This window comes from Streptomyces sp. NPDC050988 (assembly GCF_044456225.1).
Lineage (GTDB): Bacteria > Actinomycetota > Actinomycetes > Streptomycetales > Streptomycetaceae > Streptomyces.
In genome coordinates, this window is sequence record NZ_JBITFQ010000004.1 from 342,003 (window position 1) to 398,363 (window position 56,361).

Here is a 56,361-nt window from a genome sequence, read left to right on the forward strand (position 1 = left end):
TCGACTCCTCCCACGTGCGGGCCGCTCGGCGGGGCCCAAAAGCGGGCCCAGCCCGGTCGGCCGCGCACGACCGGGCAGCAAGCACCATGTCCTCACCGACGGCCAGGGCACCGGCGGCAACCGCAACGACGTCATCCGACTCCTGCCTCTGCTCGACAGGATCCCCGCCGTGGCCGATGTCGATGGCCGGCCAGACACCCACCCGACGCGCTCCTCGCCGACCGCGGCTACGACCACGACAAGTACAGGCGCCTTCCGTGGCAGCGCAGCATCCGCCCGGTGATCGCTGAACGAGGCACGGAAAACGGCTCCGGCCTCGGCATCTTCCGTTACGTGGTCGAGCGCACGGTCGCCTGGTTGCAAAGCTTCCGCCGCCTGCGGACCCGCTGGGAACGACGCGACGACATCCACGAAGCCTTCCTCGGCCTCGCCACCTGCCTCATCACCCACCGCCACGTCCAACGCCTTTGTTAGGACCTTCAAGTGGTGCCGGGGGCCGGGTAGCCGTGTCAGCGCTGATTTCGTCACCCGGCACGGACGAGGTTGAGCGGGCAGGCAATGTCGAGCAGAGCGAGATGAATCCTCTCGTTCTTGAGGCTGCAGTTGCCAAGAATCCTTAGGACGGCGTACGCCCTGACTCAGGGCTCCGGGAGCGCACGGCCTGAGTAGGCGGGCGCTTCCCCGCGCGAGGAGTTCCCTGGCGTGGGAGGTACGGAGGTCTGGGCGGGAGCTGCGCACGCATGCAGGAGGCTGTGCATGCGCAGCACTTCCACGGGGCACTGGTCCATCTCTCTGAGCCCTGACAGCTGCGAGGATGTCCTTCCGGCGGGGAACGGTACAGGGTGCGCCGTCGCGCCTCGTGGGCCGCACTGTGACGACCTTGCGCTCGCTGCGGGCTGCGAAGGATCCAGGACCGAGCTCGCCTCGTCGAGGGCTGACTGCCGTCCGCCGGTCTCAGCGCGCGTCACGATGGGATCCGACCATCGGACACCGCGAGTCCAACCTGAGTGAAGTATGACATCCGCCAACTCGGCATCGACCCTTGCGGAACGAGTCTCCTATTCCTGACATAACGCGGGCATCATTTCGCCAAAGCGGCGAGGACTCAAAGCAGCGAGCCGTGCTGTGCACGACGGTCCGACGCTGGTGACCACAAACGTCGCTGTCCCGTAAATCTCCGGGTCACAGCGTACGGGCTTCCGGATGCCGGGTAGCGGCAGCCGCGAAGGATTTTGTGTTCGTCGGCCGAATGATGGCGTGCTCGACTGGGTGGTGCTCTGTGCCGGTGTCGTTCACATTCTTTCTGCAGCGGACGTCCGGACGGTGCCGCGTACGGCAACACATCTCCGGTGTTCCCGCCGGTGCCCACGCCGAGAACCGTCGCCCCATGGCCCTGCGCTGCGGGACCGGAGTCCTGTCAAGCGTTCGCAAAGCGGGATGCCCGGGAGTGGACAGAGCGCGGCCATCACCTGGCAGGTGTCCGCAGCGACGATGACCTGCACGTTCGCCGAGAACCGGTGACGAGGCAAGATCGCGGACACCCTAATCGCACCCTGGCCCTAGCTCCTCGACACGTTTCGGTTGCACCAAGATCACTTCACGTAATACCGGCTGCTTTTCGGGACAACCCTGATTGCTATCTCGGCGTCGTGAACCATTGAGAAAGTGCAGAGCAAGAGCGAGATTTCGGCCATTCGTGCGGGGTCGGGAGCTGATCAAGCCCTTGTGGAATTCGCGAATGGCAAGTTAGTTTCCTCTCGTCGCAACCGAGAGGGCCTCATCCGATTAAGAGGTCCGTAGTGAGCGGGATAGGAGGAAACAAAATGGAGCGCGAAGAGATCATCGAGGTTCAGGACTGGGACTCTGTGTTCGAGTCCGCGGAGACTGGCCTGGTGGCGCCGGCCAACAACAACGTCGCCGTTGCCGTCCAGTACGACTGGCCGGAGTAATCCGCCACTCGATCGGGTGTATCACCTGCTGCCATGGGCGGCGGGTGATACACCCGATCACCTACATCGAAAGCGGTTCACTCCAAGGTTGAGGACCAGATGCAATTCTCCATACGGCAGTTGGACGACGGGGCCTGCCTCGTAAGCGTCTCCGACGGTTCAAGGAAACTGGTTTCTACTTCGCCCCGAGACGCTGCAATAAAAATCACCGAGCGTGGCCTCCAGCATTTCGGGGTCGGATCACCTCAGGAGCTCTCGGGGAATGTTCGTGTGGATGATCCTCAAGGCGAGCTTTCCCAGCATCTGGAAACCTGCGTTCAGTGGACGGGTCAAGAAGAACTGACTGTCTCTGTCATCTACGACTGGGATCGAGAACAGCTCGCCGACATGATGGAGCGTTCTGGATGGCACATTCCTGTTGTGCTTGATACCAGTAGGGTGCATATTGGCCCATGTCGAATCGGAGACCTGGATACCGCCACGATTCAGGATTACCTTGATCGACTGGTTGCGGCCGCGCCCGATCGGAGGAAGTGGGTACGAGAGACAGCGCAGCCAGCTGTCACCTCGGCTTACGATCAAAATGATCTCGCATGGGTTGCCCGGCACGTGGCAGAAGTTGCTTTCAGGCTTTCCAGCGGGAAGGCCGACCGGACCGTGCTGGACCGCGTACGTGTCCTGCGCTTCCGGGACCGTTCGGTTCACGAGCATGTTGTACTTCGGAATCCGCAGCGTGGCAGCAGTGGAATTCGGCACCAGGAGGGCGATCTGGTCGATGCGCAAACTGGAATTGTCGTTTCAACCGACAGTATTCCAGCTTTGGTTCCGCTCCCCGTCGGCATGATACTGACTCAAAGCCGGGCGTCCGATATGGGGCGTATTCTGCCGTGGGCCAACAATCTCATCAATGGTGGATGCACGTGGGATGACGAGGCCGGCGCGCATGCCATCGCAATAGCCGAAGGGATCGAGCGGTACTGCGGCAACTACATAGGCAGAACTGCTATACGCACGACTTGCTACGAGGACCTCATCGCACAGGGGGAGTCGGCGCTCGATCCAAACCTGCTTGAGTTCTTCTCGGACGAGCAACACGGCGAACCAGGCTTCCCTTTCCTTCCCTTTACACGGACGACACAGACCAGCTGGGTGCAAGGATTCAAGCTTGGCTCGAGAGAGCCGAGTTGGCTTCCCGCCTCCCTTGTCTACGTGAATTGGAACATAAGTGACTCGTACGCCGAACCACCGCTCCATCCAGCGTTCTACCCGGGAATCGCCTCTGGTAGATCTGCTGATCAGGCCATCGCGAACGCGCTTGAGGAAATCGTGGAACGCGACTCCATGATGGCTTGGTGGCTCTCTGGGGCAAAGCTGCCGCGAACCTCTATTCCGTTGGCAGAGGAGTGGCGTTTTGCTGCGCTGCCCGACACCCTTTCAACCGACATCGTAATGATCGAAAACCAATTCGATCTGCCGGTTGCGATGGCATGTGTCCGGGACAGTCAGCGGAAAACTACCGCGATGGGGTTCGCCTGCCGGAACACTCCCGAACGGGCGATCATGAAGAGCTTCCTGGAGGCCTTTGGTCTGCTGCACGCGCTGGAAGACATGCAAGACCCCGACGGATCGTTCTGGGGACTGATGCGGCGGTACCCGGACATGCAAACGGTGGTACCTCATCGTGCCGACAGACGGTATCTGGAAAGCTTGGGGAGCAACTACCGCAGGATAGGCGAGCTGTGGCCGCAATTGCAGGCATACCTGGATCCACGGACCTTCAAATGGGATGTTCCATGGACGCCGGACGATCCGAAGCAGCTCGGATCCGAGTCACCGCGCGGGGCACGTGACTATCGGCGCTATCTGGACCTGTTGCGGCGTGAAGGGTTCGAGGCCTATGCCGTGGAGCTCACCACTCCTGATGTGGCGGTGTGTGGTTACTCCGTATACCGCGTGATCGTTCCGGGGATGATTCCGAACTTCCCGACAGCATTCCCTCCGCTCGGCAGTGGACGCTTCAGGAGGGTGGCCGAAAGCCTTGGATGGCCCTGCACGACTTCAACGGTCCGTGAGGAGCCCATGGCTTATGCGTAGGAGGATAATTTGCTAACGCTTGCAGGCAGCGGATCCGAGCAATCACGTTCACTCGCCGTCGGGCGGGTCACCAGGCCGCCAACGGCAGCAGGCCATGAGCTGCTGACGTGGGACGAATACATTCCGGAAGGGCATCTAAAGCCATCATCGAAGTTGGTTGATGCGCTCACACGACACACCTCGATTCTCGTGATCGTCCCCATCTACTGCGGCACGCCGGCTGCGGAGTGCCTTGGCGCCTTCCAAGCCCTGCATGAGCACGAAACTGCGATGAAGCAACTCGCCCGTAAACGACTCGGCATGGTCGGTGTGAGTACGGGGCAATCGGGTCGGGAATGCCTGCAGCCTCTTGCCAGCCTCTCGAAGAGCCTCGGGCTCTGGGTTGATCCCGGGATGATGCTGCTCTGCGACGACATGTTCATCGGACCTAGGCTGGCCGACCCGCAGGCCCTGCTGGAGCTGGATCGACTGGCTTCCCGGCTGAGGGCACTTGAGGGTGATGCACCATGAGGCAATACGACGAGACCACCTATGGTGAGCATTGGGCGCCATTCTATCGGGACAGGTCCCTCGGGGTCCCCTCGCCCGAGCCGACGGTAGCGTTCGTCGAGCGGCTGGTGGGCTCGACTGCCGATCTGCTGGATCTTGGTTGCGGCGACGGCAAATTCGCAGTGGCCATGGCCAACCGCGGTCACAGAGTGACCGCGGTTGATACGTCCTCGTCGATGCTCGAACTTCTGAGAAAAGAGGATGACGAGGGGCGCGTTGCGGTTGAGCAGGCATCCATGCTGGAAATATCCTACGATGCTCAGTTCGATGTCGTGACCATCCTTGGACTGTCACTCCTTCAACTGCCTTCTCAAGAAGCACAACTCGAATGCCTCGAGAAGGTGGCACGGAGCTTGAAGCCGAACGGGAGAGCCATAATTGAGGGCCTCAACCCAGATCTGTCACGATATCAATCGTCTCAAGAGGTCCTCGTTACCGAGATAAGTGCCGAGCGCACTATAATTCGGCCAGCAATCGTCAATCAGAAGGACCAGACGATCGATTCGTCAACTCTTGTTTTTGACCACGACGCTGACTCGGTAACCCGCCTCCCCTGTCGAATCAGGTACATGTGGAAGAGTGAGATGGACCTGGCTGCCATGATTTACGGGATGTCACCCGTGCGTACGTGGGCCAACTGGCAGTTCGTCAAGTACTCCGGACGTCCAGGCGTTTTCATCTCATGTTTCGAGAAAGTGTGATGTCGATTTATTCGGAACTCATTTCTGGGGCGTGGCGAGATTATCTCGCCACGCCCCAGAATGCTGCACCGGACTATCGAGGGTTTCTCAATAAAGGAAGCGAAATCTTACTTGAGCGAGTTACTGCGGCTTTCGCGATCGATTGCTGCCGCGCTCACACTTCTCTTCTCGGTGAAATTCGTGACTTCGCCGGCGGTTGCGAAAACAGCCGCGTGCTCAACGCGAAGATCAGGCAGCATGAGATCGCCATCCAGTCTTCGACCTCGAAGCGGCACCTGGTTCAAGTTCTGGGAGCGATCCAGAACAAGGGATTTCCGATTCTAGCCAATATTTTCGTCATGCCGCAACTTTCGGACGGGGTGGTACGAGTTCACCTGACTCAGCCGAGCAGTTGCAGGGTGGCCGAATCCAGGACTGCTGATTATGGAGCGAGTCAAGAGGTCGAAAAAATTGCGGCGACTTTGAGTGCCTCACTTCTGGAAACTCCGACGCTGCGTACACCAGAAAATTGGATGCATGTCAAGCGGCTGCCCCGTTCTGCTGCCAGCGGTGTGGACTGGTCCGCTTGGAGCATCGGCTTGTTCGGGACTTTTCTTGAAGAGGTCGTATGGGCTAGTTCCAGATATCTTGATGCCCTCGACAGAGTCTGGGATATTTCCTCCCTCGCCGGACTGCAGGCATGGGCTGTTGCGCGGCTCTGTGCGGCAGCGCGGACTGTAAGATCCATATCGGCCGTACTCGATTCGGACCGATCCGTTCATAAATTGGCCAAAGCTATTCGGATCGTCTCTCCTCGGCTCTATGATTCGGTTGCTCTGTGTGGTAGCGATCATGCCGAGCTGACATTTTCACTCGCTCGCCGTGTGCGGCAAGGTATGAGCGATGCAGTGCGAGAATCCCGGGCGGGGGGCGAGCCTGGGTATTCCTATTCCCTGTCAAAGGTTGACAGTGTCAAGATTCGTTACTCATCGCCAGCGCATAGCGGAGACCTGTCGGTCGCAGCAACGGTGATCGAGGCTCTTGAACAAGAGGCGGCGTGGGTTTATTCGGATGTGCTGCGATGCATCCAGTGCGGTGACTTTCCTCCGGCGATTCGTGCTGGCATCGTTGGCGGGCACTACATGCCGAGTCAAAATATGGTGACTGTCAGTTCCGGCCTGCCTTCGGTCATCTACTCTGCTTGGCAGTCCGATGCGTTTATTCTCGGTTCAGTGGGTGGCGTTATAGGGCATGAGATCGCGCATGCACTTGACCCGGGAAACTGGGGATTCGGAGGGATCGAGTCTGATCGGACGACCGGGGTGCCGCCCTTCGCTCTAGACCATGTCGTGAACCGTTTGATCGAGCGTGCGAAACAGGATGTGCGAAAGGGGTTGGTATCCAGCTTCTCTCCGGCCGATTGTCGAAACGAGTTGCTTGCCGACTATTTGTCCCTTTCTGCCGGTGTGCATGCAATGGGGCGTGAGAGGGCTCAAGACCGTGAGTTCAGAGACTTCTTCCTGGGGTGGTCAGGTTTGTGGGACACTGCCGACGAGGGGCGTGCGGTCCCGTACCCGTCGGATCTGTACCGAATATTGATGGTCAGGCATTTTGATCAGTTCTATCGTGCATTCAAGTGCGACCCGTCCAGTCCGATATGGATATCACGTGAGGATCGTGTTCGCCTATGATTAGAGGTCTTGGGAGGAATTTCTACTTCTACTGGGCTTCGCGCGGGGTAAGTAAACTGGGCAGCGCCTTGACCATGGTGGCCCTACCGCTGCTGGTATTCAATCTTTCCGGAAGTCCGGCCCTCACCAGCTTGATGGTGGTGGCGGACACGACACCCATGATCCTCTTCGGAATGGTCGGGGGCGCGGTCGGTGACATGTGGCCACGCCGGACCATCATGGTGCTCGCCGACATCTGTTCCGCCCTCGCCCTCTTCTCGATCGTGGCCTGCTCCTGGCTGGGTGAGCTGAGTGTGGCCGTTGTCCTGGTCGCCGGTTTCATCAGCCAGACCGGGGAAGCCATGTATGACGGCGCGAACTGGGGTGCCACGCCCGCGCTCGTGAAGCGGGACTCGCTGGACCGGGCAAACGGGCTGGTCTGGGGAACTCAGTCCCTGATGGAGTTCGCTGGTCCCGGCCTTGTGGGAATGCTGCTGGTCGTCATGAGCCCCAGCCAGGTGGTGCTGTTCGACGTCATCTCATTTGCCGCTTCGGCGGTCCTGGTGCGTGCGGTTTCGACAACGATGAGCGATCGGACCAGCAGTCAGACTGCGCGGATCCGGAACATTCCCCACGAGATCGCGAACGGTCTACGCTATCTCCGCTCTCAGGCCGGTCTTACGCAGTTGGTGGGGGTTGGGACTGCTGGATCCGCGGCTGTGGGTGCGATGTTCGGAATCCTTGTGCCCTGGGCTGTCGAAGGACTCGACGTGCCCAGCTCAGGCTGGATGTTCAGTGTCATGATGGCTTCCTGGTCTCTGGGCGCGACCGTCGGTGCCTTCGCGACAGGCCGCATGCGGGCTGGCGAGCGCGCCATCTTTGTTACGAGACGGCTGACATTCGTTGCTTCTCTGTGTTGCTTTGCCCTGGTGGTCGTCACTGCGTGGTGGGTGGCGGCGGCCATCTTGATCGCCTACCTGTTCTGTCACACCGCTCAGTACATGAGTGTCATCACGCTTCGTCAGCGCATCGTGCCGTCCTCCTACCTGTCACGCGTCAACGCGGCCTCGCGGGTGGTCAGTTACGGCGTCGGAACGGTGGGCGGAGCGGCCCTGGGCGGCTACCTGGCCTCACGCTTCGGATACCCGGCGGTGCTTTCCTTCGCAGGCGTGCTTCACCTGAGCAGCTGTCTTATATCGTGGTCGCCGAAGCTGTCGGCGCTCGAAAGGAAAGCCCAGGCTGAATTCACCTCGACTGTTTAACGACGGAGGGACTGCCTGAGGCCGGCACACATCGGTTGCGGAGTGAATGCAGTGGTCAGGGACTGAAGGACGACCGTGACAGACGGGCTCCGCCCGCGTGCTGACGAACGGGGTCCGTCGGGCCGCAATCCCGGGATCCTGCGCCCGTGTCGACGACGTCTCCGGCTAGTCCTGAAGCGGCAGCCGCACGGTGTGGGCGATACCCATGGCCGGGTACTCGGTGAGCTTTGCACCGTAGTCGTTGTCCGGATTGGAACGCGAGACGATCTCGATGACCGCCAGCACCTGACTCGCGTTGACGGCGAGGCCCTCCCCGTCAAGCACGTCCTCGGGATGACGACCGCGTCCGGGCACCGCATCCGGCCGATCGGCGGGTGCTCGATCTCGGGACCGTTCTCGCAGACGTAGCCGGGGTGGGTGGCGGGGAAGCTGGTTCCGGATATGTCCGACCGCGCCCTCGTGGCGCTTGTAGCGGCTCATCATGGCAAGGAACGGTTCGGAAGGCCCGATCTCGACGATCTACGCCCCCTCAAGGTACTCGGCGTATTCCGTGAGCTCCTCGGCGATCACGCATCCTCGCGTAGTCCATGACTCCATGGGTAGGTGTCAGGCCGCGATCCCTGGGCCCTCAGAGGGCCAGGACCCAGGAACCGTGTCCCCCACCTCCGGATAGTGGCAAGCCGTCAGATGCCCCACCCCGTTCCCCTCGGCCCGTACCAGCGCCGGCACCTCCGACGCGCACCTCTCCGTCGCCTTCCAGCATCGGGTGCGGAAGCGGCAGCCGGAGGGTGGGTTCAGCGGGGACGGCACGTCGCCGGTCAGGCGGATTCGCTCGCGGGCCGGAGCGTCGTCCGCCGCCGTCGCCTCCGGGACCGCGGACAGCAGCGCCCGCGTGTACGGGTGCCGCGGATTCCCGTACAGATCGTCGCGGTCGGCCGTCTCGACGATCCGGCCGAGGTACATCACGGCGACCCGCTGCGAGAAGTGGCGGACGATCGCGAGGTCGTGGGCGATGAAGACGAACGCGATGCCCAGGTCCTTCTGCAGGGTCTGGAGGAGGTTCACCACCTGGGCCTGGATCGACACGTCCAGCGCCGACACCGGCTCGTCCGCCACGATGAGCCGGGGCTGCAGTGCCAACGCCCTTGCCACGCCGATGCGTTGGCGCTGGCCGCCGGAGAACTCGTGCGGGAAGCGGTTGTAGTGCTCCGGGTTGAGACCGACGATCTCCAGCAGTTCGCGGGCGCGGCTCTCGCGGCCGCCCCTCGGGTCGATGCCGTTGATCTCCATGGGGCCGGAGACGATCTTCCCGACCGTGTGCCGGGGGTTCAGCGAGGCGTACGGGTCCTGGAAGATCATCTGGATCTCGGAGCGGATGGGCGCCAGTTCCCTCCGCGAGGCGTGGGTGATGTCCTGTCCCGCGTACGTGATCTTTCCGGCGGTCGGTTCCAGGAGGCGGGTGATCAGCCGGCCCGTCGTCGACTTGCCGCAGCCGGACTCGCCGACCAGTCCCAGGCTCTCGCCCTCGGCGACCCGGAGGTCGAGCCCGTCCACCGCCTGCACCGCGCCCACCGTACGGCGGACGGGGAAGCCGCCCCGTACCGGGAAGTGCTTGGTGAGCCCGGTGACGTCCAGGAGGGGGGCCGGGTCCGGGTCCGTGCCGCTCATGATCGTGAAATCCCTTCTCTCGTACGTCAGTTGGGCCTGTGCGTCAGTTGGGCTGCGGGGTCGCGTAGTCGACGAAGAACTCCCTGCGCTGATCGGCCGTCAGGTGGCAGGCCGTGCCGCGGCCGCCGCCGTTGATCTCCAGCGGGGGGCTGTCCGTGGAGCACAGCCCGCCGTGGACCTTCTCGGCGAACGCGCACCGCGGGTGGAAGCGACAGCCGGACGGTGGGTTGAGGAGGGACGGCGGCAGGCCGGGGATCGGCGACAGCGGCACGTCGACCGGCCCGTCGAGGCTCGGCATCGAGCCCAGCAGGCCCCAGGTGTACGGGTGTTGGGGTGTCCGCAGCACCTGGTTCCGCGTGCCCCGCTCCACACAGCGGCCGCCGTACATCACCAGCACGTCGTCCGCGATGTTGGCGATGACGCCCAAGTCGTGGGTGATGAAGACGATCGCCGTGCCGAACTCCTGCTGGAGGTCCTTGAGGAGGTCCATGATCTGGGCCTGGACCGTCACGTCCAGGGCCGTGGTCGGTTCGTCCGCGATCAGTAGTTCAGGGTCGCAGACCAACGCCATGGCGATCATCGCGCGCTGGCGCATACCGCCCGAGAACTGGTGGGGATAGTCGTCCACCCGGAGGTCGGGCTGCGGGATGCCGACCCGCCGGAGCATCTCGACCGACCGCGCGCGGGCCTCGTGCCGGGACGCCCCGGTGTGCTTGCGGTACGTCTCGCCGATCTGTCTGCCGACCGTGTGGAAGGGCGAGAGCGAGGCCAGGGCGTCCTGGAAGATCATGGACATCGTGTTGCCGCGCAGCCGCTCCAGCTCCCGCTCGGTCGCGGTCAGCAGGTCCTTGCCGTCGAGCAGGATCTCGCCGTCCACGTCGGTGTGTTCGCGGTCGTGCAGGCCGAGGATCGCCATGCTGGTGACGGACTTGCCCGAGCCGGACTCGCCCACGATGCCGAGCGTCCGGCCCTGGGCCAGGTCGAAGGAGAGCCCGTCGACGGCCCTGACGACGCCGTCCTCGGTCGAGAAGGCGACCCGCAGGTCGCGTACGGAGAGGAAGGGCGTGTTCATGAGGGGGGGCGTCCTCTCCTAGGCGAGCCGGATCCGTGGGTCGATGAGGGCGTAGACGGCGTCGACGACGATGTTGGCGACGACGATCGCGGCGGCCGCGGTGAGGACGACACCGAGCAGCAGCGGCAGGTCGTTGTCCCGTACGGCCTTGATGGACAGCGCGCCGATGCCGTGCAGTCCGAACGTCTCCTCGGTGATGATCGCGCCGCCGAGGAGATAGCCGATGTCGAGGCCGAGGATCGTGACGATCGGCCCCATCGCGCCCCGCCAGGCGAACCGGAAGAAGACCGTCCGGCGGGACAGGCCCTTGGCACGGGCCGTGCGTACGTAGTCCTCGCTGAGGCTCTCCACCAGCTGGGAGCGGGTCATCCGCGTGTAGTTGGCCGTGAAGATCAGCGCGAGGACCAGCCACGGCAGCAACAGCCCCTTGAACCAGGCGCTCGGATCCTGGGTGAATCCCATGCTGTCCTGCGGCCGGGGGAGCAGATGCCACTCGTCGGAGAGGTAGTACATCGCGACCACACCCACGATGTAGATCTGCAGCGACGAGCCGATCAGGGAGGCGGAGGACGCGATCTTGTCCAGCGCCTTGCCCTGCTTGACGGCCGCGATCATGCCCGTACCGACGCCGAAGACCACGAACACCACCGCGCTGCCGATGGAGAGCGAGAGAGTCGTCGGGAAACGGTCGGTGATCAGGCCGAGCACCGGCTCGTGGTTGGTGAACGAGTAGCCGAGGCAGGGGGCCGGGCAGTGCCCGAGCCCGGTGTAGTCACGACCGGCGAAGACCCCCACCAGCCAGTGCCAGTACTGGACCGGCAGCGGGTCGGAGATCCCGAGGTTGTGCCGGACCAGCGCGAGCGTCTGGGGCGTGCAGAGCTTGCCGCAGGCGGCGCGGGCGGGGTCGCGCGGGGCGACGTAGAAGAGCACGAAGGTGAGGGCGCTGATGATCAGCAGGATCAGCAGCGCGCCGAGCGTCCGACGGACGAGGAAGCGGAACATGGCGAGGCGATTCCCTGGTGGCCGATTGCCGGTTGCCGGTGGTCTCAGGCCTTGGCGTACAGCTTGTAGAGGATGAACGCCGAGAACAGCGGGTCGAACTCGCCCCCGCCCACCTTGGCCCCGTACAGGTAGTAGCGGCGCTGGTACGTCTCGGGGATGATCGGCGCCTCCTTCTCCATGATCTGCCGGTCCAGCGCGGCCCAGGCGGCGTTGGCCTTGGTCGGGTCGGCGATGACCGCGTCCTTCTTGATGGCCGCGTTCACCCAGTCCACGTTCAGCTGGGAGACGTTGTTGGCGCCGTTGGCGATCGTGGTGCCGTCGAAGAGGGGCTGGAGGAGGGTGTAGCCGGTGGGCCAGTCGGGGGACCAGCCGAACCACATCACGTCGAACTGGTTGTCTATCTGCTGGACCTGGTCGTAGTAGCTGGTCGACTCGACGGGCTTCACGACCGGGTCGAAGCCCGCCTGCTTCAGCGCGTCCGCGATGACGACCTTGGTCTTGTCGTACGCGTCGCTCGCGCCCTGCGGATAGGTGTAGACGATCTTCTGGCCGAGCTTGCCGGCTTCCTTCAGCAGGGCCTTCGCCTTCGTCGTGTCGCCCTGCGGCTTGGTCAGCTTGCCGTAGATGTCGAACTTCACGCGGCCGGCGATGTCGGGGGAGAGGACGGTGGTCGCGTACTCGCCCGCGGACGGGCCGCCGTAGATCCGGCGGATCTGCTCCAGCGGCCAGGCGTAGTTGAGCGCCTGGCGCACCTTCACGTCGGTGATCCGCTTGCAGTTGATGGCGTAGTAGTAGAGGCCGGTCAGCAGGCCGTCGACGGTTCGGGCCTTCAGGTCCGCCGTGCCGAGCACCTTCTGGATGCGCTCCGCGGGCACCCCGCTGTACGCCATGACCGCGAACTGGTCGTTCCCGGAGTCGGCGATCAACCGGTCCGTGGCCTGGAGCCCCTCCGGGCCGAACTCGAAGACGAAGGAGTCCGGGTAGGCGTTGCGGATCGGGTCCGTCGCCGGGTCCCAGTGCGTGTTGCGCACCAGCGTCAGGGACTTGTCGACCGAGTGCTGCTTGATCCGGTACGGGCCGCAGGAGACCGGGTCCTTGTCGTACTTCTCCTTGGTGTCGTGCTTCACGGGCACGGCGCCGTAGGAGTGCATCGCCAGCGTCCAGTTGAGGTCCGGGCGGGCCGTCTTCAGATGGAAGGTGATGGTCTTCTTCGCGGTGTCCGTGACGACCGAGCTGAGGTGCTTGCCGCCGTACGGGCCCTTGTAGACCGATCGGAAGTCGTTCGTGCCGGTCAGCGCGGACTGGAGGTAGGTCGCCCCCTCGGTGGTGAAGCTCGCGAAGCCGCGCTCGATGCCGTGGCGCACGTCGTCCACGGTCAGCTCGCTGCCGTCCTCCCACTTCAGCCCGTCCTTCAGGGTGAAGGTCCAGGTCCTGCCGTCGTCGGACATGGTGCCGGTGTCGGTGGCCAAGTCGCCGACGAGCTTCATGGCGCCACCGGAGGCGATCTTGTAGCCGGTCAGACAGCGGATGTAGAGGTTGCCGACCGTGGAGTTCCACGAGTAGTAGATCCGCTGCGGGTCGAGGTGCGAGAAGTCGTCCGGCCCGATGGGGTGGATCGTCCCGCCCTTGCGCGCCCCGGTGATCTCGGGCGCGGGCCCGGTGGAGTCGTCCGCGGTACCGATGGTGACGGCGGAGTACTTGGCAGTACTCGTGGAGCCGCCACCTCCCGTGCCGCCACCGCCCCCACCACTGCTGCAGGCCGAGAGAACCATGGAGCCGCCTGCCGCGACGGAGGTGGCGATGACGAAGTTTCTGCGCGAAAGAGACATGGGTGTCCTGCCTGAATGAGGGAGAGGGGAGAAGCGGGGGGCGCCCCCTGTTCTTTTAGGGGCGCGAGGAACTGCGCGACCAGCCACAACGAACCCGCAGGTTCAATCCGGCGTATCCAGCGGAGCTACCGGCGGCGGGTCTTCGGATCCAGCGCATCCCGGACGGAGTCACCAAGCAGGTTGAAAGCGATCACGAAGATCACCATCGTCAGCCCGGGAAACAGCATGTAAGTGATGTCGTTCTGATAGACCTGCGCCCCGCGCTGGATCATCACGCCCCAGTCCGGCGTCGGATCACTGAGCCCCACGCCGAGGAAGGCGAGGGCGGCCTCCGTGGTGACGTACATCGGCAGCGCGAGGGTCGCCTGGATGAGGATCGGCGTCCACAGGTTCGGCAGCAGTTCCTTGAAGATGATCCGGGCCGGTGACGCCCCGGTCACCTTGGACGCCTCCACGAACTCCCGCTCGCGCAGGGCCAGTACCTCGCCGCGCAGCAGCCGGGCGATCGGCGCCCAGCCGAACGCGGTCATCACCGAGATCAGGCTGACCACCGTGAGCCAGGTCGGGGTGGCGTCCTCCGGCGAGACGAGGATCGAGATCATCACGGGCCAGAAGGCGATGAAGAAGAGCGTGGAGGGGAAGGCCAGCAGGATGTCGATGACCCTGCCCACCAGGTAGTCGGTCCGGCCGCCGAGATAGCCGGCCGTGAGTCCGACGACGATGCCGAGGAAGGTGACCAGCACGGTCGTCACCGTGGCGATCAGCAGCGAGTTGCGGATGCCGTAGAGCAGTAGCGTGAAGACGTCCCGCCCGAGCTGGGGTTCGACGCCGAACCAGAAGTCGCCGCTGATGCCGCCGTTGGGCCGGACGGGGAAACCGAAGTCGTTGAGCAGACCCGCCGTGTTCTGGCCGTAGGTCGTGTACGGATCCTTGCCGTACAGCCTGGCGATCAGCGGGGCGCCGACTCCGGCGACGAAGAAGACCAGCACCACACAGGCCGAGACCACGCCCGTGCGGTCGCGCCTGAAGCGCAGCCAGGCGAGCCGGCCGGGGGAGCGGCTGTCACCGCCTCGGGGCGGGGTCTTCGGCGCCGCGGGTACGGCGTCTTCGGCCACCACCATGGGGGCGGTCGTGGCAGAGGGTGTAGGCGAGGTCATCGTGCTCCTGGCCCGAACTGTCATGCGGGTCTGCGGGATGCGACCCACGGGCTAGCGCGACCATTTCAACGCCGTTCAGGCAGCGTCAATGAAACGTTGACGGCTTTGATCTGGTCTTTTGCCGCTTGACCCGAGCCTGGCCGCCCGCTTGGTGTGGCTTGGTGCTGCCATGACCAAAGCGAGGTCCGATATGCGGTTCGCCATGTTTCGGCATACGTGCATTCGGTGGGTGTTCCCACTCGTAAGAGTGGGACGAATGGGCGTCGCGTCCTTTATGCCCCGATATTGGGCGCTGAAGGCACAGCGCTCCCGCGCCGGAGCCACAGCGCACGGAACGTGCACTGGAAGCGCACTGAAGAGGAGGCACTCCATGCGTGGAGCCACGCACGCCAGATGGGCCGCATGCGCGGCGGCGGTAGCTCTCGCCGCGACGGCCTGCGGGGACGACGGGGGCGGCGACAGCGGCGGCGGCGACGGCTCCGGCATCGTGAGCTCCTCGTGGGGTGACCCGCAGAACCCCCTGGAGCCGGCCAACACCAACGAGGTGCAGGGCGGCAAGGTCCTCGACATGCTCTTCCGCGGTCTGAAGCGCTACGACGCCAAGACCGGCAAGGCCAACGACATGCTCGCCGAGAAGATCGAGACCTCGGACTCGCAGAACTTCACCATCACCGTCAAGACCGGCTGGAAGTTCAGCAACGGCGAGGCCGTCGACGCCAAGTCGTTCGTGGACGCCTGGAACTACGGCGCCAGCCTCAAGAACAACCAGAAGAACGCGTACTTCTTCGGGTACATCGACGGCTACGACAAGACGCACCCGGAGGACGGCAGCAAGCAGACGGCCGACACCCTCTCCGGCCTCAAGGTCACCGGGCCCAACACCTTCACGGTCAAGCTCAACCAGAAGTTCTCGACCTTCCCCGACACCCTGGGCTACGCGGCCTTCTCCCCGCTGCCGCAGTCGTTCTTCGACGACCACGCGGGCTGGCTGAGCAAGCCGGTCGGCAACGGCCCGTACACCGTCGACTCGTACGCCAAGGGCTCGGTGATGAAGATGCGCGAGTGGGTGGACTACCCGGGCGAGGACAAGGCGCAGAACGGCGGGGTGGACCTCAAGGTCTACACCGACAACAACACCGCCTACACGGACCTGATGGCCGGCAACCTCGACCTCGTCGACGACGTGCCCGCCTCCCAGCTGAAGAACGCCGCGAGCGACCTCGGCGACCGGTACATCAACACGCCCGCCGGCATCATCCAGACCCTCGCCTTCCCGTTCTACGACAAGGCCTGGGACAAGGACGGCATGGAGAAGGTCCGCACGGGCCTGTCCCGGGCCATCGACCGCGAGCAGATCACCGAGACCATCTTCCAGAAGACGCGCACGCCCGCCAGCGACTGGACCTCGCCCGTGCTCGGCGAGGCCGGCGGCTTCAAGGAGGGGCTGTGCGGTGACGCCTGCGAGTACGACCCCGAAGAGGCCAAGAAGCTGATCGAGGAGGGCGGCGGGCTGCCCGGCGGCCAGGTCAAGATCTCCTACAACGCGGACACCGGCTCCCACAAGGAGTGGGTGGACGCCGTCTGCAACTCCGTCAACAACGCGCTGAACAACGACAAGGCCTGCGTCGGCAACCCGATCGGCACGTTCGCCGACTTCCGCAATCAGATCACGCAGCTGAAGATGTCGGGCCCCTTCCGGGCCGGCTGGCAGATGGACTACCCGCTGATCCAGAACTTCCTGCAGCCGCTGTACTACACCAACGCCTCCTCCAACGACGGCAAGTGGACCAGCGCCGAGTTCGACAAGCTCGTCGACGAGGCCAACGCGGAGACCGACCAGGCCAAGGCCGTCGGCCTCTTCCAGCAGGCCGAGGAGGTCCTGCGGGACGACATGGGCGCCATCCCGCTCTGGTACCAGAACGGCAGCGCCGGCTACTCGGAGCGGCTCTCCGACGTGGCGCTCAACCAGTTCAGCGTCCCCGTCTACAACGAGATCAAGGTCAGCTGAGCCGCGGGGGCATCCGTCGACACACGGGTGCCCCCGCCTACCTCCGGAGCCCTCATGGGACGGTATGTGATCCGGCGCCTGCTGCAGATGATCCCGGTCTTCTTCGGCGCCACCCTGTTGATCTTCCTGATGGTGAACGTGATGGGCGACCCCATCGCGGGCCTGTGCGGCGACCGGCAGTGCGACCCCGCGACGGCCACCCAGCTGCGCAAGGAGTTCGGCCTCGACAAGCCCCTGTGGCAGCAATACGTGACGTACATGGGCAACGTCTTCACCGGCGACTTCGGCACCGCGTTCAACGGTCAGGAGGTCACCGAGCTGATGGCGAGCGCCTTCCCGGTCACCATCCGGCTCACGATCGTCGCGATCCTCTTCGAGATCGTCATCGGCATCACACTCGGCGTCGTCACCGGACTGCGCCGCGGCCGTCCCGTCGACACCGGCGTCCTGCTGATCACCCTCGTCGTCATCTCCGTGCCGACCTTCGTCACCGGTCTGCTGCTCCAGCTGCTGCTGGGCGTCGAATGGGGCTGGATCAGTCCGTCCGTCTCCCCGGAGGCCCCCTTCGACGAGCTGATCGTGCCGGGCCTGGTGCTCGCGTCCGTCTCCCTCGCGTACGTGACCCGGCTGACCCGCACCTCCATCGCGGAGAACCGGCGCGCCGACTACGTCCGTACGGCCGTCGCCAAGGGACTGCCCCGGCGGCGGGTCATCACCCGGCATCTGCTGCGCAACTCGCTGATCCCGGTGGTCACCTTCATCGGCACCGACATCGGCGCGCTGATGGGCGGCGCGATCGTCACCGAGCGCATCTTCAACATCCACGGCGTCGGCTTCCAGCTCTACCAGGGCATCCTGCGCCAGAACACCCAGACCGTCGTCGGCTTCGTGACCGTCCTGGTCCTCGTCTTCCTGGTGGCCAACCTGCTGGTCGACCTCCTGTACGCCGTACTCGACCCGAGGATCCGCTATGCCTGAACCGATGCCGCGGGAACCTCACCTGTCGGGCGGGGGCCGCGCCCCGGAGGACGGGGCCATCGCCGCGACGGGCATGGGCGGCGCGATGGACCTGGCCACGGCCGAGGCCACGACCCTGGAGAAGAACCCGGACGGACCGGACGGCACGGGCCCCTCCGAGAAACCCCGCTCCCTCTGGTCCGACGCCTGGCGCGACCTGCGCCGCAACCCCGTCTTCATCATCTCGGCGCTCATCATCCTGTTCCTGGTCTTCATCTCCCTGTGGCCGGGGGTGATCGCCACCCAGAACCCGCTCAAGTGCGACCTGGCCAAGGCCCAGGAGGGCTCCCAGCCGGGACACCCCTTCGGCTTCAACGGCCAGGGCTGCGACGTCTACACCCGCACGGTCTACGGGGCCCGGGTCTCCGTCACCGTCGGCGTGTGCGCCACGCTCGGGGTCGCGATCCTCGGCTCGGTGCTCGGCGGGCTCGCCGGGTTCTTCGGCGGGGCGGGGGACGCGGTCCTGTCCCGGATCACCGACATCTTCTTCGCGATCCCCGTCGTCCTCGGCGGTCTGGTGCTGCTGTCCGTCGTCACCAGCTCCACGGTCTGGCCGGTGATCGGGTTCATGGTGCTGCTCGGCTGGCCGCAGATCTCCCGTATCGCCCGGGGATCCGTCATCACCACCAAGCAGAACGACTACGTCCAGGCCGCACGGGCGCTCGGCGCCTCCAACTCCCGGATGCTGCTGCGGCACATCACGCCCAACGCCATCGCCCCGGTCATCGTCGTGGCGACCATCGCGCTCGGTACGTACATCTCGCTGGAGGCGACCCTCTCGTACCTCGGCGTCGGGCTGAAGCCGCCCACCGTGAGCTGGGGCATCGACATCTCCTCGGCGTCCCAGTACATCCGCACGGCGCCGCACGCGCTCCTGTGGCCGGCCGGGGCCCTCGCCGTCACCGTCCTCGCGTTCATCATGCTCGGCGACGCGGTGCGCGACGCCCTCGACCCGAAGCTGAGGTGACGGCCGTGCTGCTCGAAGTACGCGATCTGCACGTGGAGTTCAGAACCAGGGACGGAGTGGCCAAGGCCGTCAACGGCGTCTCCTACAGCGTCGACGAGGGCGAGACGCTCGCCGTGCTCGGCGAGTCCGGCTCCGGCAAGTCCGTGACCGCTCAGGCGATCATGGGCATCCTCGACACCCCGCCCGGGAGGATCACCGCGGGCGAGGTCCTCTTCCAGGGCCAGGACCTCCTGAAGTTCAAGGAGGAGGAGCGGCGCAAGGTCCGCGGCGCCCGGATGGCGATGATCTTCCAGGACGCGCTGTCCTCCCTGAACCCGGTGCTCAGCGTCGGCGCCCAGCTCGGCGAGATGTTCACCGTCCACCAGGGCATGTCCAGGAAGGCCGCCAAGGCCAAGGCGATCGAGCTGATGGAGCGGGTGCGCATCCCGGCCGCGGCGGCCCGCGTTGGCGACTACCCGCACCAGTTCTCCGGAGGCATGCGCCAGCGCATCATGATCGCCATGGCGCTGGCCCTCGAACCGGACCTGATCATCGCCGACGAACCCACCACCGCCCTCGACGTCACCGTCCAGGCCCAGGTCATGGACCTCCTCGCCGAGCTCCAGCGCGAGCTCAACATGGGGCTCATCCTCATCACCCACGACCTCGGCGTGGTCGCGGACGTCGCCGACCGGATCGCCGTGATGTACGCGGGCCGGATCGTCGAGTCCGCCCCGGTCCACGACATCTACAAGGCCCCCGCGCACCCCTACACGAAGGGCCTCCTGGAGTCGATCCCGCGGCTCGACCAGAAGGGCAGGGAGCTGTACGCCATCAAGGGCCTGCCACCGAACCTCATGCACATCCCGCCCGGCTGCGCCTTCAACCCGCGCTGCCCGCTGGCCCAGGACGTCTGCCGGACCGACGTACCGCCGCTGTACGAAGTGACCGAGGCGGGCACGGACCGCGTGAGCGCCTGCCACTTCTGGCGGGAGTGCCTCCATGGCTGAGCCGATCCTCCAGGTGCGGGGCCTGGTCAAGCACTACCCGCTCACCCAGGGCATCGTCTTCAGGAAACAGATCGGCGCGGTGAAGGCCGTCGACGGCGTCGACTTCGAACTCGCCGCGGGCGAGACCCTCGGCATCGTCGGCGAGTCCGGCTGCGGCAAGTCCACGGTCGCCAAGATGCTGGTCAACCTGGAGAAGCCGACGGCCGGCGAGATCGCGTACAAGGGCGAGGACGTCACCAGGCTCTCCGGCCGCGCGCTGAAGGCCGTCCGCCGCAACATCCAGATGGTCTTCCAGGACCCGTACACCTCGCTCAACCCGCGCATGACCGTCGGCGACATCATCGGGGAGCCGTACGAGATCCACCCCGAGGTCGCGCCGAAGGGCGACCGGCGCCGGAAGGTCCAGGACCTGCTGGACGTGGTCGGGCTCAACCCGGAGTACATCAACCGCTATCCGCACCAGTTCTCCGGCGGCCAGCGCCAGCGCATCGGCATCGCGCGCGGGCTGGCCCTGCGCCCCGAGATCATCGTCGCGGACGAGCCGGTGTCCGCCCTCGACGTGTCGGTGCAGGCCCAGGTCATCAACCTGATGGACCGGCTCCAGACCGAGTTCGACCTGTCGTACGTGTTCATCGCGCACGACCTCTCGATCGTGCGGCACATCTCCGACCGGGTCGGGGTGATGTACCTCGGGCGGATCGTGGAGATCGGCAGGGACGCCGAGATCTACGACCACCCGACGCATCCCTATACACAGGCCCTGCTGTCCGCGGTGCCCGTCCCGGACCCCGAGGCCCGCGAGCACCGGGAGCGGATCATCCTCTTCGGCGATGTGCCCTCGCCGGCGAACATCCCCTCCGGCTGCCGCTTCCGCACCCGCTGCTGGAAGGCCCAGGAACGCTGCGCACTGGAGGTGCCGCTGCTCGCGGTGCCCGCGGAGTTCCGGCACGAGGCCGCCGGTCCCGCGGCTCACGACTCGGCGTGCCACTTCGCGGAGGAGAAGCAGGTGGTCCCACCGGAGGAGCCGACAGGCGAGAGCCCTGACGGACCCATGGACGACGTGAAATAGCATGACAAATGCGCATCAACTTCGTTAACACGCAGGCAACTTCACCGACCCGATACCGATATACGGACGCGTCAGTCTGAACAGCGTACGGCCGTGCGGGTGCCGTAGACCGGCCGGGGCGCGCCATGTCTCCCCGGCCGGTCGCATCTCTACACCAGGTTCAGGGACCGCTTCAGGAAGTCCACCTGGAGCAGCAGCAGATTCTCCGCGACCTGCTCCTGCGGGGTCATGTGTGTGACCCCCGACAGCGGCAGCACCTCGTGCGGACGGCCCGCGGCCAGCAGTGCGGAGGACAGTCGCAGCGAGTGCGCGACCACCACGTTGTCGTCGGCGAGACCGTGCACGAGCATCATCGGCCGGGCCGGCTCGGCGGCCCCCACCAGACCGTCGTCGCCGATCAGCGAGTTCGCCGCGTAGACCTCCGGCTGCGTGTTCGGATCGCCCAGATATCGCTCGGTGTAGTGGGTGTCGTACAGCCGCTGGTCGGTCACCGGCGCGCCCACCACGCCCGCGTGGAAGACGTCCGGGCGCCGCAGCACCGCGAGCCCCGCGAGATAGCCACCGAACGACCAGCCGCGGATCGCCACCCGGTCCAGGTCCAGCGGGAAGCGTTCGGCGAGCGCCCGGAGCGCGTGGATCTGGTCGTCGAGCACGACCGCCGCGAGATCGTCCTTGATCGACTTCTCCCAGGCCGGCGAGCGGCCCGGCATGCCCCGCCCGTCCGCGACGATCACGGCGAACCCCTGGTCGGCGAACCACTGAGAAGTCAGATACGCGTTGTGCGCGGCCAGCACACGCTGCCCGTGCGGTCCGCCGTACGGGTCCATCAGCACCGGCAGCGGACCGTCGGTGTAGCCCGTGGGGAGCAGAACGGCGCACGGCACACGGCGCTCGCCCGCCTCCGTGAGCGTCACGCGCGGGCTCAGCCCGGGGTGTTCGGCGTACGAGGACACGGTCGCCGCGGACTTGCCGTCGCGCAGCACCTGCACTTGGGCGCCCGGCAGGTCGGGCACGGCCGACACGAGCACGGTCACACCGCCCGCGCGGACCGCCGAGTGGACGCCGGGCTCCTGCGAAATCCGCTCCACACCAAGGTCGTTGACCCGGTAGACGTGCACCTCGCCGATCTCCGGGACGGCCGCCGCCTCGCCGGCCGACGCGGCGACCAGCACGTCGTCGTCCGACACGTCCAGCACCGCTCGCACATGCAACTGCGGTCCCGTCAGCGGGCGTTCGCCGACCGCGAGCACGCGCGCCCCGCCCTCGTCCGCGATCCGTACGAGCTGTCCGCTCGGGCTCCAGCTCGGTACGCCGGGGAAAAGATCAAGCCATTGTGGATCTTCGTCCGCGTGCACCATCCGGGTCGCCCCGGTGTCCGGGTCGACGGCCAGATAGAGCTGGCTCGCCTGGTCGCGCGCCTGGACCAGCAGCAGCGGTGCTCCGGCCGCCGACCAGTGCACTCGCGCGAGGTAGGGGTAGCGCGCGCGGTCCCATGCGACCTCCGTGCGCGCCCCTTCGAGACCCACCACGAAGAGCCGCACCTCCGCGTTGTCCGTCCCGGCCGCCGGATAGGCGACCTGCTGCGGATCCCGCTCGGGACGCGCCGGATCGGAGATCCACCAGCGGCGTACGGGGGCGTCGTCGGCCCGGGCGACCAGTAGCCGGTCCGACTCCGGCGACCACCAGAAACCGCGCGAACGGCCCATCTCCTCGGCCGCGATGAACTCGGCGAGACCGTAGGTGACCGTGTCGGACTCCGGCTCCACGAGCGCCCTGTCGTCCTCCCCCTCGGCGCCGACGACCCTCAGGGCGCCCCCGGACACGTACGCGACGAGCCGTCCGTCGGGGGACGGACGGGGGTCCAGCACGGGCCCCGGAACCCGCAGTTCACGTGCCGTGCCCGCCCGCAGCTCCGCGGTGAACAGCCGCCCCGACAGGGCGAAGGACGCCAGCTCCACGGCCGCGTCGGTCGCATAGCCGACGATGCCCGCACCGCCCTCGCGGCTGCGCTCGCGCCGGGCCCGCTCAGCCACCGACAGCCGCTCCGAGGAGCCCCCGAGCAGCGCCCCCGGATCCGCGGCGGGACGCTCCTCGCCGTCCGCCACGTCGAGAACCCACAGCTGGTTCGCCCGGTCCGTGCCGGACGAGGACCGCAGGTACACGACACGGGAACCGTCGGGCGCCACGGTGAACGCACGGGGCGCGCCGAGCGTGAAGCGCAGGGTGCGCGCCTGCCGGCGCGGAAAGGAGAGAGGCTCGGTCGTCATGCTCCGACCATATTGGCCATGCGCCCCCTTGTGCGGCCGTGCGCCGATCAATGCGCACGTACGAATAGTTATGATCACTACTGCTGCGTGGGTATCAACCTGCTGGCCGTTGTACGGATTTACTGCCCCCATCATCCGACCCCCCGCGTCCCTGGGATCCTTGGAGGTGAGCCGCCGTGGCACTCTCGATTTCGGCGGTGGTGCTGCTGGCGATCATCGTCTTCATCCTGATCAAGAAATCAGGACTGAAGGCGCCTCACGCCATCGTCTGTGTCCTGTTCGGCTTCTATCTCGCCAGCTCGACGATGGCCCCGACGATCAGCGAGGTGACCACGAACATCGCGGACATGGTCGGAGGCATCAAGTTCTGACCCGCCTCGTAGGGTGGGCTCCATGACGGAACTGCCCTCCCGGCGTCTTCTCCTGGTGCACGCGCACCCGGACGACGAGGCGATCACCAACGGCGCGACCATGGCCAGATACGCGGCCGAGGGCGTCCACGTCACGCTCGTGACCTGCACCCTTGGCCAGCGTGGCGAGGTCATCCCGCCCGGCCTCGCCCACCTGTCGGGCGAGGCCCTCGGCGATCACCGCCGGGCCGAGCTGGCCGCGGCGATGCGCGAGCTGGGGGTGAGCGACTTGCGCTCCCTCGGCGGCCCCGGCCGCTACCACGACTCCGGAATGATGGGCCTGCCCGACAACGAAGACCCGCACTGCTTCTGGCAGGCGGACGTCGACGAGGCCGCCGCGGATCTCGTCGACGTGATCCGCGAGGTGCGCCCCCAGGTCCTCGTGACGTACGACCCGGACGGCGGCTACGGCCACCCGGACCACATCCAGACCCACCGCGTCGCCATGCGCGCCGCCGACCTGGCCGCGGAGCCCGGCTTCGGTCCAGAGCTCGGCGAACCGTGGACGATCGCAAAGATCTACTGGAACCGCGTACCGCGCCCGGTCGCCGAGGAGGGCTTCGCCCGTCTGAAGGACGTGCTCGACGAACTGCCCTTTCCCGCCTCCGCCGCCGTCGACGACGTGCCGGGCGTGGCGGACGACTCCCTGATCACCGCGGAGATCGACGGCACCCCCTTCGCCGCGGCCAAGGCGGCCGCGATGCGGGCGCACGCCACCCAGATCGAGGTCGTCGAGCCGTGGTTCGCGCTCTCCAACCAGCTCGCGCAGCCGCTCTTCGTCGTGGAGTACTACGAGTTGGCGCGCGGTGAGCGCGAAGGACCGGCGCGGGAGACGGACCTGTTCGCCGGGACCGTCGAAAAGGATGACGGTGTCCGATGAGTCGTCGTGGATGTCCGACACGTAATGAAGTGAGTGGCTGATGAGTACGGCGAACAGGCCGGGTGCGGGCAGCGTGCTCGCCGAGCCCCCGCGAGCCCCCTCGGCGGGACGGGTCCTCGTCCACCTGGGGCTCTTCGTGCTGGGTGCCGTGGTCGGGGCGGCCGGCGGACTGGTCCAGTCGGGCCTGTTCCCGGGCGGACTGCTGCTCGCGCTGGCCGGCGCGGCGGGGCTCTTCGTCGGCGGGGGACTGGCGACCGGTGGCCGGGGCGGGGCCGTGGCACCCGCCGCCGGCTGGATGATCGCCGTCGTCCTGCTCACCGCGAGCAGGCCGGAGGGAGACTTCCTCTTCGCCGCGGGAGCGGGCTCCTACCTCTTCCTGCTCGGCGGAATGGCCGTGGCTGTGATGTGTGCCACCCTTGGCCCGGGACGGCAACCAGGTGGGCCCGCCGCCCGACTTGGCAAGTGACGTACCACTTCGCCACAGTGCGCAGGTGCAAGTCCGGTGTGGGTTTCCCCCACGGCCGAAGGTTGCGGGCGACAAGTGGCCAGTATGGTGGTGCGCGCCGCCGAGCCGCCCGAAGCGAGGTCGAGTACACGGGCGGTGGAGCCAACCAGGAGAACCTGCCTTGAGTCGTGAAACTGACAGTTCGTCCTCCGGGCCCAACGGGCGCGGCGGAACCGCATACCCGTCGGGGACTCCGCCGTACGGAACGCCCAAGGCTTCCGACGGCGCCGCCGACAATGGGCGTTCCGCCGGTGACCGGCCGGAGCAGCCCAAGACCGAGACCACGCTGACGACGCGGATCCGCATCAACATCCCCGGATCCCGGCCCATTCCGCCGGTCGTCGTGCGCACACCCGTCGGAGGCGGCGAGTCCTCCGACAGCACGAGTGCGCCCGCACAGGCCCCTGTGGACACCGGGCCGAGCACCGCCGTGGGCCCTCCCGTGGACTCCGACACCGGGTCCCACCCCATGCCCGCGGGCTCCGCCGAGGACAAGACCAGCGACTGGTTCGCGCCACGCAAGTCCGGTGCGCCCAAGGGCGGTCCGGGCGGTGGCGGCACCAACGGCGCCGGTACGCCCGGCACTTCGGGCGCGCCCGGCCCCGGTACGGGAGTTGGCGCTTCCGGTGCACCCGCCGCACGGCCCTCCGGTTCGGGTGCGCCCAAGGGCGCCGGTGCCGGCGGCGCGGCCAGGCCCGGTGGCTCCCGGCCCGGCGGCACCAACGGCGCCGGCCTGCCCGGCGCGGGCGGTACCGGGCCCGTGGCGCCCGGCCACGGTGGCGGTACCGGTTCCTTCGACGTGTCCGCGGCACTGGCGGCGGGGCCGCTGGGCAGCGGCGGACCCGGCAACTCGCCGTATCCGACGGACGGCACGGGCGACGGCGGCGGTGAGCCGCGGCGCGACGGGCTTCCCTACTTCTCCGGCGGCGGCCAGGGCGGGCCCTCCGGCCCGACCGGCGGTCCGGTCACCGGTGACGGCCGGCTGGCACCGCCCGGCACTGTGCGCGGCGGAGCCCCGGGCGGCGGACCTGGCGGTCCTGGTGGTCCCGGCGGTCAGGGTCTCCCTGGTGGTCCGGGTGGTCCGGGTGGTCCTGGTGGTCCGGGCGGCCCCGGTGCACCTGGCGGTCCGCGGGTCCGTGGTGGCATGGGTGACCAGAACGGTCAGGGTGCCGCCGCGTTCCACGGGGCTTCCGGCGGCCCGGGTGGCCCCGGGGCATCGGACGGCTCGGGCTTTCCCGGCCCCAACGGCGCCCAGAACGGCTCCGGCTTCCCCGGCGGACCCGGTGCGCCCGGTGGCCCCGGCGGTGCGGGCGGTCAGGGCGGTGGCCCCGGCGCCTCCGGCTTCCCCGGTGGCAAGGGCGCCCAGCACGGCTCGTCCTTCACCGGAGGACCCGGCGGCGGGATGAGCGACGACACCGCGATCCTCACCCCGCAGAAGCCCGCCCCCGAACCCGGTACGCCGGGCTACGGCACCCCCGGTGAGAACGTCTCCGGACACACGCTGACCAGCGGCATCCCCGTCGTACCGCCCGCCCCGAACTCCCCGTTCGGACCGGGCGCGCACACCGACGGACCGCTGCCGCATCAGCCCCCGAAGCTGCCCGAACCCGTCTCGCCGGCGGCGCCCGCGGCCTCGCGGCCCAAGAAGAAGAAGGGCCGTAGCAAGCTGGTGCTGCTGGTCACCGGTGTGGTGACCCTCGGCGGCATCGCGTACGGCGCCGGACTGCTCATGAACCACTCCGACGTGCCCAAGGGCACCACCGTGCTCGGCGTCGACATCGGCGGCGGCACCCGTGACGAGGCCGTCAAGAAGCTCGACGACGCCTTCAAGACGCGCGCGGCCAAGCCGCTGCAGCTCTCGGTCGAGGGCGACACCGTCGCACTCAGGCCGGACCAGGCCGGGCTCCAGCTCGACAGCCAGGCGACGGTACGGTCCGCGGCGGGCAGCGACTACAACCCCGTCTCGGTGATCGGCTCGCTGTTCGGCAACCATCGCGTCGTCGACCCCGCGATGCCCGTCGACGAGGAGAAGCTGACGGCCGCCCTGGAGCGCGCCGCGGGCGGCTCCGGCTCGGCGACCGAGGGAACGATCAAGTTCCAGTCGGGCAAGGCCGTCGCCGTCTACGGCAAGGCGGGCAAGGGCATCGACACCGGTCAGTCGACGGAGGCCGTCGAGGAGGCGTACCGCGCCCAGGTGGAGACCGGTAAGGCGGCGACCGTCAAGGTCCCCACCACGGCCAAGGAGCCCAAGGTCACCAAGGCCGAGGTCGACCGCATGATGAAGGCGTTCGCGCAGCCGGCGATGTCGGCCAACGTGACGATCAAGGCCGGCGCGGTGGAGCTCCCGTTCAGCCCGGAGAACTCCCTGTGGAAGTTCCTCGGCGTCAAGGCCAACGCCCAGGGCAAGCTGGTCGAGTACTACGACCTGGAAGCGCTGAAGGAGTTGTACGGCGGCGCGTTCGACGGCGTGCTGATCACCCGGGGCAACGGCAAGAAGACCCCCGTGACGCCCCAGGACGTGGTCGGCGCGATGCGCCCGGCGCTCCTCGGCAAGACGGCGGCGGACCGTGTGGGAGTGATCGAGACCAACCCCAACTAGTCGCGGACTGGTCGAGCGGACTCGTCGAGCGGACTGGTTGAAGGGGGCACCCGGTGATGGCCGGGTGTCCCCTTGTCCCTTTCCGGCGACCGGCTCATCGTGGCCCGAGTGGCCCGCGCCGGGCGGGTGCCGAAGGGGCGGGTGCCGTATGGGCTGGGAGTTCACGGACGACCGGGGGATCACGTTACGGCGCATCGGGCGGCCGGAGAGGGTGGCCGCGTACGTCCGCGCGGGCGCGGCACTGTGGGATCTGGGGGTGCGGCCCGTCGGGGTGTACGGATCAGGCCACGACGGCGACGAGCCCGACCGCGCCAAGTCCGGTGCCCTGGCCGACGTCCCGTACCTGGGCGCGGGCAAGGCCCTCGACGACGGGGCCATTCGCTCCGTACGGCCCGACATCGTCGTCGACGTCACGTACGACCGCGAGAAGCCGTACGCCGTCTCGGAGGCGGCGGCGAAACGGGCCGGGGCACCCGTCCTCGCGCTGGCGGTCGGCGGTGACACCTCGCTGCCCAACATCCTGGCGCGCTTCGCCCAACTGTCGGTGGCCCTCGGCGGCGAACCGGCGGGCGGGGAGGACGAACTGGCCGCCGCGGAGGACGCCGTACGGGCCGCCGCCTCCGCTCCGCTGAAGGTGCTCGCGCTGTCGGCCGCCGGAGCCCGCCAGGTGCATCTCGCGCGGCCCGGGACCTGGCCCGAGCTGCGTCATCTGGCCGAGCTGGGCGTGGAGTTGGTCGAACCGGGTGCCGGGGGCGCGAACTGGGCCACGACCAGCTGGGAGCGCGCCGTCGGTCTCGCCCCCGACCTGGTCCTCGCGGACGCCCGCGCGAACGCCGTACCGGCGGGGGAGTTGGAGTCCGTACCCGCCTGGCACGCCCTCACCTCGACCGCGACCGTGGAGCCCTGGAACCCGGAACTGCCGTGCAGCGCCCACGCGTACGCGGCCTTCCTCCGGTCGGTGGCGGACGCGCTCGAGGTTCTGGGGGCCAAGAGGTGAGTTTCGCGTACCGCACATGACATCTGTCATCCGGGAGTCACGACGGCCGACACTGCCGGGCGGGGCCCGCCTCCCGCCACGCTGGGTCACATGACAGCGACTGCGACAGCGGAGGCCACCGGCTCGGTGGTCGGGTTCGATCAGGTGACCAAGACCTACGGAAGCGTGCGGGCCGTGGACGGGCTCACGCTCGCCCTGCACCCGGGTGAGACCGTGGCCCTGCTGGGGCCGAACGGCGCCGGCAAGTCGACCACGCTCGACCTGCTGCTCGGCCTGAAGCACCCGGACAGCGGCTCGGTGCGGGTGTTCGGCGGCAGCCCGCGGGACGCCATCGTCGCCGGGCGCGTCGGCGCGATGCTGCAGAGCGGCGGGCTGATGGACGAGGTCACGGTCGGCGAACTGGTGCGGCTGGCCTGCGACCTGCACCCGAAGCCGTTCCCCGTGGCGGACGTGCTCGCCCGCGCGAGCCTCACACAGCTGGCGGACCGCAAGGTCAACAAGCTCTCGGGCGGCCAGCAGCAGCGCGTGCGCTTCGCGCTCGCCACGGCCGGGGACAGCGACCTCATCGTCCTCGACGAGCCGACGACCGGCATGGACGTCTCCGCGCGGCAGGCCTTCTGGGCCACCATGCGCGAGCAGGCCGACCAGGGGCGGACGGTCCTGTTCGCCACGCACTACCTGGAGGAGGCCGACGCCATCGCCGACCGCGTGCTCGTCCTGCACCGGGGGCGGCTGCTCGCGGACGGCACGGCCGCCGAGATCAAGGCGAAGGCCGGCGCCCGGCGGATCGCGTTCGACCTGGAGGGGCCGATCGACGAGCCCGCGCTGCGCGACCTGCCCTTCCTCACCTCGCTCGATGTGTCGGGCCACACGGTCCGCATCCAGTCCTCCGACGCCGATGCGACCGTCCACGCCCTCTACGGGCTCGGCCTCTACCCCCGCAACCTCGAAGTGGCCGGGCTCGGTCTGGAGCAGGCCTTCGTCGCCATCACCGCCGCCGAGGAGGCGCGCACCTCATGAACGCCACGAACGGGATGAAGGCCATGAAGGCCAAGAACGGTATGTCCGGCACATCTGTCATGTCTGGCATGAACGGCCTGATCAGGCTGGAGATCATCCGCGCCCTGCGCAACCGCAAGTTCCTGTTCTTCTCGGTGATCTACCCCTCGGCCCTGTTCCTGCTGATCGCGGGCAGCGCCGACAGCACGACGAAGGTCGACGGCACCGGGCTCACCCTGCCGACCTTCTTCATGGTCTCCATGGCGTCCTTCGGAGCCCTGACCGCCGTCCTGATGGGCAACAGCGAGCGCATCGCCAAGGAGCGCGAGAGCGGCTGGGTACGGCAGTTGCGGCTCACCACCCTGCCCGGACGCGGCTATGTGTTCGCGAAGACCGCGAGCGCGGCCGTGATCAGCCTGCCGTCGATCGTCGTCGTCTTCGTGGTCGCCGCGGCCGTGAAGGACGTACGCCTGGATGTCTGGCAGTGGCTCGCGCTCACCGGCGCGATCTGGGCCGGCAGCCTCGTCTTCGCCGCGCTCGGCGTCGCCATCGGGTACATGGCGAGCGGTGACGCGGTCCGCCCGATCACGATGATCGTGTACTTCGGGCTGTCCATGCTGGGCGGACTGTGGATGCCCACGACGACCTTCCCGGACTGGCTGCAGGACATCGCGAAGTGGCTGCCCACGCACGCGTACGCTGCCCTCGGGCAGGCCATCGAGCAGAGCCGGGCCCCGCACGCGACGGACCTCGCCATCCTCGCCGTCTCCTTCGTCCTGTTCGCGGGCGGCGCGGCCTGGCTGTACAGGAAGGACACGCTGAAAGCGTGAGCGGCGTGGAGATCGGCATCGGGCAGCGCCCCACGAACCGGAGGCAGTGGGCGGTCAAGCTCCTCTGGACCAGCATCTGGCTCGCCTACCTGAGCGCGCCCGTGAGCGACCTGCTGCACGGCGGGCACAGCGACGGAGTGCGTGTCCTCGGTGTCATCGGCCTGTTGGCCTTCGTCGTCTGGTACTTCGCCCTGATCTTCCGCGCCGGACGCGGTGAGACGAACGGTGTGGTGCTCGGCTCACTGGCCGTGCTCGCGGCCCAGTCGTCGATCCTCGCGCTCACCCTCGGCCGCGAGTGGCTCGTCCTGTTCGTGTACGTGTCGGTCGCGTCCGGCGCGGCACTGCCCCCGCGGTTGGCACGGCTGACCGTCCCGGGCGTGTCCGCGCTGATGACGGTGATCGCCCTGTCCGTACCGGACGGGGACGAGTACCTTGCCTCGCTGCTCCTCCCGGCGCTCCTCGGCGGTTTCGCCATGGTCGGGGTCCGCACCCTGATCCGTACGACGATCGAGCTGCGCGAGGCCCGCGCCACCGTCGCCCAGCTCGCCGCCAACGAGGAGCGGCTGCGGCTCGCCCGCGACCTGCACGACCTGCTCGGCCACTCGCTCTCGCTGATCACGCTGAAGAGCGAGCTCGCGGGCCGGATGCTGCCCGACCACCCCGACAAGGCGGCCCAGCAGGTCGCCGACATCGAGAACGTCAGCCGCCAGGCCATGGTCGACGTACGGGAGGCGGTCACCGGCTACCGGCGGCCCCGGCTGCCCGGCGAACTCGCGGGCGCGCGGGTCGCCCTCACGGCGGCGGGCATCACGGCCGAACTGCCGGCCGAACCGGACCTCACGGGCGTCGCCTCGGAGACCGAGTCCGCGCTGGCCTGGGCACTGCGCGAGGCGATCACCAACGTCGTACGCCACAGCGGGGCCCGGCGCTGCACGGTCGAGCTGGTGCGCCGCCAGACACTGGAGGGGCCGGTGCTGGAGCTGAGCGTGGAGGACGACGGGGGCGGCGCGGACGGCGGTCCGGGCAACGGGCTGACCGGACTGCGGGAACGGCTGGAGAAGGTGGGCGGGGAGCTGGAGGCGGGGAGCGGACGGCACGGGTTCCGGCTGCTGGCACGCGTACCGGCGGCCGCGGCCGCCGTAGGATCCGGGGCATGAGCCGAACGATCAAGGTCCTGCTCGCCGAGGACCAGTCGATGGTCCGCGAGGCCCTCGCGGCCCTGCTCGGCCTCGAACCGGACATCGACGTGGTGGCGCAGGTCGCCCGCGGCGACGAGGTGCTGGCCGCCGTACGCGGGCACGACGTGGACGTGGCGCTCCTGGACATCGAGATGCCGGGCGCCACCGGCATCGAGGCGGCGGCCGAGCTGCACCGGGAGTTCCCCGCGCTCAAGCTGGTCATCCTCACGACCTTCGGCCGCCCCGGCTACCTCCGCAGCGCCATGGAGGCGGGCGCCGACGCGTTCCTGGTGAAGGACGCGCCCGCCGCCCAACTCGCCGAGGCCATACGCAAGGTCCTCACCGGCGAACGCGTCATCGACCCCGCACTCGCGGCGGCCGCCCTGGCCGAGGGCGCCAACCCCCTGACCGACCGCGAACGCGAGATCCTCCGCGCGGCGGCCGACGGCTCCACCAACGCCGACCTGGCAACAGCCCTCCACCTCTCCCAGGGCACGGTCCGCAACTACCTCTCCACAGCCATCCAAAAACTGGCGGCACGGAACAGAGCGGAGGCGGTCAGAATCGCAAGGGAGAAGGGCTGGCTGTAGGGCCCCGCGAGGGGCGCCCTTCAGGGGCGCGGGGAACTGCGCGACAAGCCACAACGCACCCGCAGCCGCGCTACAACAACACCCCAACGGCGCCTGGGTGAACGATCCGCGAGACTCAGTTGAGCATGGCCCGTGCGGCCCGAGCCTGCCCCCGAACCCGATCGGCGGCAGGCTCATCAACGGCGGCAACAACCTCCGCGTACGCATCGAGCTCCAACGCCCCCGCGAGAAAGTCCCCGCGCCCGACAAGCAACTGCGCCCGCTCGTACCGAAGCCGAGCGGGATGGGACGGCAGCAGCAGGGAAAGCTCGACGGCCCACAGGGCGACATCTGACCGCTCCGGCCGCGCGGCCGCCCAGGCACGGATGTTGTTCAGGATGCGCAGGACGACGTCCAGCGGATCGGCGGGCGACAGCATCGACGGATCCAGTGGCGCCCCCGTCGCACCGGCCACCAGCAACTCGGCGTCGGTCCCGGTCAGCACCCGGCCCCCGTCGAAGGGATCGGCGAGAACCTGCTGCTCGGGCGGACCGAAGCCGACGACGAAGTGCCCCGGCAGAGCGACCCCGTACACCGGCGCGCCCGCCCGCCTCGCGACCTCCATCCACACCACCGAGAGCAGGATCGGCAGCCCGCGCCGCCGCCGCAGCACCTCGTGCAGCAGCGAGGAGTCGAGCCGCTGATAGTCCCCGGGCGTACCCCGGAACCCGCAGCGGCCGCCGAGGTGCTCGGCGAGCGCCGCGGCCCAGGACCGCGGCCCGCCGGGCCGGAACGGCAGCTCCCCGGCCAGCCGGTCCAGCTCGATCTGCGCCGAGTCCAGGCCGGCCTCGTCCAGCTCCCCGTCCGCCTGGGCGCCCACCAGCAGACACAACGCCGACAGATCGGGCCGCTCGGCCCGCGCCTCGTCGCCGAACCGCCGCCGCCACTCGGCACTCCGCTCGGGCCCGGGAGGATGAAGAGGACGCATAGCTGCCTCGTGCCCTTTCACGCCGATCGATACCGCTCTGTGGCTCCGCCACGGACTTCGCCGCCGGGGAGGCGACCGACGCGTTCGTCGGTACCCGCGGAGGCTCCGCCGCCCGTTGTCGCGGGCCCGCGGTAGTGGTGGTACGCGTGATGCGCCGTGAAGCCCATCCGCGCGTACAGGGCCCGGGCGCCCGCGTTGTCGGCCTCCACCTGGAGCCATGCCGCCGAGGCGCCCTCGGACAGTGCCCGGCGGGCCAGGGCCGTCATGACCGTGGTGGCGAGACCCTGGCGGCGCAGGGCCGGATCGACCTCCACCGCCGCGAAACCGGCCCAGCGCCCGTCGATCACACAGCGGCCGATCGCCGCCGGTATGCCCGGCTCGGCTCCCGGCACGGTCGCGAACCACACCGAGGGGCCGCTGCCCAGCACCTCCAGGGCCACCCCGCTCACGCCCTTGCGCTGGTAGCGGCCGAGCCAGGCCTCGTCCGCCTCGCGCGCCAGCGCGACGGTCCGGTCGGGGCCGGGGTCCGGGAGATCACCGATCGGGGCCAGAGCGCCGATCCACATCTCCGCGGTCACCTCGCGCACCCACCCCCGCGCCTCCAGCTCGGCGCACAGCAGCTCCTGCGTGCCTTCGGCTCCGGTCGCGGTCTGCATGTACGCGGGCAGCTCCCGGGCCGCGTACCACTCCCGTACGAGCGACAGCGCGTCGTCCAGCGGGACGCCCGGGTCGCCGAGCGGCAGCACCGAGTTGGCGCGCCGGGTGAACCCCGCGGCGGCCCGCAGCTCCCACTCGCCGAGCCACTCCCGCTCGACCGGCTGCCAGGCCCGGGCGGCGACCCGGGCCAGCTCCTCGTAGGAGGCGGCCGGGCCCTTCCGCCGAGCGGGCGCGGCCGGCACGACCTTGCCCGCCACCAGCGCCGATTCCGGAATACGGACGCTCTCCCCGGACCGTCGTGTGATCAGCAGCACACCGTCGTCCCATGATGTGAGAACGCCAACCGTGTCGGTGAACTTCTCACCCTCAGGAGGGTCTTCGCGCAACCGTCGCACCGAGACGCGTTTCCCCACGTCAGCGGGGGTAACACGGACTTCGAGACGGAAGTGTGCGGAGAATTCCACAGCTCAGTCCAACCCTCCTGTTCGGATCATGCCCAAGAACGGAGATACTAGGTGCGGGCATCGACGACGCCGCGCTCCCGCGCGCCAGGTGGCGGGGCCTGAAGACGGCTCGCCAGCGCCCTATCGAGGAGGAACGACAGCGTGACCTACGTCATCGCGCAGCCTTGTGTCGACGTCAAGGACAAGGCGTGCATCGAGGAGTGCCCGGTCGACTGCATCTACGAGGGCTCCCGGTCCTTGTACATCCACCCGGACGAATGCGTCGACTGTGGTGCCTGTGAGCCGGTCTGCCCGGTCGAGGCGATCTTCTACGAGGACGACACTCCCGAGGAGTGGAAGGACTACTACAAGGCGAACGTCGAGTTCTTCGACGAGCTCGGCTCGCCCGGCGGTGCCAGCAAGCTGGGACTCATCGAGCGCGACCACCCCTTCGTCGCAGCGCTGCCGCCGCAGAACCAGTAAGCGCCGGTACGTACGCCGGGGGCCCCGCCCAGCGACGCCGGGGCCCCGCCCGGCGGTAGAAGCGCCGCCTCGGTCCCGTACGGCCTGCCGCCGTACGGGACCGAGGCGTTTGCCGTACGTGCCACCCGTCCGTACGGACGCCCGCGTCCGTACGAGAAAGTGAGCCAGAACCCGTGTCCGCAGTCTCCGACCGGCTTCCCACCTTCCCCTGGGACAAGCTGGAGCCCTTCAAGGCGACGGCCGCCGCTCACCCGGGCGGCATCGTCGACCTGTCCGTCGGCACCCCGGTCGACCCGGTGCCCGACCTGATCCAGAAAGCCCTGGTCGCGGCGGCCGACTCGCCCGGCTATCCCACGGTGTGGGGCACGCCGGAGCTGCGGGACGCCCTGGTGGGCTGGTGCGAGCGACGGCTGGGCGCACGGGACTTCACCCACCGCAACGTGCTGCCGGTGGTCGGCTCCAAAGAACTGGTGGCCTGGCTGCCCACGCAGCTCGGCCTGGGCCCCGGCGACCGGGTCGCCTACCCGCGCCTGGCGTACCCGACGTACGAGGTCGGCGCACGCCTGGCCCGCGCGGACTACGTCGACTACGACGATCCGACAGACCTGGACCCCACCGGCCTCAAGCTGCTGTGGCTCAACTCCCCGTCGAACCCGACCGGCCGGGTGCTCTCCCTCCCGGAACTCACCCGGATCGTGGCCTGGGCGCGCGAGCACGGCATCCTCGTCTTCTCCGACGAGTGCTACATCGAGCTGGGCTGGGAGGCCGACCCGGTCTCGGTCCTGCACCCCGAGGTGTGCGGCGGCTCGTACGAGGGGATCGTGTCGGTCCACTCGCTCTCGAAGCGGTCGAACCTGGCGGGCTACCGCGCGGCGTTCCTGGCCGGTGACTCGGCGATCCTCGGCGACCTGCTCCAGATCCGTAAGCACGGCGGCATGATGACCTCCGCGCCCACGCAGGCCGCGACGGTCGCCGCCCTCTCCGACGACACCCACGTCCACGAACAGCGCGCCCGCTACACGGCCCGCCGCACCGCCCTCCGCGACGCCCTCCTGACCCACGGCTTCCGCATCGAACACAGCGAGGCCAGCCTCTACCTCTGGGCCACCAGGGACGAACCCTGCTGGGACACCGTCGCCCACCTCGCCGACCTCGGCATCCTCGTGGCCCCGGGCGACTTCTACGGCCCGGCGGGCGACACCTTCGTACGCGTGGCACTGACGGCAATAGACGAACGGGTACAGGCGGCGGTGGCCCGCCTGACCTGATTGTTCGCCCGGGCGCGGGCTTGCCCCTTCAGGGGCGCGGGGAACTGCGCGACCAGCCACAGCGCACCCGCACCCACCCACTCACCGGTCAAGAGGTATCACAAGAGAAGGGGTCCAGGGAGGAAACTCCCTGGACCCCTTCCCCGTAAAGCCCCCGGGGGGCTTAGCCGAGCGGCAGACCCTGAAGCGGCAGCTGCCCCGCCCCAGGCAACCCACCACCGGTGGCCCCCGCGGCGTCACCGAGCACGTCACCCGCGGTCCCGGCGGCATCCCCGGCGGTCTTCTGCGCGGCGGGAGTCGTGGTCTTGACGGTCTTGCCGCCGGTCTTGCCCGCGGTCGATACGCCCTTCTTGACGGCCTTGCTACCCGCGTCACCCGCGAGCCCGGTGGCGTTCTGTGCGGCGCCGTCGACGGTGGTGCCCGCGTTGTCCAGCGCGGTCAGCCCGCCGAGGTCGGGGGTGGCCGGCAGTTCGGCCGCGCTCGCGGAGCCGGCCGCACCGACCCCGGCTGCCGCTCCCGCTGCGACGAGCAGCGCGGCACGGGCGATCCGGCGGGTCAGGGGGAGGGACATGATGCTCCTTTGACGGAAGAGAACGGTGAAGTGTCGTACCGTGCCCGGCAGTTGACCGACTGGCTGTCGGTCTTCCGTCGATCGACCGGCTGTTGATCGTTCCGGGCTCGGACGCAGTGACTACCGCTCGAAGTCCGCGAAGGTTGCGGTGACCCAACGTAAAGAGTTGGCAATGCGTCGCATTATCGGCTGTGGAGAAACCCGGGCAAAGAACGCCCGGTGAGAAAGTCTGCCGAATCGCTACGGCTCTTTGTTCCCAAGGGATTTGGCGGATTCGCCAGAGGCGCCGGAAGGGTCGGAGGAAATGCCTGGTCGGCCGTCGACATGCCGCGCCGGGCATGCCCCCAACGGGTGACGGCCCGTACTACTGCCCGGTGACGACCACTGCCCGGTCTACTGCCCGGTGACGATTCGGACTTCGCCCGTGGAGTTCCACGCGCCCGAGTCGTCGCGCCACTCGCTCCGGGTGCTCCCGGCCGTCCACGCCCGGCCCGCGTACGAGACCCGCTCGACGTGCAGCGCCGACGAGTTGGCCACCGCCCAGTGGGCCAGGGCCCAGCCGCGCCGCCGCTCCCCGCCCTGCGCGGCCGGGGTCTTCGGAACGGTGACGGTCACGGTGCGCGTGCCGTCGGGGCCGTTGGAGGCGGTGGACGAGGTCGACGGTACGGCCGTCGGGGCGGACGGGGAGGCCGAGGGCGTGGCGGCCACTTCGGCGCCCGTCTCCTGGAACGCGTCGCGCCCGAAGTCCCGTACGAGCGCGGCACGTACCGCGTCCGGGCCCTCGGGCGGTGTGCTCGGACGGCCCTCGCAGGTGAAGGTGGCGGCCGCGCGCCCGGTCAGGGCCTGGGCGAGGAGCGTGGCGTCCGGCTCGTGCTTCGCGTACGCCTCCGGGAAGCCGCTGCGCTGGACGCGCTGCGCGGCGACGGTGAGCGGCAGTTTCGTGTAGTCCGGCACCTTCTCCAGGTGCTCGTAGAACTCGCCCGCCGCGTACGCCGGGTCCAGGATCTCCTTCTCGGTTCCCCAGCCCTGCGACGGCCGCTGCTGGAACAGGCCCAGCGAGTCACGGTCGCCGTGGCTGATGTTGCGCAGGGCGGACTCCTGGAGGGCGGTGGCGAGGGCGATGGTGACCGCCCGCTCGGGCACGCCGCGGTTGGTGCCGACGGCCGTGATCGTCGCCGCGTTCACCGCCTGTTCCGCCGTGAACTCGTACGACGCCCCGTCGCCGTTGCCGGAGACGACCGTGCACTTCGGTTCTCCCGTGCTCCCTGTCAGGTACTGCACGGCGAGATAGCCGGCGAGGGCGAGCAGCACGGCGAAGGCGGCTCCGGAACGGAGGAGACGGCCACGGCGTACGGACCTGGCGGAGGTGGGGGACGGCTCTGGCACGCGTACAAGGTACTGGAGAGTACGGTCGGCCATCCGTGGGACTGTGGACAAGCCGGTGACGGCAGAGGAATCAGGCCACCGACCGGGCCGGGACCCGCCTCGCGTTAGGGTCGACGGCATGGCCGACACCCAACTTGACCTCGCCCTGGACGCCGCCCGGCTCACCGCGCAGCTCGTCGACTTCCCCTCCGAGAGCGGCACCGAGAAGCCCCTCGCGGACGCGATCGAGGGCGTCCTGAGGGCCCTCCCGCACCTGACGGTCGAGCGGTACGGCAACAACGTCGTGGCGCGTACGAACCTGGGCCGGGCCGAGCGCGTGATCCTGGCCGGCCACATCGACACGGTCCCGATCGCCGACAACGTGCCCTCGCGCCTCGACGAGGACGGCGTGCTGTGGGGCTGCGGCACCTGCGACATGAAGTCGGGCGTCGCCGTCCAGCTGCGGATCGCGGCCACCGTCCCGGCCCCCAACCGCGACCTCACCTTCGTCTTCTACGACAACGAAGAGGTCGCCGCACACCTCAACGGGCTGAAGCATGTGTCCGAGGCACACCCTGAGTGGCTGGAGGGCGACTTCGCGGTCCTCCTGGAGCCGTCCGACGGGCAGGTCGAGGGCGGCTGCCAGGGCACCCTGCGCGTGCTGCTTCGCACGAAGGGCGAGCGGGCCCACTCCGCGCGCGGCTGGATGGGCTCCAACGCCATCCACGCCGCCGCCCCGATCCTCGCGCGCCTGGCCGCCTATGAGCCGCGCTACCCGGTCATCGACGGCCTGGAGTACCGCGAGGGGCTCAACGCCGTCGGCATCTCGGGCGGGGTGGCGGGCAACGTCATCCCCGACGAGTGCGTGGTGACCGTCAACTTCCGCTACGCGCCGGACCGTACGGAGGCCGAAGCGCTGGCCCACGTGCACGAGGTCTTCGCCGACTGCGGTGTCGAGGAGTTCGTGGTCGACGACCACAGCGGCGCGGCGCTGCCGGGCCTCTCCCACCCCGCTGCCGCCGCCTTCATCGAGGCCGTCGGGGGCACCCCCCAGCCCAAGTACGGCTGGACGGACGTCTCTCGCTTCAGCGCGCTCGGCGTCCCGGCCGTCAACTACGGCCCCGGAAACCCCCATCTGGCACACAAGCGGGACGAAAGGGTGGAAACCGCGAAGATCCTCGCGGGCGAGGAGCGGCTGAGGGCGTGGCTGACCGCCTGACCCGTACCTGACGGCGGTTCATGGCGGACATGTCGGCGTCCCCCCTCCGTAACCCGCGTAGATCTACGCTGGGGTGGAACGACCCGCACGCGTGAAGGGAGCGGACATGCCTACTGGCAACCCGGAGGGCAAGAAGCGGCCACCGGAGGAGCAGCGGCTGGGCCCCGTGCTGCGCAGGCGGGGACAGGTGCAGGCGAGCACCACGGACCAGCGGCTGCTGGACGCCGGCGGGCCCTCGGACTGGGTCCACACCGATCCCTGGCGGGTGCTGCGCATCCAGTCGGAGTTCATCGAGGGCTTCGGCACGCTGGCCGAACTGCCGCCCGCGATCAGTGTGTTCGGCTCGGCGCGGACGCCGTCGGACTCTCCGGAGTACGAGGCGGGGGTCGCGCTCGGGCGCGGTCTGGTCGAGGCTGGCTTCGCCGTCATCACGGGCGGTGGGCCCGGAGCCATGGAGGCCGCCAACAAGGGTGCCTGCGAGGCGAAGGGCATCTCCGTCGGGCTCGGCATCGAGCTGCCCTTCGAGCAGGGGCTCAACCAGTACGTCGATATCGGGCTGAACTTTCGCTACTTTTTTGTGCGAAAAATGATGTTTGTTAAGTACGCGCAAGGGTTCGTGGTGCTGCCCGGCGGGCTCGGCACCCTCGACGAACTCTTCGAGGCGCTCACCCTCGTCCAGACCCAGAAGGTCACCCGCTTCCCGATCGTCCTCTTCGGCACGGAGTACTGGGGCGGCCTCGTCGACTGGCTCAAGAACACCCTGATCGCCCAGGGCAAGGCCTCGGAGAAGGACCTTCTCCTCTTCCACCTCACGGACGACGTGGACGAGGCGGTTGCGCTGGTTTCGAAGGAGGCGGGGAGGTAGGGGGCTTTTCCCTCGCCCCCGCCGCCCCTACCCGTCCCATCCTTCTGGGGCTCCGCCCCAGGCCCCGTGGGGTTTGTTGTCGGGTGCGGGCCGGTGGGGGCTTGTCGCGCAGTTCCCCGCGCCCCTAGGTCTTTAGGGGCGCGGGGAACTGCGCAGTCTTTTGGGGGTTCGGGGGCGGAGCCCCTGAGCTAGTGACGGGAATGGGTAGGGGCGGCGGGGGCGAAAAAAGCCCTACGCCAGCCCCCGCCGGGCCACGGCCGGTGGGCGGTGGCCGGCGATCGACGCCACCATGTCCAGCACCTGCCGAGTCTCCGCGACCTCATGGACCCGGTACACCTGAGCCCCCAGCCAAGCCGACACCGCGGTGGTCGCGAGCGTCCCGACCACCCGCTCCTTCACCGGCCGATCGAGCGTCTCACCCACAAAGTCCTTGTTGGACAGGGACACCAGCACGGGCCACCCCGTATCCACCATCTCCCCAAGACGCCGCGTCGCCTCAAGACTGTGCCGCGTGTTCTTCCCGAAGTCGTGCCCGGGATCGATGAGCACGGACTCCCGAGGCACCCCCACCGCCACGGCCCGCTCGGCCAGCGCCAGCGTCACCCGCAGGATGTCGGCCATGACATCGTCGTACGCGATGCGATGAGGCCGAGTCCGAGGCTGGGTCTCACCGGCGTGCGTACACACCAGCCCCACCCCGTACCGCCCGGCGACCTCCGCGAGCCGCGGATCGACCCCGCCCCACGCGTCGTTGAGCAGATCCGCACCCACCTCGCACACGGCCTCGCCCACCTCGTGCCGCCAGGTGTCGACGCTGATGATCACGTCGGGGAACCGGCGCCGCACCTCGGCGACGAAGCCGACCGTCCGCCGCGCCTCCTCCTCGGCGGTGACCTCCTCGCCCGGCCCGGCCTTGACCCCGCCGATGTCGACGATGGCGGCGCCCTCGGACACCGCCTGCTCCACGCGCGCGAGCGCGGGCTCGTCGCGGAAGGTGGCGCCCTGGTCGTAGAAGGAGTCGGGGGTCCGGTTCACGATCGCCATGATCACCGGCTCGTGCGCTGCGAACTCGCGCCTGCCCAGCCTGAGCATCCCCTGTGACCTCTCCCAGTAGTTGGCAACGGATGTCGCCTTTCCGCCGCCTGCGACCCTAACTGTCAGAGTCGCATGGCACGATCGGAGCCTGATACTTTCCGCGCCGACGCGTCCGCGTCGGCACCAGAGTGTGGCTCTGCCTCCGGCTGAGGCGCCCCGGAGGCACAGCACAATAGAAGGGGTACCTCAGCGATGTTCATGTTCTTGTTCCTGGTCGTCGCCCTCGTCGTCGTGGTCGGCGCGGTGACTCTCTCCGTGGTCGGCGGCGGTGAGAGCGGCGCCCTTCCCGAGACCCCGCCGGAGCGTCTGCAGGACCCGCTGCCCCTGGACCGCCCCGTGCACCGCGGTGACGTGGAGGCGCTGCGCTTCCCGCTCACGATGCGCGGCTACCGCATGGCGGACGTGGACGACGCCCTGGGCCGCCTCGGCGCCGAGCTGGCCGAGCGGGACGCCCGGATCTCCGACCTGGAGGCCGCGCTGGCCGGAGCGGCCCACGCGGCCCGGTCCACCTCCCTGGAGAAGCCCGCCGAGGAGGACCACCGGTGAGCGACGCCCTGAAGGGCTCGGACGGCGCCCTGCGCTGCCCCTGGGCGCTGTCGACCGAGGACTACGTGACGTACCACGACGAGGAGTGGGGCCGCCCGGTCCACGGCGACGACGCGTTGTACGAGCGGCTGTGCCTGGAGGCCTTCCAGTCGGGCCTCTCCTGGATCACGATCCTGCGCCGCCGCGAGGGCTTCCGTGCCGCCTTCGCGGGCTTCAAGATCTCCGAGGTCGCCACGTTCACGGACGCCGACAAGGAGCGCCTCCTCGCCGACCCCGGCATCATCCGCAACCGCGCCAAGATCGAGGCGACGGTGGCCAACGCGCGCGTGCTCACGGAATGGGCGCCGGGCGAGCTGGACGAACTGATCTGGTCCTTCGCCCCCGACCCGGCGACCCGCCCGGCCCCGAAAGCCCTCGCCGACGTCCCCGCGGTCACCGACGAGTCGAAAGCCCTCTCCAAGGCCCTCAAGAAGCAAGGCATCCGCTTCGTCGGCCCCACCACGGCCTACGCCTTGATGCAGGCGTGCGGCCTGGTCAACGACCACTTGCAGGACTGTGTGGCAAGGCCCCACTGAGGCGCGTCCCTCAGGGGCGCGGGGAACTGCGCGACAAGCCACAACGCACCCGCAGCTCCCCACAAACAGTCACCGCCCCAAATACTTCGGCTTCTCCTTGTTGACGAACGCCTGCACAGCGATCACGTGATCCTCGGAGGACCCGGCCCGCGTCTGCAACTCGTCCTCCTTCTCCAAGGTCTCCTCCAGCGAGTGGGTCAGCCCGTAGGCGAGGGACTCCTTCAGCGCCGCGTACGCCAGAGTCGGCCCCTCGGCCAGACCCCGAGCCACCTTCACCGCCTCAGCCGCCAGCTCGGCACCCGGTACAACCCGGTTGGCGATCCCCAGCTCGTACGCCTCCTGGGCGGTGATGCTGCGCGGAAACAGCAGCAGATCCGCGGCCCGGGAAGGCCCGACGACCCGGGGCAGCGTCCACGAGATCCCGGAGTCGGCGGTCAACGCGACTCCGGCGAACGACGTGTTGAAGGCGGCGGTGTCGGCAACGATCCGATAGTCCGCGGCGAGTGCGAAACCGAGGCCGGCGCCGGCCGCGACCCCGTTGACGGCCGCCACGACCGGCTTCGCCGCCCCGGTCAGGGCCCGCACGATCGGGTTGTAGTGCTCCTGGACGGTGCTCATGACACCTCCGCCCGAGCCCGACTCGCGCGCCGCCATCAGCCCGCCGATGTGCTCCTTGAGGTCCTGGCCCACACAGAAGGCCCGGTCACCGGCGGCGGTGAGCAGCACGGCCCGTACGGAGTCGTCCGCCGCGGCCGCCTGTGCCGCCTCGCGGAAGGCGACCTTGGTCTCGATGTTCATCGCGTTCATCGCCTCGGGGCGGTTGAGCGTGATCGTCGCGAGTCCGTCGCTCACCTCGTAGAGCACGGTGTCGGCCATGGGGGTCCCCTCTGGTTCGCGGCTCCGTCGTACCCGTCGGTACGTTCTGGTCTGAGGACAGCATGGCGGAGATCATGAGCGGCGGCGGGGTTCGGACATGTGACCTGCGTCAAAGAATTCCGGCGTCCGAAAGTCCATGCAGCGGTGCGGCAGCGGCGCAGTATCGCAGCCACTTCGGCGAATTGAGTGGTTTTGCTCAAGCGCGTTGCGCAAGCGATGCCGACTGATGTTGGTCATCGGGTCCTGAGATGCGGGATAATGGCCTGGAAGCAATGTGTTCGATGCCGGTGACGCGTGTCCGACGAGAGGATGCGTGCCCTTCAGTGGGGCCGTCGGCGACGATGAGCTGGTTTCAGGAAGGGGAACGAGCATGGCGGCCATGAAGCCGCGGACGGGCGATGGCCCGCTCGAGGTGACCAAGGAGGGGCGGGGCATCGTCATGCGCGTTCCGCTCGAAGGCGGCGGTCGGCTCGTCGTCGAGCTGACCCCTGACGAGGCCGACGCGCTCGGCGACGCCCTCAAGAAGGTCGTCGGCTGACGCGGAACGCGACCATACCTGTCCACTGCCCCGGCATCCAAAGTGATGCCGGGGCAGTGGGTTTTCAGGGGTGCGTCAGCGACGTACGGCATGCTTGTTCGCGCAGGTCAGCAGTGGGTTTGGGGGCGGTCCGGCGAGGGGGCGGATCAGCGTTTGACCGCGCACAGCAGGCCGTCGCCGACCGGCAGGAGTGAGGGAATCAGCTCCTGGCTCTCACGGACCGCGCGCAGCAGTTCGCGCAGCCGCAGGACCTCCGTGGGCTGCGGGCCCGACTCCACGGTCCGGCCGTTCGCGAAGACTCCCTCGAAGACGACCAGGCCACCGGGCCTGAGCAGGCGCAACGATTCAGCGAGGTAGTCGAGGCTCTCGAGACGGTCGCCGTCGCAGAAGACGAGGTCGTAGCCGGCGTCCGCGAGCCGGGGCAGGACGTCCAGCGCGCGGCCCGGGATGAAGCGGGCCCGGTTGCTTGCGAAGCCGCACGCGCGGAAGGCCTGGCGGGCGAACTGCTGGTGCTCCGGCTCCGGATCCACGGTCGTCAGTACACCGTCCGGCCGCATGCCGTGCAGAAGATGAATTCCGGAGACCCCGGTCCCGGTGCCGATCTCCGCGACCGCCTTGGCGTCCACGGTGGCGGCGAGCAGTCGCAGCGCGGCGCCCGTGCCGGGCGACACCGAGCGCAGCCCTGCGTCCCGGGCCCGGTCCCGGGCCCAGTGCAGTGCTTCGTCCTCGGCGACAAAGGCGTCGGCGAACGCCCAGCTCGTCAGCCGGTTGCCGGTAATGGCCCTCTCCTGTCCCCGTGGTTGCCTGGGCGTGACTGTATCCGTTGCCGCCGGGAACCCGCAGATGGGACCGGGCGTTTAGAGGGGGTGGGGAACTACGCGGGGGTAGCAGATGGATCAGGACACCGAGCAAGTGCTGACGCAGCCATATGAGCGCGTATCAAATTCTCGTAAAACCGCTTATCCGGAGCTAACGGGCGAGGTGGCTATGGTAGGGGCTCCACCGGACACCACCAGAGCCGACAGGGGAGGTGCGGCTGCGCCTGTGGATCGGGGAGGGGTGCTGAGGCGCCTGCTCAGATCGGCGGGTGAGCCGAAATCTGTGAACGACACCGCTGACCGTTTCCGCACCACTGACTCCGCTCAGACCGCGACCTTCACGTCCGACGCGGACTCGCAGGCGTGGACTCCGCCCACCTGGGAGGAGATCGTCAGCACGCACAGCGCCAGGGTCTACCGCCTCGCCTACCGCCTGACGGGCAACCAGCACGACGCCGAGGACCTGACCCAGGAAGTCTTCGTCCGGGTCTTCCGTTCCCTGTCGACGTACACGCCTGGCACCTTCGAGGGCTGGCTCCACCGCATCACCACCAACCTCTTCCTGGACATGGTCCGCCGCAAGCAGCGCATCCGCTTCGACGCCCTCGGTGACGACGCGGCCGAGCGCCTGCCCAGCCGCGAGCCCTCCCCGCAGCAGGTCTTCAACGACACGCACTTCGACGCGGACGTCCAGCAGGCCCTCGACACCCTCGCCCCGGAGTTCCGCGCCGCGGTCGTCCTGTGCGACATCGAAGGCCTTTCGTACGAGGAGATCGCCGCGACCCTGGGCGTCAAGCTCGGCACGGTCCGCAGCCGCATCCACCGCGGCCGCTCCCAGCTGCGCAAGGCGCTCGCCCACCGCTCGCCCGAGGCCCGTGCCGAGCGCCGCGGTTTCGCGGTGACCGGAGTGCCCGCTCTGGGAGGAGGGGGCGCGAGCGCGTGAGTGGATCACGGCTTAATCCTGCCGATCGGCCCCTTACCGAGCAGCACCTCGGAGACCGGCTCTCCGCCCTGGTGGACGGCGAGCTCGGTCACGAGGCGCGCGAGCGTGTCCTCGCACACCTCGCCACGTGCGCGAAGTGCAAAGCCGAGGCCGACGAGCAGCGACGACTGAAGAACGTGTTCGCGGAGGTCGCTCCGCCACCCCCCTCCGAGAGCTTCCTGGCCCGTCTGCAGGGGCTCCCCGGAGGAGGTGACCCGGACGGCGACGGATCGCCGCTGGGCAGGGGAGGGTTCGGCACCTCCGGAGTCTTCGGTATGAAGCCGGACTCCTTCGGCTATGTGCCGTCCGGCCCCCATGCCGCCGTGCTGCCCTCCGAGCAGCGCGGGTTCCGCATCCATGACATAAGCCGGCGTGAGGCCGAGCGGTCGGCCTCACGGGGACTGCGCTTCGCGGCCGCCGCGGCCGGTGCCGTGTCGCTCGCCGCGATCGCGCTCGGCGGGGTGTCGACGGGCATGCCGACGGACACCACGGAGGCGCGTGGCGGGTCGGGCTCCGGAAGCAATGTGACGCCGATGCGGACGGCGAACGTGGGCGGGGCGACCAACCCCGACTCGCAGCGCCGCCGGTCCCTCACACCGCTGCTCGCGCAGGGACAGCGCTCCTTCACCGGGGAGGGGGGCGCGCAGACCGAGATGTCCGCGCCGCTGCTGCCCGGCGTGCCCGCGCCCCTGACACCCACGCCCGCCGAGCAGGACGCGCGCACGCTGCACGCGCTGACCACCCCCGTGGTGGCCGGTGCCGCGGCGATGTCCCCGCTCATACGCCCCTTCAGCCCCGCCCCACCGGTCGCGCTGACCGCGTTCTCCACGGCGTCGGAGCTGGAGACGTCCCTGCTGCCCCTGGTACCGCCGTCCGACGCGTCCGCCTCACCTTCGCCTTCCTCCCCCGGCTGAACCGGCACTCTGCGCAGCGGCCCGTGAACCTGGTTGAATCCAGGGATGGGCCGTGCCCGCGGTAGGAACCCGGGCTCGGAGTGGACAAACCGCGGTGACCGCCGATGTGTCGAGCCGCGGGTCAGGTGTGGGGAGAGCATGGACGAGGGGAAGCCCACGAAGCCGAAGTGGTGGAGCCGGCCCCGGACCCACGTGCCGGAATCCGCTCCGGTGGACCCGGTTTCCGCGGGGGACGGCACGAGTGGGTTCCACGGGGGCGACATGGACGGCGACTTCGAGCTGGAGAAGCCCGCGGTTGGCGGCGCCTCGGGCGCCTTGGCTGCATCAGGCGCCCCGGGGGGCTCCGGTGCCGCTGGTGCCACGGGTGGCTCTGGTGCCTCGGACGGTGCGGGCGTTTCCGGCGGTGCGGGTGCGGTTGCGGGTACGACCGGCGCCGCGAACGCATCGGGCGGCGACGCCCCGACCGGTTCCGCCGTGGCGTCGAGCCGGATGCCGGACCAGGCACCGAACCTGGTGCCGGACCAGACACCCAGCCGGGTCCCGGGCCAGACACAGGGCCAGCCTTCGAGCGAGGTGCCGGCCGACGCGAGCGGTGCCGTTGACGTGCCTGGTGGCGCCGACGTGCCCGGTGATCGGCCCGAGGCTCTCGGGGAGCGGGGGCGCCCCAAGCCTCTGCACGACCCGGATCCCTACAGCACGCCGCCCTACGGCGGACCCGGTCCCTGGGCGCCCGCACCCCCGGTCCAGCACCCGGCGGCGACTCCCACGCACGGCACGGCCGTTCATGCGGTGACTCCGCCCCAGGGCACCCCGGCAGGAGCAGGGCCCGAGGACTCCGTCCCGAGGCCGGCCGCCACCCAGGGCATCCTCGGACCGGCGCTGCCCTCCGGCTACCACCAGGCGGCGGCCCCCCTCCACGGCACGCCCGACCACGGCCCCGCCGGCCACGGCGCCCCCGCGGCGGCCCCTCACCCCTTCGCCCCGCACATCCCTGGACAGCACGCCTCGGCCCCGCACGTCCCGGCCGCCCCCGCACCCGTGCCCCAGGACGACGCGCAGGCCCAGCCGCACACGCATCCCCAGACCCACCCCCAGGCACCCCACACCCCCTGGCAGAACTACGACCCCTGGGCCGCCGCCCCCCTCCAGCAGAACGGGGCGGCCGTCGAGAGCACGACCGGGCGGCGTCGGCGTACGAGGCGGGGGCTGGTCCTCGGGGCCGCGCTGCTCGCCCTCGTGTCCGGCGGCGTCGGCGGGGCCGTAGGGGCGTATCTGGAGCGCAACGGCGGGATCGACGACGTCGAGCTGCCACAGGCCGGGACCGAGGCCAAGGGACGGGCCGCGGACAGCGTGGCCGGGATCGCGGCCAGCGCGCTGCCCAGCGTGGTGACCCTGCATGTGAGCGGGTCGGAGGCGCAGGGCACCGGCACCGGGTTCGTGCTCGACCAGCGCGGCCACATCCTCACCAACAACCACGTGGTCGACCCCGCGGACGGCAGCGGCGAGATAACCGTGACCTTCAGCGGCGGCCAGACCGCCAAGGCCGAGGTCGTCGGTCACGACAGCGGCTACGACCTCGCCGTCGTGAAGGTGAGCGGTGTCAGCGGCCTCAAGCCCCTGGCCCTCGGCAACTCCGACAACGTCCAGGTCGGCGACCCGGTCGTGGCCATCGGCGCCCCCTTCGACCTGGAGAACACCGTCACCGCCGGCATCATCAGCGCCAAGGAGCGCCCCATCACGGCGGGCGGCGAGGAGGGCGACGGCAGCGACATCTCGTACGTGGACGCGCTGCAGACGGACGCCCCGATAAACCCCGGCAACTCGGGCGGCCCGCTGGTCGACTCCAAGGCCCGGGTCATCGGCATCAACAGCGCCATCCGCTCCGCCGACAGCGGCTCGGACCTGGAGGGCGGCCAGTCCGGCTCGATAGGCCTCGGGTTCGCCATCCCCATCAACCAGGGCAAGCGCGTCGCCGAGGAGCTCATCAACACCGGCAAGGCCACGCACCCGGTGATCGGCGTGACGCTCGACATGGACTACAGCGGCGACGGCGCACGCGTCGGGACCAAGAGCAACGACGGCAGCCCCCCGGTCAACCAGGACGGGCCCGGCGACCGGGCCGGCATCAAGCCCGGCGACGTCATCACCGAGGTCGACGGACAGCGTGTGCACTCCGGCGAGGAGCTCATCGTCAAGACCCGGGCCCACCGCCCCGGCGACCGCCTGGAGCTGACGCTGGAGCGCGACGGCAAGGAGAAGAAGGTCACGCTCGTCCTTGGTTCAGCCGACGGCGACTGACGGCGACTGACGGAACGATTGCGCGGGGCAGCCGACAGGAACTTCACAGGAAGCGGGCCGAACCCCGGCCCCATCAGGCAAACATCCTGGAAAACCCGCCGTGTACACGCGGTCGGAGGGCCCGGGACAGTACCGGACAGACAGGATCGCCGGGTACCGTGGACCCGGCCCGGACCACGGAAAGACCTGCCGAGGGCCGAGGACATCGCAAGGAGCTGAAGGTGTTCAATGACATAGGACCGCTCGAGCTCGTGACGCTCGTCGTCCTTGCCGTGCTCGTCTTCGGCCCGGAGAAGCTCCCGAAGATGATCCAGGACGTCACGCGCACCATTCGCAAGATCCGTGACTTCTCGGAGAGCGCCAAGGCGGACATCCGCGAGGAACTCGGCCCGGAGTTCAAGGACTTCGAGTTCGAGGACCTCAACCCCAAGACGTTCATCCGCAAGCAGCTGGACAACGACGAGCTGGGGCTCAAGGAGATCCGCAACGGCTTCGACCTGAAGAAGGAGATGGCCGACGTCACGGACGCGGTGCACGGCCGCGAGTCCGAGTCCTCCGCCTCGTCCTCGTCGGTGGCCTCCTCGTCCGGTTCCACCGGCGGCACCGTCGACATGACGAAGAAGCGCGAGAAACTCGATCAGGACGAGCGCCCGCCGTTCGACGCCGACGCGACCTGAGCCGACCCCGACCGCTCGCGCCGACCGGCCCTGACCTGGGCCGACCCGGGCCGCTCCGAACGTCCCGGGGCTGAGGCGTACGCCCGCGGGCCGTCGGCGTGCGGCACGCCCGCCGTCCGGAACGCGCTTCGGCCGGGTCGCCCGATTGCCCGCACTCCCTTTCCCCGTACGCCGCCTGCGTTCTGCCTGCTCAAAGGGGGCCGGATGTGACGCGTACGCGACCCATGAGCCGACCGGTTTCCCGGGGCGCCGCGAACCTGTGGCTATCCTGCCTAGTTGTTGTGCGGACCGGAAGGACGCCCGAAGGGGGGCGGGCCGCCCGGTCCGACTAGAGCGAGGAGGCGTCCGGGCGATGGAGACGACAAGTCGGGTAGGCGCGCAGGCGCCGGCTGCGGAGGGCGGACAACAGGTCCCCTCCGCCCGGCGCACGGTCGACGGCTACCTGCTGGCGCCCTTCCCGTGGTACGGCCTCGACGAGGCCTTCACGGGACCGCGCTGGCTGATGCAGGTCGGTGCTTCGGCCGACGGAGCCATTGAGCACGGATCGATCGGGCACGGCGACGAGCCCTCGGTACGCGGCGAGACCACGGAGGACAAGGAGCGGTTCGCGGTCGTGGTGACCGTGGCGGCCAGCCCGGTGCGGCGCAGCGCCGACGGCACGGGGTTGCTGGAGGCCACCTCGGTTTCCTCGGCTGCCTGGCTCGCGGGGGTCGGGCTGCTGTCCTTCACCTGGCCCGGGCAGATGGACCACACGCTGCGGGACGACTGGCTGGACCAGCAGACCGAGACGGCGTGGGTCCTCGCGGACGATCTCGACGGCGCCGACTGGTCCACGCTCTCGCTTCCCGTGGACGGCGTTCCGACGCCGTTCCACTACCGCGAGTCCGAGTTCGGGTGGGTTCTCGCGGGCTCCACGCAGGAGGGGGTTCACCTGGGGGCGTACGGGCGGGGGATGAGCGCGTACGGGTTGGGCTTCGCCGTGATCAAGGACATCGCCACGTACGCCTAGGCGGCGGGCTGAGCGAGGAGGGCACCGTCAGCTGACGGTGCCCTCCTCTGTGTCGTTCGTCGCCTGCGGGCCGGTGGGGGCTGGTCGCGCAGTTCCCCGCGCCCCTTAAAAGACAAAAGCCAGGGGCGCAGCCCCGCGCTTTTAGGGGCGCGGGGAACTGCGCGAACAACCCCCACTCGCCCGCAGCCGCCCTACAAGAAGCGGCCGCAGGGCCAGAGGCGACGTCCTAGAACTTGTTCCGCGGGGTGATGCCCAAGGACATGCCCGACAGACCCCGCTGGCGGCCACCCAGCTTGCCGGCGATGGCTCGCAGGGCGGACCCCGCGGGGGAGTCGGGGTCCGTCAGAACCACCGGCTTGCCCTCGTCGCCGCCCTCGCGGAGGCGGAGGTCGATGGGGATGGCGCCGAGCACCGGCACGGTGGCACCGGTCGTGCGGGTCAGGCCGTCGGCGACCGACTGGCCACCGCCCGTGCCGAAGATGTCGACCATCTCGTCGCAGTGGGGGCACGGCATGCCCGACATGTTCTCGACGACGCCCACGATCTTCTGGTGGGTCTGGACGGCGATCGAGCCGGCCCGCTCGGCGACCTCGGCGGCGGCCTGCTGGGGCGTCGTCACGACCAGGATCTCCGCGTTCGGGACGAGCTGCGCGACCGAGATCGCGATGTCGCCCGTACCCGGCGGAAGGTCCAGGAGCAGCACGTCCAGGTCGCCCCAGTAGACGTCCGCGAGGAACTGCTGGAGGGCGCGGTGGAGCATCGGGCCGCGCCACACGACAGGCGTGTTGCCCGGGGTGAACATGCCGATCGAGATGACCTTCACGCCGTTCGCCGACGGCGGCATGATCATGTTCTCGACCTGGGTCGGGAAGCCGTCGGCGCCGAGCATGCGGGGCACGGAGTGGCCGTAGATGTCGGCGTCCACGACACCGACCTTGAGGCCGTCGGCCGCCATCGCCGCCGCGAGGTTGACCGTCACGGACGACTTGCCGACGCCGCCCTTGCCGGAGGCGACCGCGTACACACGCGTCAGCGAACCCGGCTTGGCGAACGGCACCTCCCGCTCGCCCTGGCCGCCGCGCAGCGCGGACGCCAGCTCCTTGCGCTGGTCGTCGCTCATCACGTCCAGTGTCACGTCGACGCGGGTGACGCCCTCGACCGCCGCGACGGCGTCCGTGACGTTCTTCGTGATGGTCTCGCGCATCGGGCAGCCGGAGACCGTGAGGTAGACGGTGACCGCGACAGCACCGTCCGCACCGATCTCCACCGACTTGACCATTCCGAGCTCGGTGATCGGGCGATGGATCTCGGGGTCGTTCACTGTCGCCAGTGCTTCACGCACCGCGTCTTCCGTAGCCATAGGGTCGATGGTACGGCGCTTCCCACCGCCCCCGGAAAGCCTGTCACCGGTCGTCTACGTCACGTCCCCGAGGGTGTTCTGCCGGGAATACGACACGAGCGTCGCCGCGCGCCCCGGGACGCCGCTCGTCCAGCTCCTTGACCAGGTCCTCCAGCTCCGAGCGGATCCAGTCACGAGTGGCGACCTCGCCGAGGCCCACGCGCAGCGCGGCGATCTCCCGCGTCAGGTACTCGGTGTCCGCGATCGACCGCTCGTTCTGCTTGCGGTCCTGTTCGAGGTTGACCCGGTCGCGGTCGTCCTGCCGGTTCTGCGCGAGGAGGATCAGCGGGGCGGCGTACGAGGCCTGGAGCGACAGCATCAGGGTCAGGAAGATGAACGGGTAGGTGTCGAAGCGCAGGTCACGCGGCGCGGACACGTTCCACACCACCCACAGGACGACGACGACCGTCATCCCCACGATGAACCGACCCGTGCCCAGGAACCGCGCGATCCGCTCCGACAGCCGGCCGAAGGCCTCCGGGTCGTACTCGGGCAGGAACCGGCGGCGCGGCGGCTGCGGCTGGTCGAGCCGGGTGCGCGGCCGGCCGGCGGCCGTCGCCCCGGTGGCGGCCCGTTCGCGGGCGGCCTCGCGCTCAGGAGCCATCAGAAGCCCCCTCACCGGCCGTCTCCGCCGGTGTCTCCCCGTCCAGGTGGAACTCCGTCTCCCGCCAGTCCTCGGGCAGCATGTGGTCGAGTACGTCGTCCACGGTGACCGCGCCCAGCAGCGAGCCGCTCTCGTCGACGACGGGCGCCGCGACCATGTCGTACGCCGCGAAGAAGCCTGCCACGACGGGCAGTACGGCCTTGGGGTCCAGCGGCTGCAGATCGTCGTCGATCATCGAGCCGACGAGCGTGTACGGCGGATCGCGCAGCAGCCGCTGGAAGTGGACCGTGCCCAGGTACTTGCCGGTCGGCGTCTCGTCCGGCGGGCGGCAGACGTACACCTGGGCGGCCAGCGCGGGGGAGAGGTCCGGGTTGCGCACACGGGCGAGCGCGTCCGCGACGGTCGCGTCGGGACGCAGCACGATCGGCTCGGTCGTCATCAGCCCGCCCGCGGTGCGCTCCTCGTACGCCATCAGCCGCCGTACGTCCGCCGCGTCGTCCGGACGCATCAGCGCCAGCAGACGCTCCTTGTCCTCCTCCGGCAGCTCGGCGAGCAGGTCGGCCGCGTCGTCGGGGTCCATCGCCTCCAGGACGTCGGCGGCGCGCTCCTCCTTGAGCTTGCCGAGGATCTCGATCTGGTCGTCCTCGGGGAGCTCCTCCAGGACGTCCGCGAGCCGGTCGTCGTCCAGGGCGGCCGCGACCTCCGCGCGCCGCTTGGGCGACAGATGGTGCAGCACGTTCGCGAGGTCGGCGGGGCGCAGCTGCTCGAAGGTGGCGAGGAGGTTCTCGGCGCCCTGCCCGTGCTCCTCCAGCGAGAACCCGGTGACGGCCGACCACTCCACGGTCAGCGTCTCTCCCTTGGCCCGCCGGAACGCACTGCCCGTGCGCCCCTTCCGTACGAAGACCCGGTCGATCTCCCAGTCGCGACGGGCGGGCAACTGCTGGATGGAGACGTCGAGGACGGTGACCTCTTCCTCCGTCTCGACGAGCGTGACCCGCCGGTCGAGCAGTTCCCCGATGACCAGCCGCTCGGTGGGCCGCTGCTCGAAGCGGCGGACGTTGAGGACACCGGTGGTGATGACCTGGCCGGACTCGATGCCGGTCACCCGGGTCATGGGCAGGAAGATGCGGCGGCGGGTGGACAGTTCGACGACGAGGCCGAGCAGCCGAGGGGGCCGCCTCCCGACGCGCAGCATGGCGACCAGGTCGCGCACCCGGCCCACCTGGTCGCCGCTCGGGTCGAAGACGGCGATGCCGGAGAGGTGTGAGACGAAGATCCTGGGGGCGCCTGCCGCCATGCCCGCGCCTCCTTCTTCGTACGGGCTTCGGTACGGGTGTTTTGGTGTGTCATGTCCGCTCGGGTGGGCTTCAGGCTAGCCCGTCCCGGTCGGATACGCCCTGGTGAGCGGTGCGGACGGACTGACTCCGAGTGGCGTAGGGGGCCCCGGTACGCTGCGGTACGCCGTTGAGGTCACCCGCATGAGAGGCAGCGCCACCTGTGACTGCGATTCCCCAGGGACGTACCCGTAGGGCCGCGTTGGCGAGCGCCGTGTGTGCGCTGGTCGTGACGGGGACAGCGGTGACGGGGTGCGGCGGTGACGACCCGGACGCGGGCACGAACGGGGTCGGGAAACTGCCCCCTGCCAAGATCCAGAGCAGAACGCAGTCGGCCGCCCGGGCCGCGGAGACGGTACGGCTGTCCGGTGCCGTGATCAGCGGCAAGCGCACCTACAAGCTGGACATGCAGCTGAAGGGTGACGGCGGCACCGGCTCGGTCACGTCGAAGGGAGTGACGTTCCAGCTGCTGCGGGTCGACGAGCACCTCTTCATCAAGGCCGACGCGGACTTCTGGGACCACCAGGACGGCAAGAGCGACGACGGTACGTCCGACGCGACGGCCGCGGGCAAGCTAGAGGGCAAGTACGTGAAGGTTCCCAAGGGTGACCCCGCCTACAAGCAGCTCAGCGTCTTCACCGACAAGGACGTGCTCCTCGCCGGCCTCCTCACCCTCCAGGGCGAGCTGGCCACCGACGGCCACCATGAGCAGCGCGGGCTCCGCACGATCCGGATCACCGGCGACAAGGGCTCCGGCGGAGAGCTGGACGTCTCCCTGGAGGGCAAGCCGTACCCTCTCCTCCTCGTCCGCGCCGGCGGAGCGGGGACGCTCCGCTTGACCGACTGGGGCAAGGGGTTCGCCCTGGAGGCCCCGGACAAGGACGACACGGTCGACTACGGACAGCAACTCCCGTCGTCCTGAGGGGGGTTGAGCTTGCAGGTCTGGTGCGGGTACGCCGTGGCTGATCGCGCAGTTCCCCGCGCCCCCAAAGACAAAAAGCCAGGGGCGCAGCCCCGCTTTTTGGGGGCGCGGGGAACTGCGCGCTCAGCCACGAACAACGCGCGCTGCACCCACCGGCGTCAGCCGCCCCCCCCAGGGGCGCGGGGAACTGCGCGACCAGCCCCCACACACCCGCAGACGACAACGCCCTCCGCGGAACGCTGCCGCTCAGCCGCGCCTGCGCTTCTTGAAGAGCAGCCGCGGCAACCCCGCCGGAATCGGCAGACGCGTAGTCGCCGACGTAGGCACCGGAGGCGCCGCCAACGACCCGTCAGGCAGCGACGCAGTCGCGCCCGTCGGCGCGAGCCGAACCACCCGGCACTCCCGGGCCCACCGCCCGGTCATGGCCTCGCCATCGGGCGCGTTCAGCCGCTTGCCCTTCAGCTCGCCGACGGCCGCGTCCCACTCCTCGGACCCGGGAGCGAGCTCCACCACCTTCGCGGACCAGGAGACAAGACGACCGCCCTTGTCCTTGCTGCGGACGGTGACGACGGCCTCGCCCCCGTCCACGAGCCCGGGCAACGGCTGCTCACCGGGTCCGTCGCCGACCAGGCACACCGCCCCGTCGTGCCACACGTGCCACAGCGCCTGGGAGGACGCACCGTCCGACGACCCGGCCCCCTGAAGGGGACCCTGAGCGGGAAGCCCCCGCACCCAGACGAGCCCGGACTTCTTGGTGGCCTCCTCGACGAGGGCCTGGTCGAGCAGCTGATCCGTCATGGGGCCAGCCTAGTGCCGGGCCCCTCGGGGCAGGTCAGAGCCAGCCGTTGCGCTTCAGGGTGCGGTGGATGCCCAGGCAGAGCACCACGGTGATGCCCATGATCACCGGGTAGCCGTACTTCCAGTGCAGCTCCGGCATGTGGTCGAAGTTCATGCCGTACACACCGCACACCATCGTCGGCACGGCGATGATCGCCGCCCAGGACGTGATCTTGCGCATGTCCTCGTTCTGCGCGACGGAGGCCTGCGCGAGGTTGGCCTGGAGGATCGAGTTGAGCAGCTCGTCGAAGCCCACGACCTGCTCCTGCACCCGCGCGAGGTGGTCGGCGACATCGCGGAAGTACTTCTGGATGTCGGGGTCGACCAGCCGCATCGGCCGCTCGCTCAGCAGCTGCATGGGCCGCATCAGCGGCGACACCGCGCGCTTGAACTCCAGCACCTCACGCTTGAGCTGGTAGATCCGTGCGGAGTCGACACCGCGCGACACCCCGCCCCGGGGCCCGGGGGAGAACACCTCGGTCTCGACCTCGTCGACGTCGTCCTGGAGGGCGTCCGCGACGGCCACGTACCCGTCGACGACGTGGTCGGCGATGGCGTGCAGCACGGCCGAGGGGCCCTTGGTGAGCAGCTCGGGGTCGTCCTGCAGCCGGTGCCGCAGTGCCCGCAGCGAGCCCTGGCCGCCGTGCCGCACGGTGATGAAGAAGTCCCGTCCGGTGAAGCACATCACCTCGCCGGTCTCGACGACCTCGCTGGTGGCGGTGAGCTCGTCGTGCTCGACGTAGTGGATGGTCTTGAAGACGGCGAACAGCGTGTCGTCGTACCGCTCCAGCTTGGGCCGCTGGTGGGCGTGGACGGCGTCCTCGACGGCCAGCGGGTGCAGCCCGAACTCGGCGGCCACACC

At 68.9% G+C, this 56,361-nt stretch carries 52 protein-coding genes and 1 pseudogene (2 of these 53 running past the window's edge); 34 read left to right on the forward strand and 19 right to left on the reverse strand.

Annotated features, from left to right (window positions below):
- The 7 genes and pseudogenes from ACIBEI_RS12810 to ACIBEI_RS12840 form a co-directional block, all read left to right on the forward strand.
- Positions 1 to 474: pseudogene (locus tag ACIBEI_RS12810) on the forward strand (IS5 family transposase); it begins 270 nt to the left of the window's first position.
- Positions 475 to 1,823: 1,349 nt separating this feature from the next.
- Entirely contained in the window at positions 1,824 to 1,949 is a 126-nt protein-coding gene (locus ACIBEI_RS12815) for a hypothetical protein (RefSeq protein ID WP_360766132.1), read from the forward strand.
- Positions 1,950 to 2,048: 99 nt separating this feature from the next.
- Positions 2,049 to 4,043, forward strand: coding sequence for a YcaO-like family protein (locus ACIBEI_RS12820; RefSeq protein ID WP_398887977.1), 1,995 nt, complete (start codon positions 2,049 to 2,051; stop codon positions 4,041 to 4,043).
- 9 nt (positions 4,044 to 4,052) lie between these two features.
- Positions 4,053 to 4,553, forward strand: coding sequence for a hypothetical protein (locus ACIBEI_RS12825; protein ID WP_398887979.1), 501 nt, complete (start codon positions 4,053 to 4,055; stop codon positions 4,551 to 4,553).
- A complete protein-coding gene (locus tag ACIBEI_RS12830) occupies positions 4,550 to 5,293 on the forward strand; it encodes a class I SAM-dependent methyltransferase (protein ID WP_398887981.1) in 744 nt (247 codons plus the stop codon). Before ACIBEI_RS12825 ends, ACIBEI_RS12830 begins: the two co-directional genes overlap by 4 nt.
- On the forward strand, positions 5,293 to 6,963 hold the full coding sequence (locus ACIBEI_RS12835; RefSeq protein WP_398887983.1) for a hypothetical protein: 1,671 nt from the start codon (positions 5,293 to 5,295) through the stop codon (positions 6,961 to 6,963). The genes ACIBEI_RS12830 and ACIBEI_RS12835 overlap by 1 nt, the downstream gene beginning before the upstream one ends.
- Entirely contained in the window at positions 6,960 to 8,204 is a 1,245-nt protein-coding gene (locus tag ACIBEI_RS12840; RefSeq protein ID WP_398887985.1) for an MFS transporter, read from the forward strand. Before ACIBEI_RS12835 ends, ACIBEI_RS12840 begins: the two co-directional genes overlap by 4 nt.
- A gap of 165 nt (positions 8,205 to 8,369) precedes the next feature.
- Here ACIBEI_RS12840 and ACIBEI_RS12845 read toward each other — a convergent pair whose 3' ends face one another.
- The 6 genes from ACIBEI_RS12845 to ACIBEI_RS12870 all read right to left on the reverse strand — a co-directional run bounded on the left by ACIBEI_RS12845 (position 8,370) and on the right by ACIBEI_RS12870 (position 14,932).
- Entirely contained in the window at positions 8,370 to 8,528 is a 159-nt protein-coding gene (locus tag ACIBEI_RS12845; RefSeq protein WP_398887987.1) for a hypothetical protein, read from the reverse strand.
- A 282-nt stretch (positions 8,529 to 8,810) separates the two neighbouring features.
- On the reverse strand, positions 8,811 to 9,872 hold the full coding sequence (locus ACIBEI_RS12850) for an ABC transporter ATP-binding protein (RefSeq protein ID WP_398887989.1): 1,062 nt from the start codon (positions 9,870 to 9,872) through the stop codon (positions 8,811 to 8,813).
- Positions 9,873 to 9,915: 43 nt separating this feature from the next.
- Positions 9,916 to 10,944, reverse strand: coding sequence for an ABC transporter ATP-binding protein (locus ACIBEI_RS12855; RefSeq protein WP_398887991.1), 1,029 nt, complete (start codon positions 10,942 to 10,944; stop codon positions 9,916 to 9,918).
- Between the two features lie 18 nt (positions 10,945 to 10,962).
- On the reverse strand, positions 10,963 to 11,946 hold the full coding sequence (locus ACIBEI_RS12860; RefSeq protein WP_398887994.1) for an ABC transporter permease: 984 nt from the start codon (positions 11,944 to 11,946) through the stop codon (positions 10,963 to 10,965).
- Between the two features lie 44 nt (positions 11,947 to 11,990).
- The gene (locus ACIBEI_RS12865; RefSeq protein ID WP_398887996.1) at positions 11,991 to 13,775 is read right to left on the reverse strand and encodes an ABC transporter substrate-binding protein; all 1,785 of its coding nucleotides are present in this window, start codon (positions 13,773 to 13,775) and stop codon (positions 11,991 to 11,993) included.
- Positions 13,776 to 13,900: 125 nt separating this feature from the next.
- Complete coding sequence (locus ACIBEI_RS12870; protein ID WP_398887998.1) at positions 13,901 to 14,932, reverse strand: ABC transporter permease; 1,032 nt, start codon at positions 14,930 to 14,932, stop codon at positions 13,901 to 13,903.
- Positions 14,933 to 15,302: 370 nt separating this feature from the next.
- Between ACIBEI_RS12870 and ACIBEI_RS12875 the strand changes: the two genes are divergently transcribed.
- From ACIBEI_RS12875 to ACIBEI_RS12895, 5 genes are read left to right on the forward strand one after another with little or no spacing between them, the layout of a single operon-like run.
- Positions 15,303 to 16,940 carry an ABC transporter substrate-binding protein gene (locus tag ACIBEI_RS12875; protein WP_398888000.1) on the forward strand — a complete coding sequence of 546 codons (1,638 nt, stop codon included), beginning with the start codon at positions 15,303 to 15,305 and terminating at the stop codon, positions 16,938 to 16,940.
- A gap of 54 nt (positions 16,941 to 16,994) precedes the next feature.
- Positions 16,995 to 17,918, forward strand: coding sequence for an ABC transporter permease (locus ACIBEI_RS12880; RefSeq protein WP_398888002.1), 924 nt, complete (start codon positions 16,995 to 16,997; stop codon positions 17,916 to 17,918).
- Positions 17,911 to 18,924 (forward strand): ABC transporter permease, encoded by a 1,014-nt coding sequence (locus tag ACIBEI_RS12885; RefSeq protein WP_398888005.1) that lies wholly within the window; start codon positions 17,911 to 17,913, stop codon positions 18,922 to 18,924. Before ACIBEI_RS12880 ends, ACIBEI_RS12885 begins: the two co-directional genes overlap by 8 nt.
- A gap of 5 nt (positions 18,925 to 18,929) precedes the next feature.
- Positions 18,930 to 19,913, forward strand: coding sequence for an ABC transporter ATP-binding protein (locus tag ACIBEI_RS12890; protein ID WP_398888007.1), 984 nt, complete (start codon positions 18,930 to 18,932; stop codon positions 19,911 to 19,913).
- The gene (locus ACIBEI_RS12895; protein ID WP_398888009.1) at positions 19,906 to 20,982 is read left to right on the forward strand and encodes an ABC transporter ATP-binding protein; all 1,077 of its coding nucleotides are present in this window, start codon (positions 19,906 to 19,908) and stop codon (positions 20,980 to 20,982) included. The genes ACIBEI_RS12890 and ACIBEI_RS12895 overlap by 8 nt, the downstream gene beginning before the upstream one ends.
- Before the next feature lie 149 nt (positions 20,983 to 21,131).
- Here ACIBEI_RS12895 and ACIBEI_RS12900 read toward each other — a convergent pair whose 3' ends face one another.
- Positions 21,132 to 23,249 carry a prolyl oligopeptidase family serine peptidase gene (locus tag ACIBEI_RS12900; RefSeq protein WP_398888011.1) on the reverse strand — a complete coding sequence of 706 codons (2,118 nt, stop codon included), beginning with the start codon at positions 23,247 to 23,249 and terminating at the stop codon, positions 21,132 to 21,134.
- A gap of 176 nt (positions 23,250 to 23,425) precedes the next feature.
- Between ACIBEI_RS12900 and ACIBEI_RS12905 the strand changes: the two genes are divergently transcribed.
- From ACIBEI_RS12905 to ACIBEI_RS12945, 9 genes are all read left to right on the forward strand, one after another.
- Positions 23,426 to 23,620, forward strand: coding sequence for a hypothetical protein (locus ACIBEI_RS12905; protein WP_359719782.1), 195 nt, complete (start codon positions 23,426 to 23,428; stop codon positions 23,618 to 23,620).
- 22 nt (positions 23,621 to 23,642) lie between these two features.
- Positions 23,643 to 24,539 carry an N-acetyl-1-D-myo-inositol-2-amino-2-deoxy-alpha-D-glucopyranoside deacetylase gene (gene mshB, locus ACIBEI_RS12910; protein WP_398888014.1) on the forward strand — a complete coding sequence of 299 codons (897 nt, stop codon included), beginning with the start codon at positions 23,643 to 23,645 and terminating at the stop codon, positions 24,537 to 24,539.
- A 40-nt stretch (positions 24,540 to 24,579) separates the two neighbouring features.
- A complete protein-coding gene (locus ACIBEI_RS12915; RefSeq protein ID WP_398888016.1) occupies positions 24,580 to 25,005 on the forward strand; it encodes a DUF6113 family protein in 426 nt (141 codons plus the stop codon).
- 160 nt (positions 25,006 to 25,165) lie between these two features.
- Complete coding sequence (locus tag ACIBEI_RS12920) at positions 25,166 to 27,643, forward strand: hypothetical protein (RefSeq protein WP_398888018.1); 2,478 nt, start codon at positions 25,166 to 25,168, stop codon at positions 27,641 to 27,643.
- Positions 27,644 to 27,791: 148 nt separating this feature from the next.
- Positions 27,792 to 28,640 (forward strand): ABC transporter substrate-binding protein, encoded by an 849-nt coding sequence (locus ACIBEI_RS12925; protein WP_398888020.1) that lies wholly within the window; start codon positions 27,792 to 27,794, stop codon positions 28,638 to 28,640.
- Between the two features lie 90 nt (positions 28,641 to 28,730).
- Positions 28,731 to 29,660: an ABC transporter ATP-binding protein gene (locus ACIBEI_RS12930; RefSeq protein ID WP_398888022.1), complete on the forward strand. Its 930-nt coding sequence runs from the start codon at positions 28,731 to 28,733 to the stop codon at positions 29,658 to 29,660.
- A gap of 68 nt (positions 29,661 to 29,728) precedes the next feature.
- Positions 29,729 to 30,469 (forward strand): ABC transporter permease, encoded by a 741-nt coding sequence (locus tag ACIBEI_RS12935; RefSeq protein ID WP_398888326.1) that lies wholly within the window; start codon positions 29,729 to 29,731, stop codon positions 30,467 to 30,469.
- Positions 30,466 to 31,626 carry a sensor histidine kinase gene (locus tag ACIBEI_RS12940; RefSeq protein WP_398888024.1) on the forward strand — a complete coding sequence of 387 codons (1,161 nt, stop codon included), beginning with the start codon at positions 30,466 to 30,468 and terminating at the stop codon, positions 31,624 to 31,626. Before ACIBEI_RS12935 ends, ACIBEI_RS12940 begins: the two co-directional genes overlap by 4 nt.
- The gene (locus tag ACIBEI_RS12945; protein ID WP_398888026.1) at positions 31,623 to 32,237 is read left to right on the forward strand and encodes a response regulator transcription factor; all 615 of its coding nucleotides are present in this window, start codon (positions 31,623 to 31,625) and stop codon (positions 32,235 to 32,237) included. Before ACIBEI_RS12940 ends, ACIBEI_RS12945 begins: the two co-directional genes overlap by 4 nt.
- A 115-nt stretch (positions 32,238 to 32,352) precedes the next feature.
- Here ACIBEI_RS12945 and ACIBEI_RS12950 read toward each other — a convergent pair whose 3' ends face one another.
- Both ACIBEI_RS12950 and ACIBEI_RS12955 read right to left on the reverse strand, forming a co-directional pair.
- Positions 32,353 to 33,204 carry a tetratricopeptide repeat protein gene (locus ACIBEI_RS12950; protein WP_398888028.1) on the reverse strand — a complete coding sequence of 284 codons (852 nt, stop codon included), beginning with the start codon at positions 33,202 to 33,204 and terminating at the stop codon, positions 32,353 to 32,355.
- Positions 33,205 to 33,221: 17 nt separating this feature from the next.
- Complete coding sequence (locus ACIBEI_RS12955) at positions 33,222 to 34,325, reverse strand: GNAT family N-acetyltransferase (RefSeq protein WP_398888030.1); 1,104 nt, start codon at positions 34,323 to 34,325, stop codon at positions 33,222 to 33,224.
- A 141-nt stretch (positions 34,326 to 34,466) separates the two neighbouring features.
- Here ACIBEI_RS12955 and fdxA point away from each other — a divergent pair, with 141 nt between their 5' ends.
- Positions 34,467 to 34,787: a ferredoxin gene (fdxA, locus tag ACIBEI_RS12960; protein ID WP_019058397.1), complete on the forward strand. Its 321-nt coding sequence runs from the start codon at positions 34,467 to 34,469 to the stop codon at positions 34,785 to 34,787.
- Between the two features lie 173 nt (positions 34,788 to 34,960).
- Entirely contained in the window at positions 34,961 to 36,055 is a 1,095-nt protein-coding gene (locus ACIBEI_RS12965) for a bifunctional succinyldiaminopimelate transaminase/glutamate-prephenate aminotransferase (protein ID WP_398888033.1), read from the forward strand.
- 163 nt (positions 36,056 to 36,218) lie between these two features.
- On the opposite strand, the gene ACIBEI_RS12970 is transcribed toward ACIBEI_RS12965, so the two are convergent.
- Together ACIBEI_RS12970 and ACIBEI_RS12975 are read right to left on the reverse strand one after the other, a co-directional pair.
- Positions 36,219 to 36,626, reverse strand: a complete 408-nt coding sequence (locus ACIBEI_RS12970) for an ATP-binding protein (protein ID WP_398888035.1) — start codon at positions 36,624 to 36,626, stop codon at positions 36,219 to 36,221.
- 393 nt (positions 36,627 to 37,019) lie between these two features.
- Positions 37,020 to 38,012, reverse strand: coding sequence for a heavy metal transporter (locus tag ACIBEI_RS12975; RefSeq protein WP_398888037.1), 993 nt, complete (start codon positions 38,010 to 38,012; stop codon positions 37,020 to 37,022).
- A gap of 118 nt (positions 38,013 to 38,130) precedes the next feature.
- Here ACIBEI_RS12975 and dapE point away from each other — a divergent pair, with 118 nt between their 5' ends.
- Together dapE and ACIBEI_RS12985 are read left to right on the forward strand one after the other, a co-directional pair.
- Positions 38,131 to 39,210: a succinyl-diaminopimelate desuccinylase gene (gene dapE / locus ACIBEI_RS12980; protein ID WP_398888039.1), complete on the forward strand. Its 1,080-nt coding sequence runs from the start codon at positions 38,131 to 38,133 to the stop codon at positions 39,208 to 39,210.
- 106 nt (positions 39,211 to 39,316) lie between these two features.
- The gene (locus tag ACIBEI_RS12985) at positions 39,317 to 40,075 is read left to right on the forward strand and encodes a TIGR00730 family Rossman fold protein (RefSeq protein WP_398888041.1); all 759 of its coding nucleotides are present in this window, start codon (positions 39,317 to 39,319) and stop codon (positions 40,073 to 40,075) included.
- A gap of 231 nt (positions 40,076 to 40,306) precedes the next feature.
- Here ACIBEI_RS12985 and folP read toward each other — a convergent pair whose 3' ends face one another.
- The gene (folP, locus tag ACIBEI_RS12990) at positions 40,307 to 41,167 is read right to left on the reverse strand and encodes a dihydropteroate synthase (protein WP_398888043.1); all 861 of its coding nucleotides are present in this window, start codon (positions 41,165 to 41,167) and stop codon (positions 40,307 to 40,309) included.
- Between the two features lie 195 nt (positions 41,168 to 41,362).
- On the opposite strand from folP, the gene ACIBEI_RS12995 reads away from it, so the two are divergent.
- The gene (locus ACIBEI_RS12995) at positions 41,363 to 41,716 is read left to right on the forward strand and encodes a DivIVA domain-containing protein (protein WP_055614046.1); all 354 of its coding nucleotides are present in this window, start codon (positions 41,363 to 41,365) and stop codon (positions 41,714 to 41,716) included.
- Positions 41,713 to 42,291: a DNA-3-methyladenine glycosylase I gene (locus ACIBEI_RS13000; RefSeq protein ID WP_398888046.1), complete on the forward strand. Its 579-nt coding sequence runs from the start codon at positions 41,713 to 41,715 to the stop codon at positions 42,289 to 42,291. Before ACIBEI_RS12995 ends, ACIBEI_RS13000 begins: the two co-directional genes overlap by 4 nt.
- Positions 42,292 to 42,360: 69 nt before the next feature.
- Here the strand turns inward: ACIBEI_RS13000 and ACIBEI_RS13005 are convergent, their stop codons facing one another.
- Complete coding sequence (locus ACIBEI_RS13005; protein ID WP_398888048.1) at positions 42,361 to 43,167, reverse strand: enoyl-CoA hydratase/isomerase family protein; 807 nt, start codon at positions 43,165 to 43,167, stop codon at positions 42,361 to 42,363.
- 370 nt (positions 43,168 to 43,537) lie between these two features.
- Between ACIBEI_RS13005 and ACIBEI_RS13010 the strand changes: the two genes are divergently transcribed.
- Complete coding sequence (locus tag ACIBEI_RS13010) at positions 43,538 to 43,705, forward strand: DUF3117 domain-containing protein (protein ID WP_003966491.1); 168 nt, start codon at positions 43,538 to 43,540, stop codon at positions 43,703 to 43,705.
- Between the two features lie 146 nt (positions 43,706 to 43,851).
- Here ACIBEI_RS13010 and ACIBEI_RS13015 read toward each other — a convergent pair whose 3' ends face one another.
- Complete coding sequence (locus ACIBEI_RS13015) at positions 43,852 to 44,550, reverse strand: O-methyltransferase (protein WP_398888328.1); 699 nt, start codon at positions 44,548 to 44,550, stop codon at positions 43,852 to 43,854.
- Positions 44,551 to 44,764: 214 nt separating this feature from the next.
- Here ACIBEI_RS13015 and sigE point away from each other — a divergent pair, with 214 nt between their 5' ends.
- The 5 genes from sigE (at position 44,765) to ACIBEI_RS13040 (ending at position 50,403) form a co-directional block, all read left to right on the forward strand.
- Positions 44,765 to 45,466: an RNA polymerase sigma factor SigE gene (gene sigE, locus ACIBEI_RS13020; RefSeq protein WP_398888050.1), complete on the forward strand. Its 702-nt coding sequence runs from the start codon at positions 44,765 to 44,767 to the stop codon at positions 45,464 to 45,466.
- Complete coding sequence (locus tag ACIBEI_RS13025) at positions 45,463 to 46,419, forward strand: anti-sigma factor family protein (RefSeq protein WP_398888052.1); 957 nt, start codon at positions 45,463 to 45,465, stop codon at positions 46,417 to 46,419. Before sigE ends, ACIBEI_RS13025 begins: the two co-directional genes overlap by 4 nt.
- Before the next feature lie 138 nt (positions 46,420 to 46,557).
- Entirely contained in the window at positions 46,558 to 48,717 is a 2,160-nt protein-coding gene (locus ACIBEI_RS13030) for a trypsin-like peptidase domain-containing protein (RefSeq protein WP_398888054.1), read from the forward strand.
- A 221-nt stretch (positions 48,718 to 48,938) separates the two neighbouring features.
- Positions 48,939 to 49,394, forward strand: coding sequence for a sec-independent translocase (locus ACIBEI_RS13035; RefSeq protein ID WP_359858622.1), 456 nt, complete (start codon positions 48,939 to 48,941; stop codon positions 49,392 to 49,394).
- A 352-nt stretch (positions 49,395 to 49,746) separates the two neighbouring features.
- On the forward strand, positions 49,747 to 50,403 hold the full coding sequence (locus ACIBEI_RS13040; protein WP_143636559.1) for a hypothetical protein: 657 nt from the start codon (positions 49,747 to 49,749) through the stop codon (positions 50,401 to 50,403).
- A gap of 226 nt (positions 50,404 to 50,629) precedes the next feature.
- Here ACIBEI_RS13040 and ACIBEI_RS13045 read toward each other — a convergent pair whose 3' ends face one another.
- Genes ACIBEI_RS13045 through ACIBEI_RS13055 form a run of 3 tightly spaced genes read right to left on the reverse strand, consistent with a single transcriptional unit; the run spans position 50,630 to position 53,703 of the window.
- Positions 50,630 to 51,763 carry an Mrp/NBP35 family ATP-binding protein gene (locus ACIBEI_RS13045; RefSeq protein ID WP_398888056.1) on the reverse strand — a complete coding sequence of 378 codons (1,134 nt, stop codon included), beginning with the start codon at positions 51,761 to 51,763 and terminating at the stop codon, positions 50,630 to 50,632.
- A 43-nt stretch (positions 51,764 to 51,806) separates the two neighbouring features.
- On the reverse strand, positions 51,807 to 52,406 hold the full coding sequence (locus ACIBEI_RS13050) for a DUF1003 domain-containing protein (protein ID WP_398888058.1): 600 nt from the start codon (positions 52,404 to 52,406) through the stop codon (positions 51,807 to 51,809).
- Positions 52,396 to 53,703, reverse strand: coding sequence for a magnesium transporter MgtE N-terminal domain-containing protein (locus ACIBEI_RS13055; RefSeq protein WP_398888060.1), 1,308 nt, complete (start codon positions 53,701 to 53,703; stop codon positions 52,396 to 52,398). Before ACIBEI_RS13055 ends, ACIBEI_RS13050 begins: the two co-directional genes overlap by 11 nt.
- A 200-nt stretch (positions 53,704 to 53,903) precedes the next feature.
- Here ACIBEI_RS13055 and ACIBEI_RS13060 point away from each other — a divergent pair, with 200 nt between their 5' ends.
- Complete coding sequence (locus tag ACIBEI_RS13060; protein ID WP_398888062.1) at positions 53,904 to 54,662, forward strand: hypothetical protein; 759 nt, start codon at positions 53,904 to 53,906, stop codon at positions 54,660 to 54,662.
- Between the two features lie 246 nt (positions 54,663 to 54,908).
- On the opposite strand, the gene ACIBEI_RS13065 is transcribed toward ACIBEI_RS13060, so the two are convergent.
- Together ACIBEI_RS13065 and ACIBEI_RS13070 are read right to left on the reverse strand one after the other, a co-directional pair.
- Positions 54,909 to 55,460, reverse strand: a complete 552-nt coding sequence (locus ACIBEI_RS13065) for a hypothetical protein (protein ID WP_398888064.1) — start codon at positions 55,458 to 55,460, stop codon at positions 54,909 to 54,911.
- 34 nt (positions 55,461 to 55,494) lie between these two features.
- Positions 55,495 to 56,361 carry the 3' portion of a magnesium and cobalt transport protein CorA gene (locus ACIBEI_RS13070; RefSeq protein WP_398888066.1) on the reverse strand. Its footprint extends 246 nt past the window's final position, so only the last 867 of its 1,113 coding nucleotides appear in the window; its start codon lies off the right edge, out of view; its stop codon occupies positions 55,495 to 55,497.

What these genes read in the sequence shown, in the direction of transcription:
- ACIBEI_RS12970 (WP_398888035.1), bottom strand. Translation starts at nt 36,626, where the DNA reads ATGTCCCTCCCCCTGACCCGCCGGATCGCCCGTGCCGCGCTGCTCGTC.
- ACIBEI_RS13005 (WP_398888048.1), bottom strand. Translation starts at nt 43,167, where the DNA reads ATGGCCGACACCGTGCTCTACGAGGTGAGCGACGGACTCGCGACGATC.
- mshB (WP_398888014.1), top strand. Translation starts at nt 23,643, where the DNA reads ATGACGGAACTGCCCTCCCGGCGTCTTCTCCTGGTGCACGCGCACCCG.
- ACIBEI_RS12875 (WP_398888000.1), top strand. Translation starts at nt 15,303, where the DNA reads ATGCGTGGAGCCACGCACGCCAGATGGGCCGCATGCGCGGCGGCGGTA.
- ACIBEI_RS13050 (WP_398888058.1), bottom strand. Translation starts at nt 52,406, where the DNA reads ATGGCTCCTGAGCGCGAGGCCGCCCGCGAACGGGCCGCCACCGGGGCG.
- ACIBEI_RS12950 (WP_398888028.1), bottom strand. Translation starts at nt 33,204, where the DNA reads ATGCGTCCTCTTCATCCTCCCGGGCCCGAGCGGAGTGCCGAGTGGCGG.
- ACIBEI_RS12865 (WP_398887996.1), bottom strand. Translation starts at nt 13,775, where the DNA reads ATGTCTCTTTCGCGCAGAAACTTCGTCATCGCCACCTCCGTCGCGGCA.
- ACIBEI_RS12935 (WP_398888326.1), top strand. Translation starts at nt 29,729, where the DNA reads ATGAACGGCCTGATCAGGCTGGAGATCATCCGCGCCCTGCGCAACCGC.
- ACIBEI_RS13030 (WP_398888054.1), top strand. Translation starts at nt 46,558, where the DNA reads ATGGACGAGGGGAAGCCCACGAAGCCGAAGTGGTGGAGCCGGCCCCGG.
- ACIBEI_RS12885 (WP_398888005.1), top strand. Translation starts at nt 17,911, where the DNA reads ATGCCTGAACCGATGCCGCGGGAACCTCACCTGTCGGGCGGGGGCCGC.
- ACIBEI_RS13040 (WP_143636559.1), top strand. Translation starts at nt 49,747, where the DNA reads ATGGAGACGACAAGTCGGGTAGGCGCGCAGGCGCCGGCTGCGGAGGGC.
- ACIBEI_RS12895 (WP_398888009.1), top strand. Translation starts at nt 19,906, where the DNA reads ATGGCTGAGCCGATCCTCCAGGTGCGGGGCCTGGTCAAGCACTACCCG.
- ACIBEI_RS12860 (WP_398887994.1), bottom strand. Translation starts at nt 11,946, where the DNA reads ATGTTCCGCTTCCTCGTCCGTCGGACGCTCGGCGCGCTGCTGATCCTG.
- ACIBEI_RS12830 (WP_398887981.1), top strand. Translation starts at nt 4,550, where the DNA reads ATGAGGCAATACGACGAGACCACCTATGGTGAGCATTGGGCGCCATTC.
- folP (WP_398888043.1), bottom strand. Translation starts at nt 41,167, where the DNA reads ATGCTCAGGCTGGGCAGGCGCGAGTTCGCAGCGCACGAGCCGGTGATC.
- ACIBEI_RS12985 (WP_398888041.1), top strand. Translation starts at nt 39,317, where the DNA reads ATGCCTACTGGCAACCCGGAGGGCAAGAAGCGGCCACCGGAGGAGCAG.
- ACIBEI_RS12840 (WP_398887985.1), top strand. Translation starts at nt 6,960, where the DNA reads ATGATTAGAGGTCTTGGGAGGAATTTCTACTTCTACTGGGCTTCGCGC.
- ACIBEI_RS13065 (WP_398888064.1), bottom strand. Translation starts at nt 55,460, where the DNA reads ATGACGGATCAGCTGCTCGACCAGGCCCTCGTCGAGGAGGCCACCAAG.
- ACIBEI_RS12945 (WP_398888026.1), top strand. Translation starts at nt 31,623, where the DNA reads ATGAGCCGAACGATCAAGGTCCTGCTCGCCGAGGACCAGTCGATGGTC.
- ACIBEI_RS12900 (WP_398888011.1), bottom strand. Translation starts at nt 23,249, where the DNA reads ATGACGACCGAGCCTCTCTCCTTTCCGCGCCGGCAGGCGCGCACCCTG.
- ACIBEI_RS13010 (WP_003966491.1), top strand. Translation starts at nt 43,538, where the DNA reads ATGGCGGCCATGAAGCCGCGGACGGGCGATGGCCCGCTCGAGGTGACC.
- ACIBEI_RS12915 (WP_398888016.1), top strand. Translation starts at nt 24,580, where the DNA reads ATGAGTACGGCGAACAGGCCGGGTGCGGGCAGCGTGCTCGCCGAGCCC.
- ACIBEI_RS12850 (WP_398887989.1), bottom strand. Translation starts at nt 9,872, where the DNA reads ATGAGCGGCACGGACCCGGACCCGGCCCCCCTCCTGGACGTCACCGGG.
- ACIBEI_RS12995 (WP_055614046.1), top strand. Translation starts at nt 41,363, where the DNA reads ATGTTCATGTTCTTGTTCCTGGTCGTCGCCCTCGTCGTCGTGGTCGGC.
- ACIBEI_RS12870 (WP_398887998.1), bottom strand. Translation starts at nt 14,932, where the DNA reads ATGACCTCGCCTACACCCTCTGCCACGACCGCCCCCATGGTGGTGGCC.
- ACIBEI_RS12820 (WP_398887977.1), top strand. Translation starts at nt 2,049, where the DNA reads ATGCAATTCTCCATACGGCAGTTGGACGACGGGGCCTGCCTCGTAAGC.
- dapE (WP_398888039.1), top strand. Translation starts at nt 38,131, where the DNA reads ATGGCCGACACCCAACTTGACCTCGCCCTGGACGCCGCCCGGCTCACC.
- ACIBEI_RS12880 (WP_398888002.1), top strand. Translation starts at nt 16,995, where the DNA reads ATGGGACGGTATGTGATCCGGCGCCTGCTGCAGATGATCCCGGTCTTC.
- ACIBEI_RS12930 (WP_398888022.1), top strand. Translation starts at nt 28,731, where the DNA reads ATGACAGCGACTGCGACAGCGGAGGCCACCGGCTCGGTGGTCGGGTTC.
- ACIBEI_RS12855 (WP_398887991.1), bottom strand. Translation starts at nt 10,944, where the DNA reads ATGAACACGCCCTTCCTCTCCGTACGCGACCTGCGGGTCGCCTTCTCG.
- ACIBEI_RS13045 (WP_398888056.1), bottom strand. Translation starts at nt 51,763, where the DNA reads ATGGCTACGGAAGACGCGGTGCGTGAAGCACTGGCGACAGTGAACGAC.
- ACIBEI_RS12925 (WP_398888020.1), top strand. Translation starts at nt 27,792, where the DNA reads ATGGGCTGGGAGTTCACGGACGACCGGGGGATCACGTTACGGCGCATC.
- ACIBEI_RS13055 (WP_398888060.1), bottom strand. Translation starts at nt 53,703, where the DNA reads ATGGCGGCAGGCGCCCCCAGGATCTTCGTCTCACACCTCTCCGGCATC.
- ACIBEI_RS12815 (WP_360766132.1), top strand. Translation starts at nt 1,824, where the DNA reads ATGGAGCGCGAAGAGATCATCGAGGTTCAGGACTGGGACTCTGTGTTC.
- ACIBEI_RS12835 (WP_398887983.1), top strand. Translation starts at nt 5,293, where the DNA reads ATGTCGATTTATTCGGAACTCATTTCTGGGGCGTGGCGAGATTATCTC.